The sequence below is a fragment of the Paraburkholderia sp. J8-2 genome, assembly GCF_905220195.1.
Lineage (GTDB): Bacteria > Pseudomonadota > Gammaproteobacteria > Burkholderiales > Burkholderiaceae > Paraburkholderia.
In genome coordinates this window covers 1-43,875 of record NZ_CAJMZA010000048.1, presented here as the reverse complement: position 1 = coordinate 43,875, position 43,875 = coordinate 1, and the positions used below count along the sequence as shown (strand labels likewise).

At 59.2% G+C, this 43,875-nt stretch carries 40 protein-coding genes and 3 pseudogenes; 22 read left to right on the top strand and 21 right to left on the bottom strand.

The window, feature by feature from the left end; all coding sequences use genetic code 11:
• The first annotated feature begins 1,171 nt into the window (after nucleotides 1-1,171).
• Together U5A52_RS40960 and U5A52_RS40955 are read left to right on the top strand one after the other, a co-directional pair.
• Nucleotides 1,172-1,459, top strand: a complete 288-nt coding sequence (locus U5A52_RS40960; protein ID WP_321939953.1) for a hypothetical protein — start codon at nucleotides 1,172-1,174, stop codon at nucleotides 1,457-1,459.
• Nucleotides 1,460-1,491: 32 nt separating this feature from the next.
• Nucleotides 1,492-1,866 (top strand): hypothetical protein, encoded by a 375-nt coding sequence (locus tag U5A52_RS40955; RefSeq protein ID WP_321939952.1) that lies wholly within the window; start codon nucleotides 1,492-1,494, stop codon nucleotides 1,864-1,866.
• A gap of 651 nt (nucleotides 1,867-2,517) precedes the next feature.
• Here the strand turns inward: U5A52_RS40955 and U5A52_RS40950 are convergent.
• From U5A52_RS40950 to U5A52_RS40930, 5 genes and pseudogenes are all read right to left on the bottom strand, one after another.
• Nucleotides 2,518-3,930 (bottom strand): lipase/acyltransferase domain-containing protein, encoded by a 1,413-nt coding sequence (locus tag U5A52_RS40950; protein ID WP_321939950.1) that lies wholly within the window; start codon nucleotides 3,928-3,930, stop codon nucleotides 2,518-2,520.
• A gap of 4 nt (nucleotides 3,931-3,934) precedes the next feature.
• Nucleotides 3,935-5,329: a CHAT domain-containing protein gene (locus U5A52_RS43425; protein ID WP_415774134.1), complete on the bottom strand. Its 1,395-nt coding sequence runs from the start codon at nucleotides 5,327-5,329 to the stop codon at nucleotides 3,935-3,937.
• A 411-nt stretch (nucleotides 5,330-5,740) separates the two neighbouring features.
• Nucleotides 5,741-5,923, bottom strand: a pseudogene (locus U5A52_RS40940) (cold shock domain-containing protein); the annotation flags it as partial.
• 213 nt (nucleotides 5,924-6,136) lie between these two features.
• Nucleotides 6,137-7,051: pseudogene (locus tag U5A52_RS40935) on the bottom strand (DUF2235 domain-containing protein); the annotation flags it as partial.
• A gap of 1,042 nt (nucleotides 7,052-8,093) precedes the next feature.
• On the bottom strand, nucleotides 8,094-9,071 hold the full coding sequence (locus U5A52_RS40930; RefSeq protein ID WP_321939956.1) for a transporter: 978 nt from the start codon (nucleotides 9,069-9,071) through the stop codon (nucleotides 8,094-8,096).
• A 257-nt stretch (nucleotides 9,072-9,328) separates the two neighbouring features.
• Between U5A52_RS40930 and U5A52_RS40925 the strand changes: the two genes are divergently transcribed.
• The 5 genes from U5A52_RS40925 (at nucleotide 9,329) to U5A52_RS40905 (ending at nucleotide 14,569) form a co-directional block, all read left to right on the top strand.
• The gene (locus U5A52_RS40925) at nucleotides 9,329-10,432 is read left to right on the top strand and encodes a helix-turn-helix transcriptional regulator (RefSeq protein ID WP_321939948.1); all 1,104 of its coding nucleotides are present in this window, start codon (nucleotides 9,329-9,331) and stop codon (nucleotides 10,430-10,432) included.
• 3 nt (nucleotides 10,433-10,435) lie between these two features.
• A complete protein-coding gene (locus U5A52_RS40920) occupies nucleotides 10,436-10,960 on the top strand; it encodes a helix-turn-helix transcriptional regulator (RefSeq protein WP_321939946.1) in 525 nt (174 codons plus the stop codon).
• A 628-nt stretch (nucleotides 10,961-11,588) separates the two neighbouring features.
• Entirely contained in the window at nucleotides 11,589-12,863 is a 1,275-nt protein-coding gene (locus U5A52_RS40915) for an APC family permease (protein ID WP_321913424.1), read from the top strand.
• 753 nt (nucleotides 12,864-13,616) lie between these two features.
• Nucleotides 13,617-14,033: a hypothetical protein gene (locus U5A52_RS40910; protein WP_321939945.1), complete on the top strand. Its 417-nt coding sequence runs from the start codon at nucleotides 13,617-13,619 to the stop codon at nucleotides 14,031-14,033.
• Between the two features lie 53 nt (nucleotides 14,034-14,086).
• Entirely contained in the window at nucleotides 14,087-14,569 is a 483-nt protein-coding gene (locus U5A52_RS40905; RefSeq protein ID WP_321939944.1) for a hypothetical protein, read from the top strand.
• Nucleotides 14,570-14,737: 168 nt separating this feature from the next.
• Here U5A52_RS40905 and U5A52_RS40900 read toward each other — a convergent pair whose 3' ends face one another.
• Nucleotides 14,738-15,151 (bottom strand): hypothetical protein, encoded by a 414-nt coding sequence (locus tag U5A52_RS40900; RefSeq protein ID WP_321913426.1) that lies wholly within the window; start codon nucleotides 15,149-15,151, stop codon nucleotides 14,738-14,740.
• A 721-nt stretch (nucleotides 15,152-15,872) separates the two neighbouring features.
• Here U5A52_RS40900 and U5A52_RS40895 point away from each other — a divergent pair.
• On the top strand, nucleotides 15,873-16,781 hold the full coding sequence (locus U5A52_RS40895; protein ID WP_321913427.1) for a YihY/virulence factor BrkB family protein: 909 nt from the start codon (nucleotides 15,873-15,875) through the stop codon (nucleotides 16,779-16,781).
• Nucleotides 16,782-16,999: 218 nt separating this feature from the next.
• On the opposite strand, the gene U5A52_RS40890 is transcribed toward U5A52_RS40895, so the two are convergent.
• The gene (locus tag U5A52_RS40890; protein ID WP_321939943.1) at nucleotides 17,000-17,152 is read right to left on the bottom strand and encodes a hypothetical protein; all 153 of its coding nucleotides are present in this window, start codon (nucleotides 17,150-17,152) and stop codon (nucleotides 17,000-17,002) included.
• 414 nt (nucleotides 17,153-17,566) lie between these two features.
• On the opposite strand from U5A52_RS40890, the gene U5A52_RS40885 reads away from it, so the two are divergent.
• Complete coding sequence (locus U5A52_RS40885) at nucleotides 17,567-17,692, top strand: ion channel (protein ID WP_321939941.1); 126 nt, start codon at nucleotides 17,567-17,569, stop codon at nucleotides 17,690-17,692.
• A 308-nt stretch (nucleotides 17,693-18,000) separates the two neighbouring features.
• Nucleotides 18,001-18,240 carry a hypothetical protein gene (locus U5A52_RS40880; RefSeq protein ID WP_321913428.1) on the top strand — a complete coding sequence of 80 codons (240 nt, stop codon included), beginning with the start codon at nucleotides 18,001-18,003 and terminating at the stop codon, nucleotides 18,238-18,240.
• A 103-nt stretch (nucleotides 18,241-18,343) separates the two neighbouring features.
• On the opposite strand, the gene U5A52_RS43420 is transcribed toward U5A52_RS40880, so the two are convergent.
• Complete coding sequence (locus U5A52_RS43420) at nucleotides 18,344-19,096, bottom strand: hypothetical protein (protein WP_415774133.1); 753 nt, start codon at nucleotides 19,094-19,096, stop codon at nucleotides 18,344-18,346.
• Nucleotides 19,097-19,521: 425 nt separating this feature from the next.
• Between U5A52_RS43420 and U5A52_RS40870 the strand changes: the two genes are divergently transcribed.
• Entirely contained in the window at nucleotides 19,522-19,962 is a 441-nt protein-coding gene (locus tag U5A52_RS40870) for a potassium channel family protein (RefSeq protein WP_321913430.1), read from the top strand.
• Nucleotides 19,963-20,419: 457 nt separating this feature from the next.
• On the opposite strand, the gene U5A52_RS40865 is transcribed toward U5A52_RS40870, so the two are convergent.
• From U5A52_RS40865 to U5A52_RS40855, 3 genes are all read right to left on the bottom strand, one after another.
• The gene (locus tag U5A52_RS40865) at nucleotides 20,420-21,178 is read right to left on the bottom strand and encodes a TerC family protein (RefSeq protein ID WP_321913431.1); all 759 of its coding nucleotides are present in this window, start codon (nucleotides 21,176-21,178) and stop codon (nucleotides 20,420-20,422) included.
• 83 nt (nucleotides 21,179-21,261) lie between these two features.
• Nucleotides 21,262-22,125, bottom strand: coding sequence for an ion transporter (locus U5A52_RS40860; RefSeq protein WP_321939939.1), 864 nt, complete (start codon nucleotides 22,123-22,125; stop codon nucleotides 21,262-21,264).
• A 256-nt stretch (nucleotides 22,126-22,381) separates the two neighbouring features.
• Nucleotides 22,382-22,810 carry a hypothetical protein gene (locus U5A52_RS40855; RefSeq protein ID WP_321939936.1) on the bottom strand — a complete coding sequence of 143 codons (429 nt, stop codon included), beginning with the start codon at nucleotides 22,808-22,810 and terminating at the stop codon, nucleotides 22,382-22,384.
• 519 nt (nucleotides 22,811-23,329) lie between these two features.
• Between U5A52_RS40855 and U5A52_RS40850 the strand changes: the two are divergent.
• Nucleotides 23,330-23,507 (top strand): annotated as a pseudogene (locus tag U5A52_RS40850) (integrase); the annotation flags it as partial.
• Between the two features lie 313 nt (nucleotides 23,508-23,820).
• Here the strand turns inward: U5A52_RS40850 and fabI are convergent.
• Genes fabI through U5A52_RS40830 form a run of 4 tightly spaced genes read right to left on the bottom strand, consistent with a single transcriptional unit; the run spans nucleotide 23,821 to nucleotide 29,141 of the window.
• On the bottom strand, nucleotides 23,821-24,603 hold the full coding sequence (gene fabI / locus U5A52_RS40845; RefSeq protein ID WP_321913434.1) for an enoyl-ACP reductase FabI: 783 nt from the start codon (nucleotides 24,601-24,603) through the stop codon (nucleotides 23,821-23,823).
• A 29-nt stretch (nucleotides 24,604-24,632) separates the two neighbouring features.
• Nucleotides 24,633-25,811 carry an acetate/propionate family kinase gene (locus U5A52_RS40840; protein ID WP_321939934.1) on the bottom strand — a complete coding sequence of 393 codons (1,179 nt, stop codon included), beginning with the start codon at nucleotides 25,809-25,811 and terminating at the stop codon, nucleotides 24,633-24,635.
• A gap of 4 nt (nucleotides 25,812-25,815) precedes the next feature.
• Entirely contained in the window at nucleotides 25,816-26,754 is a 939-nt protein-coding gene (locus U5A52_RS40835; protein ID WP_321939932.1) for a phosphate acetyltransferase, read from the bottom strand.
• Nucleotides 26,751-29,141, bottom strand: coding sequence for a DUF3141 domain-containing protein (locus tag U5A52_RS40830; RefSeq protein WP_321939931.1), 2,391 nt, complete (start codon nucleotides 29,139-29,141; stop codon nucleotides 26,751-26,753). Before U5A52_RS40830 ends, U5A52_RS40835 begins: the two co-directional genes overlap by 4 nt.
• Nucleotides 29,142-29,796: 655 nt before the next feature.
• Here U5A52_RS40830 and U5A52_RS40825 point away from each other — a divergent pair.
• The 5 genes from U5A52_RS40825 to U5A52_RS40805 all read left to right on the top strand — a co-directional run bounded on the left by U5A52_RS40825 (nucleotide 29,797) and on the right by U5A52_RS40805 (nucleotide 34,596).
• The gene (locus tag U5A52_RS40825; RefSeq protein ID WP_321939930.1) at nucleotides 29,797-30,558 is read left to right on the top strand and encodes a M48 family metallopeptidase; all 762 of its coding nucleotides are present in this window, start codon (nucleotides 29,797-29,799) and stop codon (nucleotides 30,556-30,558) included.
• A 71-nt stretch (nucleotides 30,559-30,629) separates the two neighbouring features.
• Nucleotides 30,630-31,973 (top strand): glycosyltransferase, encoded by a 1,344-nt coding sequence (locus U5A52_RS40820; protein WP_321913439.1) that lies wholly within the window; start codon nucleotides 30,630-30,632, stop codon nucleotides 31,971-31,973.
• Nucleotides 31,973-32,998 carry a hypothetical protein gene (locus U5A52_RS40815; RefSeq protein WP_321939928.1) on the top strand — a complete coding sequence of 342 codons (1,026 nt, stop codon included), beginning with the start codon at nucleotides 31,973-31,975 and terminating at the stop codon, nucleotides 32,996-32,998. The genes U5A52_RS40820 and U5A52_RS40815 overlap by 1 nt, the downstream gene beginning before the upstream one ends.
• Nucleotides 32,999-33,214: 216 nt before the next feature.
• Nucleotides 33,215-33,610, top strand: a complete 396-nt coding sequence (cheY, locus tag U5A52_RS40810; RefSeq protein WP_321913441.1) for a chemotaxis response regulator CheY — start codon at nucleotides 33,215-33,217, stop codon at nucleotides 33,608-33,610.
• A 431-nt stretch (nucleotides 33,611-34,041) separates the two neighbouring features.
• Entirely contained in the window at nucleotides 34,042-34,596 is a 555-nt protein-coding gene (locus U5A52_RS40805) for a GNAT family N-acetyltransferase (RefSeq protein ID WP_321939926.1), read from the top strand.
• Nucleotides 34,597-34,748: 152 nt separating this feature from the next.
• Here the strand turns inward: U5A52_RS40805 and U5A52_RS40800 are convergent, their stop codons facing one another.
• The 3 genes from U5A52_RS40800 to U5A52_RS40790 all read right to left on the bottom strand — a co-directional run bounded on the left by U5A52_RS40800 (nucleotide 34,749) and on the right by U5A52_RS40790 (nucleotide 35,852).
• Nucleotides 34,749-34,871 (bottom strand): hypothetical protein, encoded by a 123-nt coding sequence (locus tag U5A52_RS40800; protein WP_321939924.1) that lies wholly within the window; start codon nucleotides 34,869-34,871, stop codon nucleotides 34,749-34,751.
• Nucleotides 34,872-35,012: 141 nt separating this feature from the next.
• Entirely contained in the window at nucleotides 35,013-35,471 is a 459-nt protein-coding gene (locus U5A52_RS40795) for a hypothetical protein (protein ID WP_321939922.1), read from the bottom strand.
• A 33-nt stretch (nucleotides 35,472-35,504) separates the two neighbouring features.
• Complete coding sequence (locus U5A52_RS40790; RefSeq protein ID WP_321939920.1) at nucleotides 35,505-35,852, bottom strand: hypothetical protein; 348 nt, start codon at nucleotides 35,850-35,852, stop codon at nucleotides 35,505-35,507.
• A gap of 552 nt (nucleotides 35,853-36,404) precedes the next feature.
• On the opposite strand from U5A52_RS40790, the gene U5A52_RS40785 reads away from it, so the two are divergent.
• The 5 genes from U5A52_RS40785 (at nucleotide 36,405) to U5A52_RS40765 (ending at nucleotide 41,549) form a co-directional block, all read left to right on the top strand.
• Nucleotides 36,405-37,871, top strand: a complete 1,467-nt coding sequence (locus tag U5A52_RS40785; protein WP_321939918.1) for a hypothetical protein — start codon at nucleotides 36,405-36,407, stop codon at nucleotides 37,869-37,871.
• 157 nt (nucleotides 37,872-38,028) lie between these two features.
• Nucleotides 38,029-38,400, top strand: coding sequence for a YciI family protein (locus tag U5A52_RS40780; RefSeq protein WP_321913446.1), 372 nt, complete (start codon nucleotides 38,029-38,031; stop codon nucleotides 38,398-38,400).
• Nucleotides 38,397-39,665 carry an RNA polymerase sigma factor gene (locus U5A52_RS40775; protein ID WP_321939916.1) on the top strand — a complete coding sequence of 423 codons (1,269 nt, stop codon included), beginning with the start codon at nucleotides 38,397-38,399 and terminating at the stop codon, nucleotides 39,663-39,665. Before U5A52_RS40780 ends, U5A52_RS40775 begins: the two co-directional genes overlap by 4 nt.
• A gap of 169 nt (nucleotides 39,666-39,834) precedes the next feature.
• The gene (locus U5A52_RS40770; protein WP_321913448.1) at nucleotides 39,835-40,032 is read left to right on the top strand and encodes a hypothetical protein; all 198 of its coding nucleotides are present in this window, start codon (nucleotides 39,835-39,837) and stop codon (nucleotides 40,030-40,032) included.
• Nucleotides 40,033-40,283: 251 nt separating this feature from the next.
• Nucleotides 40,284-41,549 carry a leucine-rich repeat domain-containing protein gene (locus U5A52_RS40765; RefSeq protein ID WP_321913449.1) on the top strand — a complete coding sequence of 422 codons (1,266 nt, stop codon included), beginning with the start codon at nucleotides 40,284-40,286 and terminating at the stop codon, nucleotides 41,547-41,549.
• A 139-nt stretch (nucleotides 41,550-41,688) separates the two neighbouring features.
• Here the strand turns inward: U5A52_RS40765 and U5A52_RS40760 are convergent, their stop codons facing one another.
• The 3 genes from U5A52_RS40760 to U5A52_RS40750 all read right to left on the bottom strand — a co-directional run.
• Nucleotides 41,689-42,210: a hypothetical protein gene (locus U5A52_RS40760; RefSeq protein ID WP_321913450.1), complete on the bottom strand. Its 522-nt coding sequence runs from the start codon at nucleotides 42,208-42,210 to the stop codon at nucleotides 41,689-41,691.
• A gap of 64 nt (nucleotides 42,211-42,274) precedes the next feature.
• On the bottom strand, nucleotides 42,275-42,817 hold the full coding sequence (locus U5A52_RS40755; protein ID WP_321939955.1) for a glycine zipper domain-containing protein: 543 nt from the start codon (nucleotides 42,815-42,817) through the stop codon (nucleotides 42,275-42,277).
• Between the two features lie 676 nt (nucleotides 42,818-43,493).
• The coding region (locus tag U5A52_RS40750) for a LysR substrate-binding domain-containing protein (protein WP_321939914.1) at nucleotides 43,494-43,875 on the bottom strand (382 nt) is incomplete at its 5' end.

Here is a 43,875-nt window from a genome sequence, read left to right as displayed (position 1 = left end):
CTCGGCTAGCTGGGCCAGCGACAAGCTGGCAACGAAGATCAGAATTGATCGTCCGATCATGCGGTCTCCGATTTCGGAATGAACACGACTCGTAAATCAATTTCAAGGAGTATCTCGATAGGAGCGAAAAGTTGTCATGGGGCGATCACATGATGTCGAGACTGACTAACGATGGATGTGCGGAGTCGCGCATTTCCTCGAGATTCGTAAAGTGAGAGAGTAAGTCAATTGCTGATCGAGCTGATCATAGGTCGACTAGACATTGAATTACTGCCGCTCGGTTGCACGCCCCCTCTATGTCCGAGAAGGGTCGACACCGGTAGTTCGTAGCCGGCGGCGGTGTTTGCCGCGGCCGCTCCTCAGCGCCATCCGGTTGGCACCGTGTCGATTGCCCCGTGCGTGGTGACACAATTATCGTCGCAACGATGTCACTTTTATTACGGTCTACGGCAGGGCCAGTTTCGCGCACACCAAATCAGGCGTTGCCAATCCGCAAGAAGCACAGTTCCGGTGCATCGACTCTCGGTCGAAGCTAGGCAACTGTTTTCTTCAGCGACTATATCCGAACGAAACGCAAAAGACGTTGCATTTGGCGCGCGAATCAGCTCGCTTTATGTGCTACTTCGTTGCATGCCATGACTTGAAAAGGAGGACTTTGCAATGTCCGTTGTCTTTCCCGGAGGCTCCAACATTTCCATTGAGCCTGGAGACACGCAGACGTGGACCTTTACATGGGGCAATTCACAGTGGCAGGGCTCGATCTTGCAACCACAACCCATCCACCCTGTTAATGCAACGCTCAACTACTCACGACGGGAGGCTGTCCGGGATTGATCTTGACGGCCATCTCGGACATGCGCGGACATCGAGCACGCGAGCAACGCGATAAGTGCCAGTTTCTTCAAGGTGTGTCCCGTGTTTATTGCGGTAATTGAAATGGCAAAACCCGTTTCAGGCACGTGAACTCTGCGATCTGGATAGTTTGTGAACACTTTCCCCGTAACGGCTTAAAGCGATAAGTAATCCTAGTAATATTGCGTAATCTTCCTATACTTACGCGTGCCAGCCACTTCACAGAAGAAAAAGCACGTTAACGCTCGGCATATCCAGTTGCACCAATTTGCATCACCGTTCGAAATCAATCCTTGGCATACCAGCAGGAGGACAACGTATGGGTGAGATTCTTCAACAGTTCTTTGACGAACCCTCTCAATTAGGAAATGAACTCTTCAGTGACGCAGCTTCTGCCGTCGAAGGGATCGGCTCCGCACTGGACGACGCAGCCAATACTGTGATCGACGTGTTTGGAGAGGTTGGCGATGCAGTAGGCTCTGTTGTGTCGATCGGCTTTAACGACGACTCCCCCTCTGGAGGGCAAGAAGGCGGCGCCGACGAAGGTGGAGCGCAAGTGGAAGGAGGAGCCCAAGAAGGCGGCCTCCAAGATGAAGGCGAGGAGTAATTCATCGAACAGGCAGATTATTGGAGAAGCGAATGTATGCGAATCCGAAATTGGCGCAGGTATCAGGGCGGATCAGAATTAACGTCGCGAAGGCAAACATGTCTCGCGCAATGGTTAAGTTGGTGAGGGCCGCCACCGTAAAAGAAATCGCACAGAAACTCTCAGACCCACTAAAGGCAGAGACGACAAAGCAGGCGGACCAATCGATCTCCCGCGTCTTTGACGAGTATTGCGGCACCACCGGCCAGCATCATGGTCCGTGGCCTGGGCCGTCGCCGCACGCTTTGGAACTCGCTGCGATGGTCACAATCCTGGCCAACACATACATTCAAGGCGGTGAATTAAGAACCCAACTTGTGAATATCGCCGCTGCCCTTACCTCCAGGGCATACAACAGCGAGGTATGAATGGCTGGTTACAGTGCGGGGTATCGGCGTGCCGCTCACTTGCAACGTTCGAGCGGCTTTGCCGCAGCGCCCTATCACCAGCGCTTCGCGCGACCTGGCTATTCGTAAGCCGTGTCTTGCCACACCTTCTGAACGCGATCACGCGCGTGATTGGAAACGTGCTGGATGTTTCGCTCCTTCTCAGCCAACCCTTCAGGGAGGCTGCTCGCCACAACGTTGTCCAGCAGCTCGTCGAGCGCGGAATACTGTGGTGATCCTGATTTCGGCGCAAATTTCCGGTTAGAATGCTCCCGGCCGCATGTGGCTTTGCGGGTTGTCCCCAATAAATATTGGCGTTAAATCAAGGATCTGGTGTCTGGAGCTGAAGCCTGTGGTTTTCAGCCCCCACAGGGCGACAAGCGGCCACAAAGTGCCGTTTACACGCGCCGGCAGTTGGACATTCCAGCGTCGGTTCCGCTCCAGAACCGGCCATCCGATTCTCGAAGACAGGCGCTCCACGGAAGCCGGCTTTTGAAAGTGGAGAGTGCGTGATTATTGCACCTCCCCATGTAGGCTGTTATCGAAGGCGCGGCCGATTTTACAGCGCTTCTTCAGCGTTTAACGCTGTAGCCCCCCTCAAGTCGAGTCTCGCAGGAGTAGTGAGCCATTGGACTAGAGAATGCGGACCAAATCAATCCCTGGGAGCTCGCCGGCCTCAAGTCTGGCAACGAGCTCTCCAATCCTACTCTCGGGGAGATCGCGGTATCGGTCGTACTCGTCATCGTGAAGGTTAAAGGCCGCCGATCCGTCCAAATTAGGCGCGCTGCTGCGCGTCCCGCTCGATAGATAAGTGCTCAACGCTCCTTGTGGCGAATCGGGAAGCGATAACGGCCTTTCCGTGATCCAAGCCAGCACATCGTCGACAACCACGGGAAGGTTCTGCAATGAGCCATGCTCACCCTTAATATAGCGAAGTTCGATCTTTTCAAGTTCGGCAGAGGCCAACGGCACACGGCCGTCGCCTTCTCGATGCGGATCGCCCGGCATCCGGTGCGTAACCTTGTCGGTATCTTTCCACGATCCAGACCACCCAGATTTTACATCTAGGCGGAAAAGCGTTTTTCGTCCTACACCGCATATCTGCAGCATCCGTCCGTACTGCGACGGCGAAAGACCGTTGTGCCAGTCGAACAGATCGGTATGAAAACGGCGGGCTGCATCGAGCGCACCTTGCAGGTTATGGGTCGCGACGGCATCTAGATCCAGTTGGTAGGCGCCAGCGTCGTACAGGTCGAAGTTTGCGCACGGATGCGTTTCGTTATTGCGCGTACCCGGATAGATCTGCTCTGGCGCGGGCAGTAGACTCACTACGCCCCAGAGCGAACGAAAAGTCTCGCGTGATAGGAACACGCCCACAACGGCGAGCTGCTCCCATCCCCAAAGATGGTTTTTCAGGTAGCCGGCAATTGACGTGGATCCGTAATGGGGCGTGGCGATGAAGACAATCTTGCCGAGCTTGGACCACAGTTCATTGCCGTACAGCATGAGCGTGGTGCGAATCATCAGCCCCCCCATGCTATGACCAACCAGGTGCACGCTCTCGCCGTAGTCAGAATGGACTTGGTGGATCAGGTCGCGAAGGCGCTCCGCGGACGCACGAAGCGGCTTCCGCCAGTCATATGGAAACTGGACGCTTCCGCCAAATTGACCGGATTGCGCGATCGCCACACGCATAGGGGCGTAGCTGATGTCGATGGCGCAAGGCTCGATGCAGGCGTCGGCGTGCAGGTCATCGAGCCCATTGGGTGCGAGCGCAAGCGCATTCAGCTTGTGCCTCGCGCGGAGCATGTCCATCCACCAGATTCCACCCTCGCCGGTGCTTTGCAGCACACTACCCATAACCCCAGGAACCACAATGAGGTTCTTCTTGCCACCTGCCAAGTGACTGCCGTCGCCCAGTTCGCGGAGATCCGCGAGGGCGGCGGAGCCCAGCCATGCTTCCACCGCTCGCACGGTCTCCTGATCTGTGAGCATCCGAGCCTGCACTTCCCAGTCGGCGGTGCGAAACGCTTTGAGCTTGTCCATTTCTTCACTTCCTCTGCAGTTGAGCCACCTCTTCGTCTGACGCCAAATACAGGTCATACCGATTCACCAGGCAGTAGAACAGGCCGCCCGGGTTATGGTATTGGGTCCAAAGGAAATGGCGGGCCTGAGCGAGCGCTTCTCCGGCAGCCATTGGAGCAGGGTCGACCGTACGAAAGAAAAATTGGAAGAACAACCACGCGAATCGGCTTGCCAGCGCCACAGGCACCTTAGTCTCGGTGCCAAGGAATGCACGAATGTTTCGGGCAAAGAAGCGCGACTCCAACTCGCTGGTGCCAAGCGGATCTGCAGCGACAGTCGTGCAGGCGTTCGCAAATACAAGGGGGCCGGCCTCGAGCGGACCGGAATAGATCTCGCTCGCATTGACGGTGTCCGATGACTTGGCCGTTTCGCCGAACTGCAGAACGGGGTCGCTGCCGTCCTTAACACTACAGTGGCAGTAAAAATAGAGGATACCGGCGGGATGCGGCTCGGGTGTCTCAAGCGCCGCGACCAGTTGCCCTTTGAAGTCTCTGATGCTCCCGTCTGGGAGGAAGCACTGCTGTGTCCGTTTGCCGAACTCGCTCCGTTGCCAGAGTGATTGCGCTGCAACTTCATCCGTCGGGTCCGTCCCCCAGTACAGGAAATGGAGCGCATGCACCAGCGCGGGGTCCCCTAGCGCCGCACTCGGCGCGTTTGGCTCCCAAGACTTGCTGCCAATCCGGTAGCGAAGACCGAGGAAGCGCTCGCAGTTGACGGGTTCGGATGCTTTGACCGGTTCTAGGTACATTAACGCCCATGGAACGTGAGAAACCCAATCGACGGCGCCGCGGCTCGTCCAGACAAAATCCAGGCGGCTGCCTGGTTCGAGGCCTGCAATGATTGCGCGTAGTTCGGAGTTGCGTGGAAAGCAGGTGTCGAAAAGCCGATAGCCCTCGTTGGCCAAGGCGCGCAGTTCATCAGTGCCGGAAGCGGAGGAATCGCACACGTCCTCGTGAGCGCCATCGCCTGGAAGATGGCTCCAATCATAAGGCTTCCATTGATTGGTATGCAGGCGGCGGTCCATGTCCGCCACGTCCAGGTCATTAAGTTGGGCCTCAGCTGCAACTCGGAATTTTTCGAGCGCGCGACGAACCCGATCGATCGGGTTCTTAAGGAGAGTGCTGTTACCTATCCACTCCATCGTGCCGTAATCCTTTGTACCCCGAATCGTGCTAACGCACACTAGCGGACCGAGAACGTTGAGTGCAAGATGCTCTGGCGGGGTGGTCCATTCGTGGAATGTCCCGAGATTCAGATGGTCGGGAGCGGTGCAGACGACGTCTTCCGTCACGCAAGCGCCGAAGCCGAGTGTCACCGTCAGCTTCCGATATTCCTCGCCGGCAACAAGAAGCGTCGCCATGAGCTGCCCACTCTGCTCCGTCGTGCATACATCCAGCGTCACGATTGCGCTGTCACCGTGAGCGGGAATCGTCAGATCGAATTCGGCGAGCCACGTGTCGCCGCGCTTCATTACGGTGCCGACCGGGGAAACGGCGAGAATTGCGACGTTCTCAGAGGTAACGATCCATCGAGCAGTGAGTCCCGTGCTCGGAACGCTGGTTACATCCACGTGACCGCGCGCGAGGTTTCCTTCAGATGGCGCCGCGACGCAGAAGTTCAGCACGTACTTCGTTTCCGGTGCGAAGACGGTGATAAGTTCGCCAGACAGGGAGTGTCCGGTTACCCTGATCTGGCGGGACCGCGGCGGCTCTTCCGCGTCGAGCGGCACGGCGAAGGGCGATACGTCCTTGCCCGAGGTAACCGTGTTGCCGCCAATCTTCACTTCGTAGGTAGCCCTTTGCTTTCCCTGAAGGGTCTTAAAGCCGTCAACTTTGATTTCCGAGAAGTGCGCAAACAAGTCTTCGGCGCCGCCGTCCGGCGTGATAAATCCAAAGCCCTTCGCGTCATTGAACCACTTGACGGTACTACCTCGTAATCCCGCCGCGACAACCACATTTTCGGGGGCGGCGTTCATATGCTGGCGAATCGAGTCATTGACGACCACTCCAACAGGGAAGGTTCGCGGGGCCACCCCGGCAGCCAACCACGCAGGATTATCCTTCCACTCTCGATGTTGTGCGGCTAAGGGGTCTGATTTGACTTCAACGGGAGGATAGAGCTTAAACTTCAATCCAACATCTGAGTGTTGGAGCCGGTCCACGACCCACAGCAAGGGACCATCTGAGAGCCCGTGTTCAGCATAGCCGCCGCCGATGTCGCAGTGCCCACCAGGGAAAACGGCCTGTGTCACGTTTGGGTTGGGTTCCCATAGCGTAGGCGCAAAGGGTTTGCGTTGCTCATGTAGCGATACCGCGTGCAAACCCAAGCTGACGTTGGGGTTCAGTACCGAATCGTTGAAACGAAACAGATCGACCGCTGCGCCCATGAAGTAATCCGGGATGCCCAGCGTGCCAACCGTATCCCAGACCGCAACTGCGGTAATTTTCGCAGGCACAAAGCAACTGGCATCCAGACTTCTCGGATGGGGAAAGGCGCTGTAGATCTCCAGGAACTCGGCTAGGCCGTCCACTATCTTCTGAAGCGTAGTGTCATGGCCATGTCGCCACCGGTACCATACCGCCACAGCGGTGTCGTAGCGCGTGTCGTCATCTATGGCCACGAAATCTGGCCGTAACAGACCTTCGCCGGCAATGAGGTCCGCAAGCGCGCGTGCGGTATACGCGCCCCGGCTAAAACCCACGATCACGATGCTGTCGCCTGGCACGAAGTTACGCGATATGTAGGTATAGCCGCGAGCAATGCGGGCTACGACGCCCACACCAAATGCGCCGCCGGCCGCTTTGTCGAGCAACTTCTGTGAATCACCCACCCCGTGGATGTACTTTGCGACCTGGGTCGCTGTGCCGCCCGCGTCCTGAAGGAACTTCTCCATCTCCGTCCCGCCCCAGCCGCTTCCGGTTGGCTGTAGGTCGCCGTCAAGCCACGCGAAAAGTTTACAGACATTGGTCAACTGAGGTTCACAGACTTTCGTACCTTCCGGGGTGTTGCCGTCGCTATTTGAAGTTAGCTCGTCCGGCCCGTTCCAAGTTCCATCGGCACAAAAGACAATCGTCTTCGACATCGCTTCCTCCGTCCGATACTGTCGGTGTGCTCTCCAAGTCCGTCTGCATCTCTTCCATAGTCTGAAAGGTGCTCGTTGTCGGCGCTCGCTCCATGCAGCAAAGACTAGGAGGTCGAGCGACAATTTAACAATCTCGTGCTTAGCCAGTGTGGGGTAACGAACTGACTCTATTGGTTAGTCTGAGTGGACTGAACCCCTGAATTCAACGCAGTTGCTTGCACAGACGCCGTACCCGCGACCCACAGTTGGCGTTCGGGCCGACGATGCGTCAACGGCAGGTCCCACGGCGCAGCGACCGACGTTCTGCGCATGTCAGTCGCTTGTATCACTGGAGTACGGCGAACGAGATTGTTGGACGCAACCGATTACGAGGCCACAATTAATTGCGGAGTAGCAACAGCCGCAACGTCGTCGCCGCCGCCAGTTGAGCGGGCGGCGGTTCTAACCTTGAAAAGCGTCGTTCGTATGCGCGCCATCCAAGGACCGCATCGGGTCGACTACGGAAGTTCGGGATCCCGGCGCCTTACCAACGCGGTTTGTCGACCTCTGACTTTCGGCCATGAACGGTCATTAAAAGAGAAAATCTAAGCTTCCCATATAGGCTAAATCTCGGTCGGTCGTGGCGGCCTGGCCGGAGGGCCGCTCTCAGCGCGAAGACCAACTCGATGGCGGCGAGAGCTGACGTTCGTCGACGCCGGTTTGCGAATGTCACCACCGGAACTGCGGGTCCGGCAGCATTCTGAACCTAAGCGGCCCCGAAGATGGTTGTCCTGCGACAGCAACGCCGGCACAAGTCCGCCGGTTTTGTCCCAAGAGAAGCGCGCCGAAGAGCGGCGGCACGAATCTCGATGTAGCATGGTTTCGCGCGCCCCGCACCAGCTTCGCTGGTGTGAAGGCATACTTGGCTCAGTCGATCGTTCAATAACATTATTACCTCGCGCTTCGTTGTGGTCGCGATCTACCTCATGGGATGACGCTGGACGGTTTTGGCGGGTGAACAGGTGGCCGGAACGGAACCACCGTTCTTAGTCGAGTGCCGACACTAAAATCGCGTAGCCACACGCAGGACGACGCCGCGCGGCCATGCGGTATTTGTCGCGGAAACGGCGTACAGACCTTTTAGCGTGATGATCCACGGACGCGCGTGAGCGACGAAGCTATACGAGATCAGCGGTCCGATCGCAACGCCGTCCGAACGCGCACCGCCATCAGGCACGTTGATGCCGGCTATCTTGTCGTCCTCAATCTGCTTGAATGCTGTGCCGGTGAATCCGAATTGCCAATGGCCCATGCGCTGGGTGATGGCGAAATCCACGTTGAGGAGGCGGCCGGTCTGGTAATGCGTCGAATGATTTTGCGTGTAGTTGTTGAACCAGATGCGCATGCTGAACTCAGTCGCGTCTCCCAGGCGCTCCCCGAGCAGGCTACGCACGTTATAGGTTAAGGCAATGTTCGGCGCGAAATCATAGAAGTTCGCGCTATTGTTGACGACGCGGTTCGGATCATACGTGCCCGTCGGAAACATGATCCCCAGTCCAGCCTGAACTGCGAGACCAAACGGAATGCGACTCACCTGGTTACGCGCGGAGTCAAATTCTTTTGAAGGGAAAAAGCGACTCCAGACGAACACGTCGGCATAACTGTCGTCGAGACCCGCTTTCGAGCAAAAGCGCGGCTGCTGTTCTAGCTGGAAGCAGCTATGCCCATAGGCAAGTGAGACGGAGGACGCGATGCTTCCGCCGAATAGATGCAGGTCATACACCCACAACACTGCGACACCGGCATCGAGGCTATGTCCGGACGCAGGGGTCGCACCCCGGCTCGTGGAGAACGAGAAGAAATTGATGGGAACGACGACCGCGGCAGCATAAACACCTGGTGGAGGCAGCAGCGCCTGTTGTATGTCCGTTCCACCAATTGGCCCGGCCGGGCGAATCGCCTCTGCAGCCGGACAGGTCACGCCGTAGGTCGAGATCCATGCAACGAAAACAAAGGTCGGCACGGCGCATAAAAATCGCATTGACAAAGGTGTGCTCCTCGTCGCGAAGCGTCGCGTTGAGCATTCAGTATTCAAACCAGTTTAGAAAAATGCAAGCAAGACGTTAGTTACGCATTTCAACCGTGCACCACGGTAGGTCGTATTGACAGCGTTTGCGCAATTTCACGCGACTACATCCGAGGCAATTCGAAAGCATATGATTTTTCCTATCAGTTCCCGGTTTGATGTACTAACGTGATTGAAAGTATGCGGAGACCTTTCCGAAGGGCAGGCAGGACATGATGAATAGCAACCGCAAGAACGCGGCGCTCGGTGCGCATGTGCGCCGTCTTTGTTCAAGTGGCCTGAACCCCAAAGTTGTGATTCCGCCGGTCGTAGCCGCGCTGCGCGAACTTGTGCGCGCCGAATGGGGCTTCTTTTATTTCGCCGACGCTCAATTCGAACTCAGTGACGTCTACAGCGAGAATCCGGCGTTCTTCGACGTCCTGCCGCAATATTTAGCGGAGATCCATAATTCGCCGGCGCAGGACGTCCTCGGCGTGCGCTTCAGCGACGCAATGCGCCGAGGCCGTGGATACGGCAATACGGATTGGTATGGCCATGCTGTCTTCGAAGGCGCGGGCTACGAGTACATCATGCGCCCGCTCGGCATTCGCCACGCGTTGGAGCAAACCGCGTCGTATAACGGCAGGGGTTGGGGCGCCATTCAGTTACAGCGCCCGCCCGGAAGCCGTCCGTTCTCCGAGCATGACGAAGCAACGCTCGCGATCTTCCGCACCCATCTCGCGCACGCACTGACTGCGCCAGACATGCCAGTGACGGACTACGCTGCGAGCGGATCATCGGGTGTCCTTGTTACCGACGCGACAGGCAAGCTGCTGCTTGCGAGCCCCGAGGCGCTTCAGTGCGTCGCCCTCGCGAACGGCGGACCACCTGGCTTTTGTGGACGAGAACAAGTACCGCTCTGGCTGCGGGCACTGATCGCCAACTTCGTCGCACTTTGGAATGGGCAGGACAGGCCACCTTGCCTGATGGTACGGCGCAATTCGACGGGCCTGTTCCGCATCCGCGCGTATTGCTTCGATGAGCATGCATCGAATGGCGATCTCCCTACGATCGCGGTTCATGTCGAGCATCATCCGCCGCTTGCGTTGCAGGTCGAAACGCTTGGTTTCCGGTTCGGGCTAAGCGAACGTCAGAGAGATCTTTGCGGCGACCTTCTCGAGGGCCTGACTTACGCGGAGGTCTCGCGACGCAGGGCGATCCGCGAAAGCACGGTTGTCACCCATGCTCGCGAGATGTTCCGCAAACTCGAGATCCACGACCGCGCGGCACTCCACACGCGCTTCCCGTCGCTTGGGGATTCAGTGTTGGCCGAATAGCTTGTGACAATCCGCTCGGGGATATTTTTCGTCGACTGGACCGGCAGAATCGTGAGGCTGGATGCCGGCAGCGCGCGTCTGCTCGCCCTCGCCGACCGCGGAACCGAGGATGGCGCGACGGCGACCTCGTTGCCTGATTGGCTCGCACCGATTCTGCACGAGCTCGATGGCACTTCTGCGAGACGCCCCATTCCCCCCCAACCGGTCGAGCGCATCACGCCCGCCGGACGCTTCGTGGTGCGCGCCTATCCGCTGAAAGGCCTGCGCCCGACCCGCGAAACCGCCCTTATCTCCGTCTGCATCGATCACTATGAGAACGGTGCCGATGCGATCGATGCGATCGCATCACAGTACGGGCTGAGCGCACGCCAGCGGCGCGTGTGTATCGAAATTCTGAACGGCGCATCGTATGCGGAAATCGGTCGCGTGCTGGGTATCAAGGAAAGCACCGTGATCGATCACGCGCGCCGGATCTACGAGAAACTCGGCATCCATTCGCGTAACGCGCTCAGAAGAAAACTCTCGTAGCGTCATCTTTTCGTTTCCGCATGGCCGTTCGCATGGATATCCCCTGCGCAGGGGGGCCGAGCTATCGCGCACGCAGATAAGCTTGGCTCACGACTCGCACAAGTCGAAGCCAGTGAAGAGGACTGGCAAGGCGAGAAATGAATGAGGCGGACATCGTGAACGCAAGCAAAACGATGCAGGCCGTCGCGTGCGCCTGTCTGACGTGCGCTTCGCTGACGGTATGTGCCATGCATGCGGCAGAGGATGACGACATGCTGAGCGGTTCGTACGGGCCATACGTATTGCGGCCGCTGCCGTTTCCCTCAGTCAGTTTTCATCCATCCGGGCCTGCCGACCGAGAGGCATCGCCCGGCATCGTAGATAGCGCGCTCGCGTTGTGCATGCCCGATCTGTATTGCTCCCTCGCGCCAGACCCCGCATCCCGCGACGATGCTGCGTTCCAGCTTGCCCGGATACGCTGGCGGCCCCATGCAGAGCGATTGCGCTGAGAACGTTGTATCGAACGCTTCATCGCCGGTGGGCTTTGGACCTCTTTACTGCACCGCAAGGCCAATCGAACAGGCGCCCGCTTGCGGGCATCGATGACTGCGTTGGGGCCGTGCATCAGACCGCCGGCTAAGGAGAAGATATGGCCGCTGGACTACGTCGGCAATTATCGCTGTTCGGGGGCACGGCTTTGGCTGTCGGAATGGTCGTCGGGTCTGGCATCTTCGGTCTACCGGGCCTTGCGCTTCGGCTTGTTTCGCCGCAAGCCGCAGCGTTTGGATGGCTGGCGTGCGCGATCGCCTGCCTTCCGCTGGTGTGGATATTCGCTATCCTCGGCACGCGTGACGCCTCTGCTGCCGGCGTTTCGCGTTACGCGGAGGCAGCACTCGGAAAACGTGCAGAGTTCGCCGTCGCGGCCCTCATGTGCGGCACCTTTCCGCTTACCGTTCCCGCCCAGTCGATTATCGGCGCAAGTTATGCGCTTGTGGCCTTCGGGCTTCGTCCGGGCGCGCTCGTTCCCGTGTCGGCATCGATTCTGTTCATTGCGTTGGCATTCAATCTGTCCGGGATTCGCACGACTGCATTCGTCAATTCACTTTCGTTGATATTCATCGTCGCTGCCGTACTCGTGCTGAGCGTGTTGAGGCGCGCCGATCTCGACGCCGGCATAGCGTTGTGGACGCGTCCGGACTGGGCGGGCATGACGCTGTCACAGGTATGGAAAGCAAGCGCTTTGCTTTTCTGGGCATTCATTGGCTGGGAGAACGTCTCGTTCGGTCTCGAAGAGTTCCGCGAACCGCAGCGAACGATCAAGCGCGTTTATCTGCTCAGCTATCTCGTGGTGGTGGTGCTGTATTTCCTGCTGGCAGGGACCATAAACGGCGCATCGGTTGAAGGTGCGTCCGTGAACACGACGGACGGCATCGCCATACTCATTCCGTCACGCTGGCAACCGGCTTTCGCACTCATGACGCTTGCGATCATTCAGGCGACAGCCAACGCATGGGTTTTCGCTGCCAGTCGTCTTTTCTACGCTGCCGGAAGGAGCGGTCTTCTGCCTGAAGTCTTCGCGCGCGTAGACCGTCAAGGCACTCCGCGCAACGCGATTCTGTTACTGGCCGCTTGCTTTTTGATTGTCCTGGCAGCGTCGACCGTTTTTCAGTTAGATGTACCGGATCTGCTGATCGTCGCCAACCAGAACTTCCTGGTGCTCTATCTGGTGTGTATCTTTGCTTTCTGGAAGACTGGACGCAGAGCACAGCGATGGCTTTTAGCTCCGCTCGCACTGCTGTCCAGCGGTTTCCTCCTTGCCGGCTTCAGCTATACGATTCTTTATCCGATTGCCCTGCTGATACTGGGGATGCTGTGTCAGTTCGTCACAGCGCCATCTCGACACCTTTCTTCGGAGGGGCCGTAGCGAGAGTGTCGGGAAAGTAGTTCACCTGGCCTAATTTTGTTACCCCGCAAACATGACGGACGATATAGCAAGCGCGAACATGTTCTGCGGTCATTGCATGGCAAGGCTATCTTGGCGGCCGTCCGCTCTGCGGTAGCACCGTCAGTTGGCTTAAGGGCCGCAATACGTTGGGTTATGCCTTTTGCGTGAAATGCGCGCTGCAGACGATCGTCGCATCCGACCGTAGGACGCAGTGCGGCCAGATGCGGCCGTTCGCCCGCACGCTCAGATGGCCATTCAAACGGCAGCTCCGTATCAATCAACAGACGTTCGCGCTGGCACCGGGGCGGAAGACTAGTAGACCACGTGTCCTTGAGAAACAGAAGCGTTTCTCCCCCGGGGCTTAGAAGCGTTTCATGGAGGAGGTTGGCCTCCCCGCCAACCCTTCTCGCAGAAGACCGAAACGCTTTTAGGAGGTGTGGCCTGGCGCGTAACCTATCAGCCTCGATCTCACCCGCGCCTGCCACCGATTTTCAGGTGCCAGGCGCTCGTTGACAGCATCGTTTAGTTCGTGTCGTCTACTGGTTTACATCCCGCATCTGGCACGCAATGCTTGTGCCGTTCGAAGTCACCGAGCCAAACGACGATGGGCTCACTTCACCTTCCCCTTCTGCCAGCGCCACAACGAACTGCGCCCTCCTCCCCGCGCCGCCGATCCGTCGGGGCTGAGACAAGTCTTCCCTAGAACGCCATCCCTCGGAATACGCCGAGGACATGCTGGACGCGTCCCGCAAAGTGATGGCCAATCCAACACAGGACAATGTCAATCAGCTCTTGTGGGCGGAACAGCTGTTTGCCGTCTACTGCCTGCAAGGACAGCGACAAGCTTCTTTACCGAACCCAGGAAACCGTCCATCAACTCTCACGAGTTATCCAGGCATTCGAAGATCCAACAATCACAGTTGCGAAGCCCTGCCAACGCGCGTAGTGCCGCGTAACCAGAGGGCTGCCAGAACGAACACGACGCGAGCCTACCTGCGGATGGGTGGCGGCGATCCGGCCGCTGCCCCCCACATCTATGACCGCGCGCAGGCTGTTCGGCGCGTCGCGCACCGCGCAAGGCAGAATGCCGACAATCCCCTGAACTTTGCACTAGCATTGAATGGCTCAGAAACGATCTGCTCGATTTGAGACAACGTTCGGTAACTCGTAAGAGGTCGGTGTGTTCTTTACAAGGAATGGCAATGGCTAAAAAATTGATATTTATTGGTGATGACCACACTAAAGACGGATGCATTTTATTTGGCGTGCAAACACTGGGGCAACTCAAGCCCAACAGCTACATCCTCTTGCTGGAAGAAGAGGTGTCCAATGAGCCAATCAGGAAGGACGAATTCGAGGATACTCGCGCTATTATTCTTAAAGATAAAATAAATAGCGCGGATGCGCTTGCGTTAGAGAATCTTATGGCCAACGCATATGCGGTTTATGGCTTTGACGGAAAAGGACCGGCGCTCAGTCTCCAAAGGCATGCTGCACAAAAGAAGAACATCACTGATTATGTGAATCATTTCAAAACTTACACTAACATTGAAAAGTTTATTGTTATCGTCGGTGATGGGCATCTGAATCAGAGATGGGTCAAATGGGAGCCTTTGCAAGAGGCAACCTATGGCGACGATATAGAAAACATGTACTCCGCCGCCTTAGTTCTGTATGCGACGTAGCTACAGAACAGCTCTTCCGGGGATTCCAGGCGAAGTAGCCGCTGGCATCCGGCTCGTTTGTAATCGTATTGCCGGTTTTTAGATGTCGCTGCTATCTGTGGGTATGGTGCCCACGACGAGATGACATCGATGAAAACATTCTGCCTGCTGTGTGCCGGTCTTCGGACCTCAGTTCCGGATGAGCTTCTCGCGCAGTTGCGCGCACTCCCAGTCTAAGTGACCAAAACGAACATTAGTGGATGCCTTCAGGTAAGCGGTGCAGAGTGCGTGAGTCCGCTGGACGACGGGCGAACAGTAATCGAGGAACCAGTCAGTTTGGAGATCGAACAATCGATGAAGATCCGCGTCGTCCGTCGGAAAGGGGCGCGCACTCTCTTGCTTGGCGATCACGCGTGAAGCATCTACAAGCTTGGCGCGCTCCAGCCAGTCGCATTCAGCGCTGTTCGAACTCGACCAGATCTGCGCCGATTCGATCAGGTGATCCGCGCGCATCCACACGCCTTCACGTGAGAATGCGAAGAGCTGGCCGACCACAAGGAAGCAGAGCAATTCTGTCCGTGCTTCGTCGTCAAGAGGTCTCAAGATGCGCCCAAGTAGTCTTTTGATGAGTTTTGTCGACAGGATAGTAAGCGATTCTGTTCATGTGGCCCGGCACACCAGGCATCTGTTTAACCGAAGCCAGACTCAGTATCAGTGTAGCTCGGCTGCGCCTCTCGACGACGGGAGTAGTTCGATGAGCGGCCACTCGTGGGCTGTAGTCGTAATGGCCGCTTGGGGTCGTTCACAGTCCGACGGCGGACGCACGGCCGGGTAGCTCACGCGCGACGGGACGACCGGCGGGCTTCGGCTATGAGCCGTCGTTCGTCTGCATCCGCACTCAGACATTCGGGCGGCTGCTTCGCTCAGTAAGCAACCGTCCGGCGGGCGCAATAGTTAGTTCGGGACAAGGCTGGGTGCGGCTGCCGCAACGTGTCCGGTGATTGGTCGGGGTGGCAAGTTCGATCTTGCAATCCGCGAAGCTGCTGGAAACGTGAAGGAAACGATCGGCTCGCCTACCAGTAGCGCGCGGTTGGAGGCCAAGACAGGCGAGTTGCGCGGCAAGGCGCGGTAGTGATGCGCGGATGCAACGGATCTCGCGCGCGATGGGCTGTCGGCGCACGGGCTTGCAGTGCTGCCGCGCGCAACTGCAATGGCTTGGTGCCTGGCGTGACGGTGCGGCGGCTTGCTCGGAGTGAACTGCGTGCGCCGCGTTGAACGCGTACGATGAGGGCGGCGCGAGTGCAATGAACGAGCGGAGCCTGATGTGAACACAACCGATGAGACAGGCAAGCGCGCGTTGCGCTTTGTTGCGGCGCATCCAGCGCGATTCATATTCCAGGTCTGCACCGCATTCCGTAAAAACCAGGGGCTGCTGCTCGCGGGCGCGATCGCCTATTACGCTTTGTTGTCAATCGTGCCGCTGCTCATTCTCGTTGTAATCGCGTTCGGTCACTTCATCGGCGAGCAGTTGCTGTTCGACACGCTCGGACGTCTGCTCGAATGGCTGATACCGGGGCAGTCAAAAACGCTCGTGCGCGAGCTCGCGACCTTTTTCGAGCATCGCTCCGTGGTCGGCTGGTACCTCGTCATCACGATGATCTTTTTCAGTTCGCTTGCGTTCACGGTTCTGGAGAATGCCCTGTCAATCATCTTCGTGCATCGCGTTGAGGTCCGGCGAAGGCACTTCCTGCTGTCGGCAATCCTGCCCTATCTCTTCAGTCTGTCACTAGGTATCGGTGTGCTGCTCGTGACGCTCGTCTCCAGCGGCCTGCGGGCTGTTGCGACCGGTAGCATCGATCTGTTCGGCCATGGGGTGTTACTGACTGGCGTGACCCGCGTCGTGCTATATCTGTGCGGCCTTGCGGGCGAGATATTCGTGCTAACGGCAATCTATTTTGTGATCCCGGCGGGACGCACGACACTACGGCATGCGGTCGTCGGCGCGGTCGCGGCCACCGTTCTGTGGGAAATCACAAGACGCGTGCTGGTTTGGTACTTCGCGAAGCTTTCGCAGGTGAACGTCGTCTATGGGTCGCTGACGACAGCGATCGTTGTGCTATTCGGCCTCGAAGCGCTCGCGACGCTGATGTTGTTTGGCGCGCAACTGATCGCCGAATACGAGCGCCTCAATATGCGCGGCGACCCTGCAGCGGAGTCGATGGAAACGGGCTGACCAGCGGCCGCGCGTTGAGCATGCTCGTTGTGGCTTCAACCAATCGGCGCGGTGGCACCGGTTTTGGGGTGCCGATGAATTCCGCGAGTATTCGCTGTTGTACCGGCCACACTGCAAAGTGCGGTGCAGCTATGTCAAACGACTCTTAGCAAAACGGCTTTTCCAGGACGGCGGATTGCTCTGAGGAGTGTGAAATAAAGACTGCTTATCCTGTTTCGTTAAGAAACAACCATCGAGAAGATTTTCTCCCGAAAGAGACCCGACCAGACCTTGCGGTCAAGTACAAGCAGGACGAGATGATCTCTGCCCTGCCGGTACAAGGTACCCTCTTCCAGCCGCTGCACGCGCTCGAATGGCTTGCCGCTACCCATGCTCGTTTCGAGGAACAGGGACCATTCGTCCACGCCCAGACCAAGATCGCTGGCCGGAATCGAATACTTCAGGAAGGAACGTGTAGGTTCAACGTCCCCCCCAATGAAGAATTTGAGGTTTACAGTTCACGATCAGTATTGCTCAGGGTGGTTGACCTAAGCGCGTTTGTTAGTCGCCGACCAGCTACACCCGAGGCAAGCGTCCCGACAAATTGTTGCTCGATCGTCATCGCGGGCAGTTGTGCCCTCGGAAGCATGCATTGACGTAGTACCAGTCTAAGAAGCTGCTCTGGGTCGGCCCTCGCCGCTCGTCACGCCTTCCGAGGTAACGTTAAGAGTCAGGACTTGCTATGGGTGGACGTCCTGCTATTGCTAACTGTGATGCTGCCGACCTTGCTGTGCATTTTCGCCTAAATGGCGATCTGGGCTGCGAGGTTCATGTTCCTGAGAGAGTTTTCCGATTTCGCCACTGCTCTGTACCATTCCGCGGTCAACTTCATCACGCTGGGCTACGGCGACATTGTCGTGTCAATGCAATGACTCATGCTTGGCCCAATCGAAGCTGCCAACGGCGTGTGCGGACCTCGTTGATGACGGCTGCGGTCATGGATGTGATCAAGTACCATCATGCCCGGCAGCAGGAGGAGTAGCTGCGAAAGCAAGTACACGGCGGGCGCCGGGACGCCAAGCTGGGCCGTACCCGATACTTCGCGCCTCAGGTGGACCAGTGGCCTAAATGTTGGCCAACGTCGTTCGAAAAAAATCCGTGAAGGACCGAAGTTTGCAAGGCAGGCCGCTACCTCCCTGCATGCTGTAGGACCAAGGTCCAATTGACACCGAATCCGCGCATGACATCATCCATTCATCGTCTTTTCGGCCTGCTAGCGGGCATTGTGTCGAGCGGGCGCCATTTCGGCATTGTGATTGACCGCGAACTAACACTCTCAGCCAATGCGTTCCAATCGCAGAACGAGGCTGAATGCGTCGACATGGATTGCACCATTGTTGCCGCATTGATTGGTCTTGTCTCTGCACCCTCTTCGGTCCGGGACTTGACGCTTTACAGGGCGCCGCGCAGCGACAGCTGATCGTGGTTTCAACCAGGCGCGAAGGAGAGTGACAATGGTCGAATCAAGAAACGGACTTTGGAAGCGGGCGGGCGCAATGCTGGCTACCGCCGGACTCATGGCGCTATCGAGCGCTGCTTTGGCCACCACCCAGTCGCAGCAGCGCCAACAAGGCAGGAACGTCAACCAGGCTGCCAAACAGCAAGCGCGAGCGGGCAAGGTCGACTGCCGGGCTGCAAACCAGAAGAGTAACTCCCAATGCCGGCAGGACAAACGCAACGCGAAGCAGGAAGGTCGCCAGCAGAAACGGGACATCAAGTATTAGCGCTGGTTGCGTGAGTATCCAGCAGCAGTGTGGTCGGGGCCTTGACGACGAGAAACGGCAACGCGACCGGAAACGTTCCCAGAACGACAAGCAGAAAGATGCCCAGCAGGCCGACAAAATCCCCCTGACGAAATTCGCCCGAGGTGACAGCGTCGAGGCGGCCGCGAGGCGCACGCGGATCCGCTCAAGGTCGGCATCTTCGACGAGCGATGCCAGTTTCTCGGTCAATGCATCGCGCAACGCCCGTACGGCGACCGCCTGGTCCTGCTCGCGCTTGACGGTCTGCGCGAGTTGCAGACGCTGCCCCCGATCAGCAAGCGTACGGACGAGATACATCACGGCGCCAGCGAGGCCCCACGCAAGATTGCATCCGAGTGCGGCGAAGAACATCTTGTCCCCCTCGTCTTCGCCTGCGGTGACCGCCTTGACGGCGTCGACGAACGTCAGCGCCATGAACAGACCAAAACATATTTCGCAGACACGGTCGACCGTATTGAGAATCGGTTCGCGCCGTTCGGGTTCGACACGACCCGCCGGCATGATAGTGCTCATATGGCCTCGACTCGATGTAGACAACGAGACGTCGCGCTAGCTGCCAACGAGGGATGTTGGTGCGAGCTGTATATGAAAGAGTCGATAGTTCGGTACCCAAGTTTTGATGGACTGGCAGCGCCGGGGGGCAGCGCAAGGGCCCCAATGCCGGCTGGATACTGCCGCACGTCGGCCGCATACGGGAGTGGATGTTCGCAAGCACTTCACGCGTCGCCATATGACCGTTGTGCGTCCTGCGAGTCGCACAGTGTGCTTTCTCCGATCCTGAATTTAGCCAGTAGGGAGAATCCCCGGCAGCCGGCCATTCGACATCGATATGCGAGCTTTCCTATGATTGGACGCGTTTGCGCGTTTCAAACTTGCGATCTCCGCGTCCCGAACGGGGCGCTTTTTCCTGCACGCTTCCCCTGAAAACGGAGTCAACCATGCTCCACAATATACTGGCCGCCGCTCCGGCCATGATCCTGTGCCTGCTGTTGCAAGGCGTGGTGGTAGCCATCTGCCTGCGCCGGTACGCGCGCTTCCGGCGCAACGTCAAAAATCAAGACCTGCTATGGGTGGACGTTCTGCTATTGATAAGCGTGATGCTGCTGACCTTGCTCTGCAATTTCGCCCAAATGGCAATCTGGGCTGCGCTGTTCATGTTCCTGGGTGAGTTTTCCGATTTCGCCACTGCTCTGTATCACTCCGCGGTCAATTTCATCACGCTGGGCTACGGCGACATCGTCATGTCCAAGCAATGGCGCATGCTGGGCCCAATCGAAGCTGCCAACGGCATCCTTATGTTCGGAGTCTCGACCTCGGTGATGACGGCTGCGGTCATGGATGTGATTAAGTACCATCATGCCCGGCTGCAACAGGAGTAGCCACGAAAGCAAGCCTCAAGGCAACCGATGACATCAACGTGGCGATTTGTCGTGTCGCCGCGCCCCGAGCACCAGTCGTCAACAGGGCAATCCGACCATGGTCCTATTCAACTGTGTGTGCAGCACGGCTATGCTTGCGCCGATTTTTCGAGTTTGCGGTGCAAGTGCGCCACGCGCAATGCACGCTGCTGGCACATCGGACTCAACCACCATGAGCAGGCGATTCGCTCGCGGATGTCAGCCTGCACGTCCCTTTCGTGCTGACTCGTCACGTTGAGCGTATGAAAATTCCCTGCCCCAGTGCAATAGCTGGGGCGATCCCGTCCGACCGCATAGGGCAGCAGGCGGCCAAATGGCACCGCTCACCTGTGCAGTCGCGCAGTCATGCGCGTGAGGTCCGCTCGCCTGAGCGGGCCTTCATGCGTGAATGCGTTGGTCAAGCTGTTGACCAGAGCCGTCAGTCGCGCAGTGGACCACCCTCACGACGGTGCCGCTTTGCACGGCGCACAAGCATGTTCATGCTTTCGACGAATGCGGAGAATGCCATTGCCGCGTAGATATAGCCCTTCGGGACGTGCGAGCCGAATCCTTCGGCAATTAACGTCATACCGATCACCAGAAGAAAACTCAGTGCGAGCATCACAATAGTTGGATTGCGGTCGATGAAACGCGACAACGGACCGGCTGAAAACAGCATCGCGGCAACAGCCACGATCACAGCAACATACATGATTGCCACGTGCTCGGTCATCCCGACTGCTGTCACGATGCTATCGATGGAAAACACCAGATCCAGCATCAGGATCTGCGCAATGGCTGCTCGCTCGGTGAGCGCGGAAAGCGCGGCGCCACTCGACTGATCATCCTCATCTCCAGAGACGTTATGGTGGATCTCGCTCGTCGCCTTCCAGACAAGAAAGAGGCCCCCGCTCAGCAGGACGAGATCGCGCCAGGAAAAAGCATGGCCAAACAGCGAGAGTGCAGGCTGCGTCAAACGCGTAATCCATGCCACCGTGCCAAGCAGCGCCAGGCGCATCACGAGGGCAAGGCCGATGCCAATCCGCTGGGCCCTCGGGCGCTGCGTCACCGGCAACTTGTTGGTGAGAATCGAGATGAATACGAGGTTGTCGATGCCGAGCACGACTTCCATGACCACGAGCGTCACAAGTGCAATCCAGGCAGCGGGGTCGGAAACGAGGGTGACGAGGGAGTCCATGGCTACGAGATTCTCCGAAGAACGAGTATCACGTCTTGTTGGGCCGTCTGTTGATTGCAAGGCTCCTTGCACTCGGGAGCCGACTATTGAGCATCAATTGGGGGAAGCGGTTCGCCACAGCGCCTGCAATACGCTGCATCCACTTCATGCCCTTCACTATGGCATCGCAGGCAGACGCGGGGATGCCGCCGTGGTTGGCGCGTCGCCGTCGCCACTTCGGCGCCAACCATGGCCGCCGGGAAGGCTATTACGCCATACCCCAGCAGTATGGCCAGCGAAGTGATGAATTGCCCGAGCGGCGTCTTCGGATGAATGTCACCGTAGCCTGTGGTGGTCATCGTAACCACCGCCCAGTACATGCTGACCGGGATGCTGGTGAATCCGTTCGATGGTCCCTCGACAAGATACATGACAGTGCCAAGAACCACGATCAGAATCAGCACGACGCCAAGGAATACCATGATCCTGTGCCGGCTCCTGACGAGTCCGCGCCAGAGAACCTGGGACTCGTTGAAGTAGAGAGGCAGCTTCACGATCCGGAAAATGCGCAGCATGCGCAACAACCTGACGTCGACAAGGACATGGAAGCCTGGCAAGAGTAAGCCAAGATAGGTTGGCAGGATCGACACGAGGTCAATGATGCCGAAGAAGCTCAGCGCGTAACGCAACGGACGCTCCACGCAGAGGAGCCGGACAATGTATTCGGCGGTGAACAGGAGTGTAAAGAACCACTCCAGAAAATCGAGGACCACGAGCTCACGGGCGCGAACAGCCTCAACACTGTCCAACATAACGACTGCGACGCTGAATATGATTGCCGACAGCATCGCGGCATTGAAGCGGCGTGCGGCATCCGTCTCGGCATCAACCAGGATGGCATACATGCGCCGCCGCCAACCATGATCGGGTCTGCCAAAATCACGTTTAAGTGGGCGAACGACGTTCATGGTCGAGATCAAACCGCTGCGAGTGTGTACGCGACAGGCAACGAAACCGTCGCCACCAGTGCACGTACGAAGTAGCCGATCGCGAGCACAGTCAGCCGGCAGCGGTAATTAGACTTCATGTAGCGAAAAGCATGAAATATTACCGCTTATGGTGATTGCGTCTCGCCGTGCAATGAGTAACCGTGACGTGACTGCCGTCACAAGGTTCTGAATTGCATCTGAAAGCACGTCTCTCGCGCAATACAACAGCGCACCGTCAGCGGCCCATACGCCGGTCGTAGCTTTGCGAAACACGCTGGAGCAATGTGGGGTCTCCCTCGTCGCCCGAGTGGAACTGCACGACTACGCTACCGTCTGCTTGCTGGCGCACGCTCGCAGTCACGGTGGTGCCATCACGTCCACCGACGATGATTCCGCTGGCTGAATCCTGGGTCGTGATGGTTAGTCCTTCGTCGCGCATTGCGCCGGACGCGGCGGCAAAGGACCGGTCGAAACTGGCCGGGATCATGACGACGGTTCCGGCTGGCGCCACGTAGTAAGGGCATCCCGTGAGAAGCACGAAAGAACCAAGGAGGCTGACATTCAGAAGGCGCTTAAGAGCCGTCTGGCCGCCTATCGCTGGACCTTTTCGCATGATGCCCTCGCCGACGGTGCGAGATTGCCGCTTGCCACATGTGAGACTCATTGCATTCTCCCCTCGACGAAGAATGCATCGAGTGGATCTACGTCAATGCTGCGGTTCGCCATCGCCGCGTCGCTTGTACGTCTCATCGGCGCTCTCCCCGAGGGGCGTGCCCCGCGAGCCAGGCTGGTCATCGGGGCTGTGTGATGCGAAGTTGGGGGCTGCGGCTCTACCCCGGCCGTCGGGACCCGGAACGCGAGTAACGCGACACGTCCGGAAAAGGCCGCAACCGGACTCGTGAGGCCGTTGGACCGTGGACGCATCGCAACCTCGATCGAAGTAGCGGACATCCAGATTAGGGCCACTCGATCGACGGTGATATCGGACCTTCGTCCGATAGCCAGGCGCCAGGAAACTGACTCTGAGCCCCGACGCTTTGGGTGACGATCCGTTGCTCAAGCACGATGTATGGAGTGAACGGCCATGCAGGAAAAGAGCCGCCAATCTAGCGCCCAGGAGTGCAGCTACCGTACTGGGAGCTAGATTCCGCACAGCATTGGTTGCACGCCAAGGAAGCCGCCATTCCCAAGTCGACTGTATGTATCACCGGATGGCTCGACGCGGCAATACGCGTGAAGGGTCCCGCCGCCGGATCGCCTCCATCGGGCTTGACGATACTGCGTACGGCACGCACGCGATGCGTCGCACAAAAACGCCATTGATATACCGCCGAACAGGGAAACTTCGCGCGTTGCAGTGACTGCCATGCTCGCCGCACGGAGGTTTGCCGCCATCAGGCGTACGTCTGCTCTTTTCCGGAAACGCGCGCATCATGAGCAATGTACGTGGCCGCGCGCAGACATCTGGACGGTCGAGAGTCGCCGCGGGGCATAGGAGGACACCATGTCTTTCGCACCTATGTTCAGGCCGCCTTCAGCGGTCGCGCGCGGATATTTTCGAGTCGATCGGAACCGGCCACGACAGGCACGGGTCAGCCTGAAGAACACCGGTCGGCGCTCATGGCGGCGGCTGCGCTATCGCCGCACCGGCAAAGTAGCGGGCCCGTCGTTCGGCTACGCCATGATGTGAACGCCGCCGTCTACGTATAGCGTCTCACCGGACAGTCGTCGTGCATAGGGCGTCGCGAGAAACGCACAGGTATAGCCGACGTCCATGATATCCACCAGTTCGCCAAGCGGTGCACGTTCCGCCGCTTGCGTCAGCAGCAGATCGAAGTCCTTCAAACCGGATGCGGCTCGGGTTTTCAGCGGTCCCGGTGAGATGGCGTGCACACGAATCTGCTGCGGACCCAGCTCAAACGCAAGATAACGCGCGCATGCCTCCAGTGCCGCCTTGACCGGCCCCATTACGTTGTAGTTGGGCACCACCTTGTTCGCACCGTAGTAGCTCATCGCAAACATGGAGCCGCCGTTCTTCATGAGTGGCGCGGCGAGCCGGGCCATCCGCACGAATGAATGGCATGAAACGTCCATGGCTGCTGCAAATCCATCAGCGGAGCAGTTGAGCAGCCCGCCCTGCAAATCGCTCTTCGGCGCCCATGCAACGGAATGCACGAGTATGTCGAGTTGGCCCCATTCATTCGCGATGCGCGCGAATACCGCCTCCAGCTCATTTTGTTGTGAAACGTTCAGCGGCATGAAAACGGGCGCCTCGAGATGTTTTGCCAGTGGCTCGACGTAAGACCTCGCCTTCTCGTCGGCATAAGTGATCGCGAGATCCGCGCCCAGTTCATGGAACGCCTGGGCGCAGCCGTAAGCGATCGAATGCTCGTTGGCGATACCCGTGACCAGCGCCTTTTTTCCCTTCAGGACCGGATGTTCAGTGCTCAGGCTCATCTGTCTCCTCCCTTCGCAATCGGGCAGATTCACGCAATGCCCGCCACCTCCCGCGTGTGGCGGGCGATCATCAGTTCTTCATTGGTCGGGACAACCCATACGGCGACCTTGCTCGATGCGGTGCTGATGCAGGGGCCGCCGGACGCGTTCGCGCCGCTGTCGATTTCCACTCCGCACCAGCGCGCCTGTTCGCAAGCCCGGTGCCGGATCTCAGGCGAGTGCTCGCCGATGCCCGCTGTAAAAACCAGTGCGTCGAGCCCCTGCAGCGCGGCGGCGAGCGACCCGAGCTCGCGTGCGATTCGGTACGCGTACAGCTCGATGGCGAAGGCCGCACGCGCGTCGTCACTTGCAAGCAGCGCGCGCATGTCGCCCGATATGCCCGATACGCCCAGCAGCCCCGAGCGGCGGTAGAGCAAGTCCTCGACGCCCCGCGTATCCATTTTTAGCTCATCGAGCAGATAGAGGATCACGCCGGGATCGAGATTGCCGCTACGCGTGCCCATGGGCAATCCATCGACCGCGGTGAAGCCCATCGTGCTCGCGACACTCCGGCCTGCGTCCATCGCACACATGCTGGCGCCATTGCCGAGGTGCGCCACGACGGTGCGACCCTTCGCTGCATCGGGAGCAACGTCGGGCAGCGTTCGTGCGATGTACTCATAGGAAAGGCCGTGGAAGCCATATCGCCGCACACCTTTCTGCGTCAACGCGGCCGGCAGCGCAAACGTCGAAGCGAGTGCAGGCTGTGTAGCGTGAAATGCCGTGTCGAAACACGCGACCTGTGGCAAGTCCGGGTTGCGCTCGGCGATGACACGAATCGGTTTCAGGTTGTGCGGCTGATGCAGCGGAGCGAGCGGCGTGAGCTTGTCGAGTTCATCCAGCACACCTGGCGTGACGGCCACGGGTTTCGAGTACGCCTGCCCCCCATGAACCACACGATGCCCGACTGCAACGACCTGGTTGCCGTCACGATGGCTGCGCAGAAACTGGGCGATGTAGACGACCGCCTCTTCATGCTCGAGGCTCGCGCCCCAATCCTCCTCTCCGGTTTGATTGCCCTTCCCGTCGAATGCGGCGAAATGCGGCGCCGAAAGCAGGCCTTCCATCTGGCCGCGCATGATGAGCGCCAAGTCCTCCGACTGGGCATCGAATGCGCTGAACTTGATGCTCGAAGAACCGGCGTTGAGAACGAGTATGACGTCGGCCATGGCGTCACCCCTTTACCCGCGCATCTTCCCTGCGCTTCGCGGCCACGAGCGACGCCACGGCACACGAGGCAAGCCGCGTGACAACGGAATCCGCGCGGCTCGTCAGGATGACCGGCACCCTCGCGCCAAGCACAATGCCGGCTGCGTCCGCTCCAGCGAGGAAGGACAGACTCTTGGCCAGCATGTTGCCCGCCTCGAGGTCGGGCACCAGGAGCACATTCGCGCGTCCCGCCACCGGTGAATCGATACCCTTGATCCGCGCGGCTTCGGGATCGATGGCATTGTCAAGCGCCAGTGGGCCGTCGACCAGCGCGCCGGTTATCTGGCGGCGGTCGACCATCTTGCACAAGGCAGCGGCTTCCACTGTGGATGGCACCTTGGGATTGACCGTCTCCATCGCCGAAAGGATTGCCACCCGCACTTCGGGCAGCCGCAGCGCGTGCCCCAGATCGATCGCGTTCTGCAGAATGTCACCCTTCTCGGCGAGCGTGGGCGCGATGTTGATCGCAGCGTCGGTGATGATCAGCGCGCTCTCGTGGCGCGGCACATCCATAACGAAGCAATGGCTCACGCGGCGTTCCGTTCTCAGGCCGCCATCGCGGCTCACCACTGCGCCCATGAGTTCGTCCGTGTGCAGGCTGCCTTTCATCAGCGCTTCGGCGCGCCCTTCGCGCACCAGTTCGACCGCCCTTGCCGCCGCGGCATGACTGTGTGGTGCGTCCTCGATCGCGCAGCCGGCAATGTCCAGGTGCTCGCGCGCGGCGATCTCTTCGATGCGTTCGCGCGGCCCCACGAGGATCGGGGCGATCAGGCCAAGTTCCTTCGCCTGCAGCGCGCCTTCGAGAGAACTTCGATCGCAGGGATGCACGACCGCGGTGGCCAGCGGCGGTAAGGACCGGCAAACGGCGATCAGCGCCTCATACTTCTCGTGTTCGCGATTCACGATGCCTCCTTGAGTCCGGGTGCCAGGCGGGAGGGCGGTGCTTCCGAAACCTGATGCACCGACGCCGCTGACCGTGTCGCGGTTGCACGCTCCAACGGCAGGCAAGCGCGGATCGAATCGAGCATGCTGAGCTGGGCTGGGGTCGGCTCCGTTGCCTGAACGCGCCTGTCAGCGAGAAGCTTTTCAGCCAGTTCCAGCAGCTTCTCCCGGTCTTTCCGGTCTCTTAGCAGATTCGGGAGCGTGGCCAGCGCCTGATCCGGCTCGTAATGCACGATGATTTCCTGCTCACCGCGCACACGCCTCCATTGGTCGCCTGGAAGCTGGGGCAGATAGGCGGCATAGTCCTTTGCGAGTTCATGCCGCAGGTTCAGCCGCGCCAACGGAAGCGGCTCGCCGTGACGAGCGAGCAGGCAAGCGGCGCGAGCAAGCGCTTCTGTGTAGCCGCCCTCGTTGATCGACGCCAACGCATCCCTCACGAAGGGCAGATCACGCCGATCTCCAGATGCCTCTGCGGTTTTCGCTTGCGCTTGCTCACTTTGATCGGCGGAGAACAGATTCCCGTAGAGAGAAAAGAATGCGCCTTCAGTCATGGCGTCGCGCATCGCGCGATAGAAGTCGAGCGATGCACTGATCATTGCCGAGCCATAGTGCTCGAACTCCCTCAACCGGGTGTCCTCGTGGGCTTGCGCATGCCGTCTCGCCCTGACCGCTTCCGCCGTTGGCCCAAGCCACGAGAGCCACGGGTTCATGTCCGAAAACATCCAGCGTTGCGCGCGCAGTGGATGGAACTGCCGCTGCAGGTTTGCTGTCGCGTCGTTCGACACGGCGCGTACCCAGGGTTGCAGGAATAGCTCATACGCGCGCTGATTCAACTCCGATACGCGCTTGACGGCCTCGAACGGCTGCTCGTCAATGCGCTCGAACCGGTTCAGCCGCGCGGCGATATCTTCGAGCCAATACTCCTGGAATGAGACGTCATACTCCGTCTTGCCGTCCTCGCCGGTGTGCTCGGCGATATGCATCCCGTAGAGACCGGGCGGGAACGCCTCGATCGCTTCGAGCACGGATGCGATCTCACGGTGTTCCTTCTTCGCGACCTTGCCCGAAACAAAAATGCCGAGATGGCCGATGCTCTGGTGCACGAGCCCGACAATCACCTGACCGCGCGCCTTGATCTCCTCCGTGCTTCCGTAGATGTCGGCGACCCAGTTGAATGCCTGCTGGGGCGGCGTGATGTTGTCGCCAAGCGACGCGAACAGGATGATCGGCGACTTGATCTGCCGTAGATCGAACGCCGCTCCATCGAGACCCCGAACCTCGCCCGACCACAGCTTGTTACCGACGAACAGGTTGCGCGTGATCCATTCGATCTCCTCACGGTTCATCAAGTAGTAGCCGCCCCACCAGCGCTCGAAATCAAGGAAGCGCGGTGGCTCCGTATCGATGTTGTCGAACAGGTGATAGTACTTGTCCCACAGGCTGTTGGCGGGGTTGAGATTCTCGAAGTTCTGCACGAGATGTGCGCCGTCGAACTTGCCGTTGCCGAGATCCGCAGTCAGCGACGCGAGCCAGGTGCCGCCCAGCATCCCGCCGGAGTAGCGCATGGGATTGTCGCCCTCACCTTCGCTCCATGCGCCGCTCCAGTATGACATCGGAGCGCCATTGATGACGAGCGGCCCCGTATGGTCCGGGTCGGAGCTTGCCAGCATCATCGCGGCCCAGCCGCCCTGGCAATTTCCGATGATTGCCGGTTTCGGGCTGTCTGGATGCAGTTCGCATACCTTTCTGATGAACTGTTCTTCGGCCGCGCAAACGTCGAGCAACGTCTGGCCAGGCTCAGGGTCGCGAAAGAAGATGATGAAATACACAGGGTGGCCAGCTTTGAGCGCAACTCCCGCCTGCGAATCGTCCTTGAAGCCGCCTATGCCGGGACCGTGGCCCGCACGAGGGTCGATGATCACATAGGGACGCTTGCTAACGTCGATGACCACGCCATCGGGAGGTAGCAGACGCACCAGCGCATAGTTGACTGGCCGAGGCAGCCTCCGACCGTCGACCACGAGTTCATGACCGAAATGCAGGACCGGTTGAAGACCCTCGCGCGCCTGATCGACGAAAGCATTTCCGCGCTGGCGCAGGGTGTCCCAGAAGAGGACGGAACGCTCGGCCACATCCACTGCGTAGCGGTAGCCGGCCCAGGGGTCCAACGCCGTTGTCCATGCCGGATTGCCAGGCGCCGGCGCACCGTTGCCTCCGACTCGCCGCGCCGCATCCGCTAAACGCCGATTGAATTGCGAGCGCGCGACTTCGGAACGCTTTGCGAAAAGCCGGGCAACCCTGCTACCGACTTCCTGGCAACGTGCGTACTTATGGGCTACGTCTGTCATGGCATCACCTAGTCATTAGCGAACGAATGGGAAAAGACACGCCCTCTACCTTGACGGTACAGGCAGACACAGGCGTCTGCGACGTGCTTGAAATGAGATGATCGGGGCGAGTCTCTCCTCAAACAGGCAAGCTATCTAAAGCAAATCTTCGGGAAGACAAGTCGTGATACCAAGCGACGACCCGAAAACGAGCACCGCCACCTCTTGACGACACAATGAAAGGAATACTTATAAATATTTTCGACAATGATTTCGTTTCAGCCGATGCCCACATGCACATGGATACGATCTCTTAAAACACTGGCAGATGCACGTGACAGATTCGTTACGGGGTATCCGGACGTCAACTTCGTAGCAGGTAGCGGCCGTTCGAGCATCGGTTGAGGTCGATAAGTCCTGGGTCCGGGCGGTCACTTGCCGGGGATAAGCCGTCTAGCGCTAACGTTCACGTTTTGAAACGGAAAGCATTGTCATTCACAGGAATTGAAAAAAATGCGTGTGGGAACGACAACGACATATGGAGCAGTAAATTCTCTCGGTGTCCTCCCCTCTTGGTGTCCTCCCCACTATAGTTAAGTCGCGAGGTTAAAATCGTCGTTGCGGAAGAGTGCTTCCCTGTGTAGAAGGCTACGAGAACCGTCAAAGGACGTTCGACATGAAAACGACCTGCATTGCTCTCGCTGCCGCTGCCACTGCGTGCGGCATGCTCGCCGCTTGCTCGGGGATGAGCCTTGATCCCAATACCCTCGCGCAATCCGGCTCACAAGCATTTCAGGCCGCGTCGCTCACCGATGCCGATGTGCGCACGCTGTCCGACAAGTCGTGCGCACAGTTCGACTCGGAAAACCAGATCGCGGCCGCCGACAGCCCGTACACGCAGCGCCTGAACAAAATCGCCGCGCAACTTGGCAATAACATTAACGGCGTGCCCGTCAACTACAAGGTCTACATCACGAAGGACGTCAACGCGTGGGCGATGGCGAACGGCTGTGTACGCGTCTATAGCGGTCTGATGGACATGATGACGGACGACGAAGTGCGCGGCGTCGTCGGCCATGAGATGGGGCACGTCGCGCTCGGCCACACGAAGAAGGCGATGCAGGTCGCGTATTCGACGTCGGCGCTGCGCTCGGTGGCGACGTCGGCGGGCGGCATGACAGGCGCGATTTCTGCGTCGCAAATCGGCGACTTCTCCGAGAAACTGATCAACGCACAGTTCTCGCAATCGCAAGAAATGGCTGCGGACGACTATTCGTTCGATATCCAGAAGAAAAAGGGCTTGGATCCGTCCGGTCTCGTCACCGCGTTCAACAAACTCGCGAAATTTGACGGCGGCAAGTCGAGCATTCTGAGTTCGCACCCGGCGTCGGCGGCGCGCGCGCAACACATCCAGGAGCGGCTCGCGTCGAATAAGTAATGCGGCGGAAGGTGATCAGAATCTGGCGCTGTCGCGATATCCCGGCCGCGCCACTCGAAACCGGCCACGCCATGCGCATCGAAGACGTCGACCCAGTTCATTTCCGGCCGTTTGGAGCCGGGCCAGGCCTACTCGGCATCCGCGGCTTCGGTTGCGCCCTGGTCGTGGCCACTGCATGGCTTGGCGTTTCTTTTTGGTTGGCGCTGCCATGGGTGGCCGAACTTGCGGAAAAGATCGGCTCGGTATCCACGTGGCTGGTCGTCGGCGGCATTGCGCTGGCGCCAGGGTTCATGAACGCCTTTCAGACCGCGACCCTCCTGCAACGTCCGAGCGGTCGCTACCGCGAACCCACTGCCTACCCCGCCCTGACAGTCCTGATCGCGGCGTATAACGAGGCCGGCCAGATTGCCAATGCCTTGCACTCTCTTCTAAGCCAGAAGTACTCTGCACGATTGGACATCATTGTCATTGACGACGGTTCTCAGGATGGAACCGCAACGATCGTACGCGAGACTTTCCCGGAAGTACGTGTGATCGTTTCGGCATGTAACGCGGGCAAGGCAGCAGCTCTCAATCGTGGACTTGCAGTCGCGCACCATTCTCTGGTCGTTACCGTTGACGGCGACAGTTGGCTACACGCCGATGCGCTCCGCTATCTGGTGCTGGAGTACTTGAACGGACCGGCCAATACCGCAGCGGTCGCCGGGGCCGTATTCGTAGGCAATAGGGACAGGAGTTGGTCGTCTCGCGTCCAATACTGGGACTACTTGCACGGCATTGCGGCGACCAAACGAACGCAGGCCGCCTATGGCGGAACGCTGGTCGCCCAAGGTGCCATGTCACTGTACCGTACCGATCTGCTGCGAGAAATCGGAGGGTGGCCACAGAGCCTTGGCGAAGATATTGTCCTCACTTGGGCGTTGCTGTCCCGAGGATACGACGTCGGCTACGCCGAGCGGGCGCTCTGCTTCACCAACGTGCCGGAAACTTTCGGCGGCTTGCTACGGCAGCGGGCTCGCTGGGCGAGAGGCATGATCGAGGCTTTCCGTCATCACCCGGGCATTCTGCGCCAGCGCCGAATCACAACATTTCTTGTTGTCTGGAACCTGCTTTTCCCGTGGCAAGACCTGGTCTTTACCTTCGCGTTTATTCCGGGCCTGGTACTCGCACTGTTCGGCCATTACTGGTTGGTTGGTCCATTGACGCTGGCGCTGATCCCATCGGCCGGCTTTATCGGCTTCGTGATGTACCGGATGAGCGCAAAGGTCTTTCACCAGGCAGGCTGCAAGATAGCGTGGGATCCACTGGCGCTTGTCGTCTATACGCTGGCCTACGGACTCATCAATCATCCGGCCAGCTTGCGCGGCTACCTCGCCGAATTGTTCGGACAGGCGAAAACGTGGGGCACCAAATAATGGTCCTGCGTTTGCTGCCGGTGCTGCTCTTCGCGGTCGCAGCCAGCGCGGCCGCATACGATGAGGTGATTGACAAACGCCCGCCCGGACAGAGCCCAGACCTCTTCGAGTCGCCTGAGTATGCCCCCTTGGCCGGGATGACAACCGACTATTTCGGAACCCGCGATACGACGGGATTCGAACGGGATTCGCTCCGTCTTGGCGGAATGGTTCACTATGCATCCCGGTATGACTTTGTCAGCCTTGGCGTGTCTCGAGACGAATTCCGCCAGGGCGATTGGACTGGCATTGCTGACTCCGTTTTGATCGAAGGGCGGAAAGTCAATCAGCTTACGGCAGAAGGAATTACCGGCCGATTGGCGGTTACCACGACCGGGCATCCTCAATGGCACGGGGAGGTCACATGGAACGTACGCTTTGGAGAGCGTGGCGGTGTCGAGCTTATTGCGAATCGCGACGCTGTGGAGAGCGAAGCAGCGGTCCAGAATGGCATCCTCTCCAATTTCCTTGCGGCAAGCTTTGACTACGCGCCCACCGAGCACCTGACGATGATAGCCATGCCGACCTGGCGCCGATTTACCGATGGCAACCAGCAGCTTGGCGGGCGAACCTGGCTGATCCTTTCCCCGGTGCCGGAGAGCGGGATCGGCATCGAACTGAAGGGGCAGGGCTTTCATGGAAGCGGACAATCGCAGCAGCTGTATTTCAGTCCCGAAGAATACCGGAAGGCGGAGGCAGGACTGCGCTTGCGGCGTTCGTTTGGCGATTGGCGGGTTTATGCGTATGCCCGGTTGGGCCACGAATGGATCGATCACGACATTGACAAGCCGACGGCAGAATTTGGAATCACTGCCAGGCGCACCTTCAGCAATGGCATCACCGCAGCAGTGCAGTTCGCCTACAGCCGAAGCTCCTATTCGGATGCAGTCCAGAATCTCAACGAGAATTACGGGTGGCGCATGTTGAGAATCGTCGTCGTATTGCCACTCGATCGCCTTTTCGCGTCTTCTCAGTTACCCAATTGAAGTCTCGCCGTCGCAGCGTCAAGCGCTGGACGGCCGTTTCTGCGCGCTTACACCGAGTTCCGCGGATACGCTCTCGCCGACGGCCGCTAACGGTCAGCCCCATCTTCGCACCGACTTGACTGCGATACCGATACTTTGACCACTCGAACACTAAAGTTTCAAGCCAGACTGCCGTAAGGCCGGTTTGGTTTCAGGCGCTAAAACGTGCGGAGTGATATGAACAAGAGTATGAGAATTCTGGTGGTGGATGACTTTCCGACGATGCGCCGAATTGTCCGCACCATGTTGAGGGATCTGGGTTATACGAACGTCCATGAGGCGGAGGACGGCGTGATGGGGCTTGCGCATCTGCGTGCGAGCCCCTTCGATTTCGTGATTACCGACTGGAACATGCCTAACCTCAACGGGCTTGAGATGCTGAAGGAGATTCGCGCAGATGCAAGTCTTGCACATCTTCCGGTGCTGATGGTCACCGCCGAGTCGAAGAAGGAAAACATCATCGCAGCGGCTCAGGCCGGTGCGAACGGCTACATAGTCAAGCCGTTTCCCGCGTCCCTCCTGGACGAGAAGCTGAGCCGAATTGTCGAGAAAATGGGCAAGACTGGAAAGTGAAATGAATGAGCGTTAAGGCCCGCCATTGGCCGCAGGAATGTGCATGCCACCGCACATGTCGGCAGGCGTCGAATAAACCTTAACGGAACGTGCCGGCTGCATCGGACAGGACGCTGCCACTTACGGTCGTTCAGTCAGACTGCGTGCGCTTTGCTGGAGCGTCGCTAGTAGACCGGTAAAGCGACAACCAAAGTGCTGCGATTGACAAAGCGCGACAGACTACACGCAACCTGAGGACATGCTCATTGCAGCCGTAACGTTCAAGTTGCATGCCGGTGATACGCAATACGTGCGCACTTCTATCAGCATGGGCCTTCTGGTTGGACATATCACGCCAACCCTGGAGGACCCGGAAACCGGGCCTCACGCAGTCGAGCAGCTTAAATAAACCGATGCTCCGACGACTACAGCCGCGCAATTAAGCTCTTGAATTGAACAAAACGAATGACAACGTGGGTGGCACGCCACCCACCGGAATACGAGCTTCCGGCATGCGGCCTGTGGGTATTCGGCCAACCACTGAAGAAGACTGGGAGATCTTGAAAGGGATCTTCCTTGCTGCGCTGTCTGACAGTCCAACGGCGTTCGGTTTGCGTTACGCCACAGCGGCCGCGTATAGCGAGCAGCAATGGCGCGACTGCGCGTCAGCTCAAACGCAACCACTATACCTGGTAGCCTTGGAGCAAGGACAAGCAGTCGGACTGATCGGAGACGGGATAACCCGTTCGCACGAATACCACTTGATTGCCATGTGGGTTCATCCGAAGCGGCGAGGCATGGGAATTGGGGGCCGTCTCGTCAATGCAATCCAGGCGCGCGCGATTGAACGCGGATATAGAAGAGTCGTATTGAGAGTCTCGCCAGAAAACGGCCGCGCTGCGGACCTCTATAGAAGGCATGGTTTTATATTCTTGCCGGAATGGGAAACACTCGCCGGTCAACCCGCGATCAACCTGCAAAAAATGGAATGGAGTAGCAGTCGCTGACTGCCATTTCGATTCCGCTGGGAGCTTGATCGACCGTGTTCGGGTTGCTCAAGAGTCCGCTCAGGGTCGACTCACGCTTTTTGCATGAAGGCATCGGTCGTGATGCCACTATTCGATGGCTGCGCCGGCGTCGCTCAACGTTCGCGCGGTAATCACGTGGCGAACTCGTCTGCAACCTCATCCCACCAAGCCGCTCCTTCGCCGTCCACCGCGCTCGGGTCGATCGCCTTGCGATAGATCGCCTTCGCATTGTTAATGCGTTGGCAAATCGTCACCCTCTCGTCCCGAAGCGCGGCGCGACGAACATGCTGCGCAGTGCTCTGCTCTTTCCAGCATTGGAATCGCCTACTACGATCAGCATTCGCTCTAACTGTGGCAATTGACAGAGTGGTTTGTTCACCAGTCGCTTTCTGTTATCAGTGGTCGGTCGACGGTAATCGGGTCGCATTGGCGGTTCTCACTCGCCATTCACTATCGCCGCATCTGAACTGCTGCATCCAGACCTGCTTTAGCTCGTCCCCATCAACCACATCGGCGGCTACGATGACCCGCTTTTCGTAATGGCCCAAGCAGCTGACAGTGATCGCACGCGAGGCAATGGCGTCACCCTCGAAGCGAAGCGCAGCAATCTCGACGAGCGGCTCTTCCTTCTCATTTCCCGCGTAGGCCTTCGATGCCCCGCGCACCGTAAGATCGTCAAACCATCGAACAGTCCAACTGCCGTCAGTTGCCCTTCGTTCGAGGACCACGTCACGAGACCACCAAGCTGCCTCGTGCGAGAGCTTCTGCTCCGGCTCTACCGGTTGCTCAGCCACCGCGGGACCTGCAGTCAAGACTGAGGCGAGCATAACCGCTCCAACAACCGATGCCTTCATCTTTCTTCTCGTTGTCCGTTGCAAGTGCGTTGATTACCCGTGAATCATTTTGCGAGGTCCGTGTTGTTGCGGCTGAATGGCGGCGAAGACGTGCGCCTCCTTCTGTAGCGCCGTCAGAATCTCAACGGTCTGGGCATACAGGTCGAGGCCAGCAACATGCACGAAAGTCTCACGCGAGCGCCCGATCGACGCAATCTGCTCTGAGCACACAAATACAGTTTCGCGGGCATCCCCCGCAATGACCGTGTCCTGAAGGATCTGCAACTGGTGAATGATCCGACCGAGGAATATGACTCCCTCGCTCTTTTGGGGAAGCGTCACTGATAAGCGTTCCAGGTCGTCAATCGTTTGACGCAGCAGCGATAAAGTCGCCCGATCCATTCTCGTCTTCTCCTTGTTTTTTTCCTCTTTCCGCGGTTGGTCGCTACAAAAAGTACCACTGGCAAATCTCCGAGATCCGTTACCTTCTCTCGCCCAACCCTTCTTTATCGGCATCTGCGCACGAGTCTGTAGATCCAAACGACGAACCTTGTCAAAATCATGCAAAACGCATTCACGAGAATAGGTTCAGCGCGGCGACGACTCGCCACATTGCCCCGTGCGAGAACGCCCGTTACACCTCCTGGGCCGCCGGCACATGTTGACCGTACGCCGCCGAGGCAAGGCTATTCCACCTGTCCGCCCCCCATACTCGGCCGGGTCGCCTTCGGCCGCCCCATCAGGCAGTCGGCGGCGAAGACCCGCCGTTCGCCTGCATCCTCGGTCGGACGTTCAGGCCCAGCGTCAGGCGCAAGCGCGAAGAAATCTTTGTGAACTTTCCACCTTCAAGTCGCCGCCCCCCTGGATTCACTGACTTTCTCGGCACATCAATAGGCACTAAAAGACAGCGATCAGCGATGTTGCAATAAATTTTCTACCATAGGCGCATTAGCTATGGAAACGTTGCTACTCGCGCGCACCCGGCAATTGAGACCGGCGGAAGCGATGCTGGCATACGACGATCGCCTGTTGGATACCGGCGCTGTAACACGTGGCCCGCCCGCCATGGACGGCAAGGGAGTCGAGATGTCTCACGAACTCTACATCCAGGCACTTAGCGCGATGTTCCTGTTCTGGAATGGGGCGCGCATCCTCACGTACCTTCCGACGATCGGCAAACTCCTCGCGAGGGAAGCAGACATGCGCAGCCACAGTCTGTTGAGCTGGGGCTGCTGGGCTTTCAGCAATGGCACATTCGCGCTCATGCTCCTCGAAATGAGCCGGGGGATCCCGAATGGGATGTTTTGGATGAACCTGGCCAATACGCTGATGTGCGTCATTGTCTCGCTCATCATCCTGTTCAGGCGCTTCCCGCGCCTGCACACAGGTGCAAGTAAGGTCTATCGAAACATCAGACAAAATGAGTGGAAACCCGACGCCGTGGCTGGACAGTTGGGGCTGCTGCATCTAGGCGGACGCAGCCTGGCTGGGGGCGCCAATCTTGCGGTTGATCCTGTCCCCACTACACCGCCTATGCGACTCGGACGCCTTGCACTTTGGGTTGCGCCGGCGAGCGTAGTGGCGTTCGGGGCCGCGGGTGCCGTCACGTATGATCTCTGGTCCGACCATGTTCAGAACGCTGGCATCGAATCAAACGCAAGCGCACGACAGGCGTTCGGGATAATCAGTCCGGCATCGCCGATCCCACAAGGGTCTTCGTCCGCTCAGGTCTCGCCAGCAACAGCGGTTCCTGCTCGCGCAACCGCAATCGCTCGTGCGGAACTCGCCCCACCTACGCCTTCCACTTCGCCTGGCCGCAGCGCGGCACCTTCCCGCGACGGTGCTGCACCGCGGATGGCCACAGGGCGAGTGGGTAAGGCCGGCAACGTCGCGGCCCAGAATCGCGGGCATTGGGCGTCGCGCCTTATGACAAGCTTGCGGCAAGCGCTCGGCATCCCCCGATCAACATCGCCAAAGCGACAGACACTTGCGTCCGGCCATGGCGCACCACCAAGGTCGGCCTCTGCTCGTGGAACTGCGGTTGGCCGTGCTGAGATCGTCAGGCGTGTCCCTTCCCCTCCGTTCAATCACGGCGCTGCCCAACGCCGGGATTTCCCGGCACCGCGCGTCGCTACAGGTTGGCCCGGTACCGCGGACGATTTCGCCACGCAAAATCGCCGCCGTTCGGTGCAACAGGTTCCCGTCGATGAAGCGCGGCCAGGCGACGTCGTCGAAGCGGCCCCGGTCGTGTACGCTGCGCCTCCCGGTGTGTACGTGGGGCCTCCGGTTGTGTACGCGCAAGCGCCCGTCGCATACGGCCGCGGCTATGGGGGTGAGTACTGGGACCATCGGCAATGGCACGACAACGGCCGGCACAAGGGCTGGAAACATCGCCAGCATGATGATGCCGAAGACGATTAGTGCCTGTCACACGGCAAACCGCCTGCGTATTCACCAGCGGCCATCTGCCCTCTGCAATTTTTTTTGATGCGCCTTGTCCGTCAGCAAGACGTGCGAGCGTCATTATGATGGCGGCACGATGTAATTCATCCGCCTCAACCCCATGACGGAGGCTCAAATGGAATACCTCTTGATGATCTATTCGCAAGAAAACGGCTGGAGCCAGATGACCGACAGTGAGCGGCAGCAAGGCGTCGCCGCTTATCACGCGTACACCGAATCGCTCCAGAAAGCGGGGGCGCTGGTGGGTGCCAACCGGCTGCAGCACACGAATACGGCCACGACCGTGCGGTTGGTCGACGGCAAGCCGCAAGTGCTCGACGGACCGTATTCCGATTCGAAGGAGCAACTCGCGGGCTACTACCTGATCGACGTGCCCAACCTGGACGCGGCGATGGCGTGGGCGTCGCGGTGTCCCGGCGCGGCTCACGGCATCATGGAAGTGCGCCCGGTCTGGACCGCTCCGTACGATGCGCCATCTGCTGCATGAGCCAGTCCGGCGGCGGCCGTCACGCTGACGCCGCCGCACATTCCATTGCCGAGGCAGTCGCGCGCCGCAGTTATGGCAAGCTCGTCGCGCTGTTGGCGATGCGTACGCGCGACGTCGCCGCGGCCGAGGACGCACTCGCCGACGCGTTTGCGGCGGCACTCGCGGACTGGCCGGAGCACGGCTGCCCCGCAAGCCCCGAAGCCTGGCTGATGACCGTTGCGCGCCGCCGGGCGATAGATGGCGCACGCCATCGCCATGTCGGCGACACAGTGGTGAACCAGCTCGCGATCCTCGCAGATGAGATCGACGAGTGTGAACCCGGCGCGTTGCCCGACCGGCGGCTCGCGCTGCTCTTCGCATGCACACACCCCGCACTCGAGGCCGCGATTCGCACGCCGCTGATGCTGCAGGTCGTGCTGGGCCTGGAAGCGAAGACGATTGCATCCGCGTTTCTGATGTCTCCCGCCGCCATGAGCAAGCGCCTCGTGCGCGCGAAGACCAAGATCCGCGAAGCGGGCATTCCGTTCAGCGTGCCCGAGCGTGAGGAACTGCCCGGCCGGCTCGACTCGGTGCTTGAAGCTGTCTATGCCGCGTATGCGGAAGGTTGGACGGACCCGGTCGGCGGCGATACCGAACGGCGCGATCTAGCCGACGAGGCGCTGTATCTTGCGCAATTGCTCGTCGAACTGCTGCCCGAGGAAGCCGAGACGCTGGGTCTGCTTGCGCTGATGCTGTTTGCGCAGGCGCGGCGCGATGCCCGACGCGATGCGGCCGGCGATTACGTGCCGCTGTCGGCTCAGGACCCGGCGACATGGAACGCACCGATGATCGACGCAGCCAACGCACTGCTGCGGCGCGCGAACGCGTTTAATTCAATCGGTCGCTTTCAACTCGAGGCCGCACTGCAGTCGGCACATGTGCATCGCTGCCGATCGCATTGCCCGAACTGGGACGAGATCGTGCAACTCTACGACGGGCTGCTCGCCATAGCAGCTTCGCCCGTGATCGCGGTGAACCGCGCACTCGCACTGGCGGAGCGCGACGGCGCACAGGCGGCGCTCGACGCGCTCGCGCCGTATGCGAACGATTCGCGGCTGACTGACTACCAGCCATACTGGGCGGCACGCGCCAATCTGCTCGCGCGCGCCGGCGCTACGACCGATGCGCTTGACGCGTACGATCTTGCAATCGGCCTCGAGCGCGATCCGGCGGTGCGCCGGTTCCTGCAGCGCAAGAAACTGGAGCTTGCATCTGCGAGCAGCTAGTAATGCGTGGCTATGCGAACGCCCGCAATGGAACGCTTGACACTACAGATCATGTTTGGAGTTTGAGCGGGCGCGCCGACTGTTTTCCCCGGCTTGCCCGCGCGTCTCCCGCGGACCGGCCAGGCGGTCTATCATAATGGTGCTGCATTCATCAGCGCAGGAGCCCATCATGATCTCCCATCCGTTGGCCGCGCCGACCGGCACCGCTCCCGACACCGCGCGCCCTTCCGCCGGCACGACTCGCCAGCCCGATCGCCCATCTGGTCCGACGGGCCTGCAAACTCCGGCTCCCGACGACCTGCCAGACGCCAACGCGGCCGAGCCCGAGGCTCACGAGCATCTCCCGTCCAGAAGCGACGACAACTGATTCGGCACCGCCGTGCCGAGGCGCCGTGGCGCGAGGCTCCGTCGCTTCGCGTGGGCCTGTAATATCCACCTGCAACACCCGCCCGCCACGTCCTCCCGCGAGGACCGGCGGGTTTCTGTTGGTGCTCCCCAACCGGACAATTTGCCCGGGTCAATCAGTGACAGCTTCGGGCGTGGGGCCGCAATCGGCGGGGAATTGCGCCCTCGGTCTTCGTGTATAAATGAGGCTACCCAAGACAAACGGAGCCCGCCGTGGCCGAAACCCCACCGTCCACCTCAAAGCCAGTTACCGAAGGCGCGCGCACTTCGGTCTCGCGTCCTGTCAGGCTTTGGGCCCTCTGCGGCGGCATCGGCCTTTTGCTCGTGAGCCTGCTGGTGATCTTCGCCCCTGATCGGGAAAAACTGGATGAACGGGCGCTGAGCGGCCTGGGATTTTTCACGGGCGCGTGCGATGACCGTGGCGATTCAACTGCCACACCCGAGTCGGGATGCCTGGCATTGCGGGCAAAACCGACAGTGACAACGTCTCAGCTCGCCGCCGCGGTCCCCCACCTGGCCAAGCTTCACCTGAAACTCGAATTGAGTCTGGCGGGCAGCTCCGTTGATAACATCGACTCGCTGAAAGAGCTGGATGATGTGGTATCGCTCGACCTCACGGGCACGCCGGTCTGGAACATCGACGTGCTGAAGGGAATGCGTTCCCTGAAAAGACTCGTGATACACCGCACCCAGGTCCAGAACATCGATGCGCTTCGAGAATCGACCAGTCTCCAATTGCTCAATCTCTGGGACACCCGCGTTTCGAATCTCGAAGCACTGAGGGACTTGACTGAGTTGCGCCAGCTCGACCTTCGGGATACGCAGGTTCGGGACCTCGAAGCGCTGGCGAAGCTACCTCGTCTGGAAGCACTCAAACTGGGTGGCGCGAGAAATGTCAGGGACATCGAGCCACTCGGTCAATTGACCACGTTGATAACGCTCGATCTCAACGAGACGCAAGTCGAGCACCTCGATCCCTTGAAGAATCTTCACGATCTTCAGGCGCTCTATCTCGCGAACACGTCTGTTCGTGACATCGATGTGCTGATGGGCATGCCACACCTGAAGACGCTCGTGCTCGACGGCTCCAAAGTCGAGAATATCGAGGCGGTGCGGGGATTGCGCGAGATGGAAACACTCGTTCTTGCCCGCACGCCAGTCACGAATATCGACGCACTGAAAGGCCTGACTGGCCTGCAACGGCTCAATCTCTCCGACACCCGCGTCGAGAACATTGATGCGCTGAGCAATCTTACCGCCCTTCGAACACTCAATCTCTTTCGCACCGACGTTCAAGACATCGACGCGCTAAAGAGACTGAAGGGGCTACAAGAGCTCTATCTCGCGAATACGCCAGTCAAGGACGTCGACGTACTGAAAGGCCTGACCGGGCTGCGGGAGCTCGTTCTCTATGGCACCAAGGCCCGGAACGTCGATGAACTCAAAGCGGCCTTACCAAACACTCGAGTTGTATGGTGATCACCCGGTTTGCCCCGCTCGCACGACTCGAACTAAACTACGATCAAGACTTGTGTCGAATACCTGGGATATCTAAATACCTCAACATTGTTAGTGCACTCGGGCACTCTGGAGACCGGTCGATCAGCACGGCACCGGACTACGACGGGCCGCCCGCGACCACCCTGACCCTGCGCGATGTGTTGCGCTCCAGTCTCATGTACAGGTTCGCTGCCACGATACCGAAGACGATGTGAACGAACACGCTCGCCAGGTTGCGCCCCTCTGCGAACCACGGAAAAAGCCGTGTCATGCCGTAGAAATTAATAAGATAAACGGCTACAGCGAATGCGCCACCCGCCAGCGAAGCCATCCCCATGCTCGAGTCCAGGTCGAATGACGTCATGACCAGACCGAGGGCAAGTGCGAACACGATGGCAAGGGCAAAATGCACCACAAAGGCCGCGAGCACGATGCCAGGCGAGAATGCTTGCGGCGATTGCAATGCGCCTCGTCCCAGAATGATCGCGGCGACCATGCGTGGGGGCTCCAGCAGACTGCCGCCAGTCATCAGTGCCATCAGGACGACCCCTAACACCAGGAACACAGTGCCGGCGATGACGCCTGCCAGCACGGCGGCCCGACAGTCGAGCTGGCCGTGTGTGAAATGATGGAAATCCATGTGAAGGTGCACAATTTGTCTCCTGATTGATTCGGAGAAAACTTCAGCGAAAAACACCTTCAAATCAGGCGTGCTTCTCACTGAATTCGTTGAGCGGCACAGGCTGCTTGAGCGGATCGAAGTCGGCCCACCGCCCTTGTTGCCAGCAGCCGGTCGCGCGTTCGATCGCCGCGCCTCCCGCATCGCGCAGCACCCGTGCGGCGTCCAACTGGCTGTCCGGCGACACGTGTACGGCCACCAGCACGCCGGATTCACGGGTTTCTTCGTTGCTGGCTTCGCGCGTGCGCACCATCGCGCCGACCAATGAGCCGATATACGCACTCACCCCCGTCGCGATCAGCGACACGATAAGCGGCGGCGAAAACACTGCGAAGACCCCGACGCCGACCAGGGCGCCAACCACTGCGCCAATCGTGATGCCTATCTCGGCACCCGCCGGCGCCTCCCTCGCGTTTGCGTCTGTGATGGTTTCGAATCCGTGCTGGCCGCACGGATTGACGAAAAACAGTGTGACGTCCTCTTCGACGAAGCCGGCAGTGATGACCCGTTGTGCCGCGTCTTCAGCTGCGGGGAACGTCGTAAAGCGTGCTGCGACGATGAGTGACATGTGGCCTCCATCCATCGTTGAGCGGCGGTTGCAGGCGTACCGCCCCACCTCACCCGCGCCGACCTATGTGCATGCGATGGCACGCGTCGCGACTATGGCGTGGTGCCGCGATCGGGTTCCATACCGTCCACGCTGAACCGTCCGCTATGGACCACTACGCCTTGCGGCTGTGGCGCAAATTGCCGCTCGCGAGCGAAAAAACGGTTGATTCACCTTGTCTCGTCGGTACGGCTATCGTCCTCATTGTGCAAGCGCGCAATCAGAATCGCGATAGGTCAACCTCCTCTATTTGAGGTAGGTGATTCGCCAGGTGTCGCGATGCATCGTGATGACTGTTCGCCGCTCGTGCGTAGCTTCGAGCGGCATGACTTCTTCAGGACGACGCAATGTGACCGTTCAATGGCAGTCTGCTCGCACGCTCGTTCGTCACGCAGCCACAGCGCAGCGTTGCTGCGTGCGACTCGCATCCTGCTAAAACGAAATGGGGCTTCGAATATTCCCGGCGTGTTGTGCGGTCCGCGAGAATGAGATGCGGTTGACCGCGCCGTCGAACGCACAAGCGTCGACGTCCGTCATTTCGCTGACAACGACGGATCGCATGACAGCCATGGAGACGTTCGTTGCCGTCGTCCCCCGTTTTTTCCATGATTCGATTCGCGCCCCGGCACATTAGCGCTCAGGCATGCAGCGAAGCGGCAATCCGCACCTTCACGGAGGCCACGCAATCCAGTGCCGTAGCCAGCACGGGATTTGGCGAAACTTCGCCGTAGTAGAGCCGCACAGTTTCAAGAAAGCGCGCGCCTTCGATCGGCAGGATGGCGAGCGTGCCGCGCCGTGCCACGGTCAACGGCATCAACGCGAGAAACGGATACAGGCCGAGCATCGTCTCGTTCGCCTGAATCGAAACCGACTGCACGCAGCCCGCCGGCAACTCGAGGCCGCCCCGTTGCATCCAGCGTTCGAGGGCGACGAAAGTGGGCGCCTCGCGCGGCGGCAGAATCCACGGCAAGCCAGCAAGATCGGCGCGCTTGACGGAACGCCGCGCCGCGAGCGGATGG

What these genes read in the sequence shown, in the direction of transcription:
- U5A52_RS40955 (WP_321939952.1), top strand. Translation starts at nt 1,492, where the DNA reads ATGTATGCGAATCCGAAATTGGCGCAGGTATCAGGGCGGATCAGAATT.
- U5A52_RS40880 (WP_321913428.1), top strand. Translation starts at nt 18,001, where the DNA reads ATGACATCATCCATTCATCGTCTTTTCGGCCTGCTAGCGGGCATTGTG.
- U5A52_RS40910 (WP_321939945.1), top strand. Translation starts at nt 13,617, where the DNA reads ATGCTGGACGCGTCCCGCAAAGTGATGGCCAATCCAACACAGGACAAT.
- U5A52_RS43420 (WP_415774133.1), bottom strand. Translation starts at nt 19,096, where the DNA reads ATGAGCACTATCATGCCGGCGGGTCGTGTCGAACCCGAACGGCGCGAA.
- fabI (WP_321913434.1), bottom strand. Translation starts at nt 24,603, where the DNA reads ATGAGCCTGAGCACTGAACATCCGGTCCTGAAGGGAAAAAAGGCGCTG.
- U5A52_RS40870 (WP_321913430.1), top strand. Translation starts at nt 19,522, where the DNA reads ATGCTCCACAATATACTGGCCGCCGCTCCGGCCATGATCCTGTGCCTG.
- U5A52_RS40960 (WP_321939953.1), top strand. Translation starts at nt 1,172, where the DNA reads ATGGGTGAGATTCTTCAACAGTTCTTTGACGAACCCTCTCAATTAGGA.
- U5A52_RS40840 (WP_321939934.1), bottom strand. Translation starts at nt 25,811, where the DNA reads ATGGCCGACGTCATACTCGTTCTCAACGCCGGTTCTTCGAGCATCAAG.
- U5A52_RS40885 (WP_321939941.1), top strand. Translation starts at nt 17,567, where the DNA reads ATGGCGATCTGGGCTGCGAGGTTCATGTTCCTGAGAGAGTTTTCCGAT.
- U5A52_RS40795 (WP_321939922.1), bottom strand. Translation starts at nt 35,471, where the DNA reads ATGAAGGCATCGGTTGTTGGAGCGGTTATGCTCGCCTCAGTCTTGACT.
- U5A52_RS40825 (WP_321939930.1), top strand. Translation starts at nt 29,797, where the DNA reads ATGAAAACGACCTGCATTGCTCTCGCTGCCGCTGCCACTGCGTGCGGC.
- U5A52_RS40925 (WP_321939948.1), top strand. Translation starts at nt 9,329, where the DNA reads ATGATGAATAGCAACCGCAAGAACGCGGCGCTCGGTGCGCATGTGCGC.
- U5A52_RS43425 (WP_415774134.1), bottom strand. Translation starts at nt 5,329, where the DNA reads ATGGCGACGCTTCTTGTTGCCGGCGAGGAATATCGGAAGCTGACGGTG.
- U5A52_RS40905 (WP_321939944.1), top strand. Translation starts at nt 14,087, where the DNA reads ATGGCTAAAAAATTGATATTTATTGGTGATGACCACACTAAAGACGGA.
- U5A52_RS40865 (WP_321913431.1), bottom strand. Translation starts at nt 21,178, where the DNA reads ATGGACTCCCTCGTCACCCTCGTTTCCGACCCCGCTGCCTGGATTGCA.
- cheY (WP_321913441.1), top strand. Translation starts at nt 33,215, where the DNA reads ATGAACAAGAGTATGAGAATTCTGGTGGTGGATGACTTTCCGACGATG.
- U5A52_RS40755 (WP_321939955.1), bottom strand. Translation starts at nt 42,817, where the DNA reads ATGTCACTCATCGTCGCAGCACGCTTTACGACGTTCCCCGCAGCTGAA.
- U5A52_RS40860 (WP_321939939.1), bottom strand. Translation starts at nt 22,125, where the DNA reads ATGAACGTCGTTCGCCCACTTAAACGTGATTTTGGCAGACCCGATCAT.
- U5A52_RS40770 (WP_321913448.1), top strand. Translation starts at nt 39,835, where the DNA reads ATGATCTCCCATCCGTTGGCCGCGCCGACCGGCACCGCTCCCGACACC.
- U5A52_RS40915 (WP_321913424.1), top strand. Translation starts at nt 11,589, where the DNA reads ATGGCCGCTGGACTACGTCGGCAATTATCGCTGTTCGGGGGCACGGCT.
- U5A52_RS40780 (WP_321913446.1), top strand. Translation starts at nt 38,029, where the DNA reads ATGGAATACCTCTTGATGATCTATTCGCAAGAAAACGGCTGGAGCCAG.
- U5A52_RS40855 (WP_321939936.1), bottom strand. Translation starts at nt 22,810, where the DNA reads ATGAGTCTCACATGTGGCAAGCGGCAATCTCGCACCGTCGGCGAGGGC.
- U5A52_RS40890 (WP_321939943.1), bottom strand. Translation starts at nt 17,152, where the DNA reads ATGGGTAGCGGCAAGCCATTCGAGCGCGTGCAGCGGCTGGAAGAGGGT.
- U5A52_RS40815 (WP_321939928.1), top strand. Translation starts at nt 31,973, where the DNA reads ATGGTCCTGCGTTTGCTGCCGGTGCTGCTCTTCGCGGTCGCAGCCAGC.
- U5A52_RS40790 (WP_321939920.1), bottom strand. Translation starts at nt 35,852, where the DNA reads ATGGATCGGGCGACTTTATCGCTGCTGCGTCAAACGATTGACGACCTG.
- U5A52_RS40775 (WP_321939916.1), top strand. Translation starts at nt 38,397, where the DNA reads ATGAGCCAGTCCGGCGGCGGCCGTCACGCTGACGCCGCCGCACATTCC.
- U5A52_RS40820 (WP_321913439.1), top strand. Translation starts at nt 30,630, where the DNA reads ATGCGCATCGAAGACGTCGACCCAGTTCATTTCCGGCCGTTTGGAGCC.
- U5A52_RS40760 (WP_321913450.1), bottom strand. Translation starts at nt 42,210, where the DNA reads ATGGATTTCCATCATTTCACACACGGCCAGCTCGACTGTCGGGCCGCC.
- U5A52_RS40785 (WP_321939918.1), top strand. Translation starts at nt 36,405, where the DNA reads ATGGAAACGTTGCTACTCGCGCGCACCCGGCAATTGAGACCGGCGGAA.
- U5A52_RS40950 (WP_321939950.1), bottom strand. Translation starts at nt 3,930, where the DNA reads ATGGACAAGCTCAAAGCGTTTCGCACCGCCGACTGGGAAGTGCAGGCT.
- U5A52_RS40930 (WP_321939956.1), bottom strand. Translation starts at nt 9,071, where the DNA reads ATGCGATTTTTATGCGCCGTGCCGACCTTTGTTTTCGTTGCATGGATC.
- U5A52_RS40830 (WP_321939931.1), bottom strand. Translation starts at nt 29,141, where the DNA reads ATGACAGACGTAGCCCATAAGTACGCACGTTGCCAGGAAGTCGGTAGC.